At 56.8% G+C, this 54,778-nt stretch carries 55 protein-coding genes and 5 pseudogenes; 40 read left to right on the forward strand and 20 right to left on the reverse strand.

The window, feature by feature from the left end; translation table 11 throughout:
* Positions 1 to 165: 165 nt before the first annotated feature.
* Both D3D02_RS15650 and D3D02_RS20365 read right to left on the reverse strand, forming a co-directional pair.
* A pseudogene (locus D3D02_RS15650) lies at positions 166 to 836 on the reverse strand (IS6 family transposase).
* 353 nt (positions 837 to 1,189) lie between these two features.
* Complete coding sequence (locus tag D3D02_RS20365; protein ID WP_147435634.1) at positions 1,190 to 1,993, reverse strand: winged helix-turn-helix domain-containing protein; 804 nt, start codon at positions 1,991 to 1,993, stop codon at positions 1,190 to 1,192.
* A gap of 953 nt (positions 1,994 to 2,946) precedes the next feature.
* On the opposite strand from D3D02_RS20365, the gene D3D02_RS21235 reads away from it, so the two are divergent.
* The 14 genes from D3D02_RS21235 (at position 2,947) to D3D02_RS15725 (ending at position 13,553) form a co-directional block, all read left to right on the forward strand.
* Positions 2,947 to 3,423: a hypothetical protein gene (locus D3D02_RS21235; protein ID WP_233560679.1), complete on the forward strand. Its 477-nt coding sequence runs from the start codon at positions 2,947 to 2,949 to the stop codon at positions 3,421 to 3,423.
* 255 nt (positions 3,424 to 3,678) lie between these two features.
* Positions 3,679 to 4,071 carry a hypothetical protein gene (locus D3D02_RS20370; protein ID WP_147435635.1) on the forward strand — a complete coding sequence of 131 codons (393 nt, stop codon included), beginning with the start codon at positions 3,679 to 3,681 and terminating at the stop codon, positions 4,069 to 4,071.
* 1,053 nt (positions 4,072 to 5,124) lie between these two features.
* Positions 5,125 to 5,496 (forward strand): helix-turn-helix domain-containing protein, encoded by a 372-nt coding sequence (locus D3D02_RS15670; RefSeq protein ID WP_121570926.1) that lies wholly within the window; start codon positions 5,125 to 5,127, stop codon positions 5,494 to 5,496.
* Entirely contained in the window at positions 5,493 to 5,843 is a 351-nt protein-coding gene (locus tag D3D02_RS15675) for a type II toxin-antitoxin system PemK/MazF family toxin (RefSeq protein WP_121570927.1), read from the forward strand. Before D3D02_RS15670 ends, D3D02_RS15675 begins: the two co-directional genes overlap by 4 nt.
* Before the next feature lie 298 nt (positions 5,844 to 6,141).
* Positions 6,142 to 6,570 (forward strand): nickel-responsive transcriptional regulator NikR, encoded by a 429-nt coding sequence (gene nikR / locus D3D02_RS15680; protein WP_121570928.1) that lies wholly within the window; start codon positions 6,142 to 6,144, stop codon positions 6,568 to 6,570.
* Between the two features lie 225 nt (positions 6,571 to 6,795).
* Positions 6,796 to 7,824 (forward strand): ABC transporter substrate-binding protein, encoded by a 1,029-nt coding sequence (locus D3D02_RS15685; protein WP_121570929.1) that lies wholly within the window; start codon positions 6,796 to 6,798, stop codon positions 7,822 to 7,824.
* Positions 7,821 to 8,663: an ABC transporter permease gene (locus D3D02_RS15690; RefSeq protein ID WP_121570930.1), complete on the forward strand. Its 843-nt coding sequence runs from the start codon at positions 7,821 to 7,823 to the stop codon at positions 8,661 to 8,663. The genes D3D02_RS15685 and D3D02_RS15690 overlap by 4 nt, the downstream gene beginning before the upstream one ends.
* The gene (locus tag D3D02_RS15695) at positions 8,654 to 9,442 is read left to right on the forward strand and encodes an ABC transporter ATP-binding protein (RefSeq protein ID WP_121570931.1); all 789 of its coding nucleotides are present in this window, start codon (positions 8,654 to 8,656) and stop codon (positions 9,440 to 9,442) included. The genes D3D02_RS15690 and D3D02_RS15695 overlap by 10 nt, the downstream gene beginning before the upstream one ends.
* A 98-nt stretch (positions 9,443 to 9,540) precedes the next feature.
* Complete coding sequence (locus D3D02_RS15700) at positions 9,541 to 9,951, forward strand: CopG family ribbon-helix-helix protein (RefSeq protein WP_121570932.1); 411 nt, start codon at positions 9,541 to 9,543, stop codon at positions 9,949 to 9,951.
* Positions 9,952 to 10,087: 136 nt separating this feature from the next.
* The gene (locus tag D3D02_RS15705) at positions 10,088 to 10,768 is read left to right on the forward strand and encodes an energy-coupling factor ABC transporter permease (RefSeq protein ID WP_121570933.1); all 681 of its coding nucleotides are present in this window, start codon (positions 10,088 to 10,090) and stop codon (positions 10,766 to 10,768) included.
* Positions 10,768 to 11,091 carry a cobalamin transport operon protein gene (locus D3D02_RS15710; protein WP_115821728.1) on the forward strand — a complete coding sequence of 108 codons (324 nt, stop codon included), beginning with the start codon at positions 10,768 to 10,770 and terminating at the stop codon, positions 11,089 to 11,091. The genes D3D02_RS15705 and D3D02_RS15710 overlap by 1 nt, the downstream gene beginning before the upstream one ends.
* Positions 11,092 to 11,093: 2 nt before the next feature.
* Positions 11,094 to 11,909, forward strand: coding sequence for an energy-coupling factor transporter transmembrane protein EcfT (locus tag D3D02_RS15715; RefSeq protein ID WP_121570934.1), 816 nt, complete (start codon positions 11,094 to 11,096; stop codon positions 11,907 to 11,909).
* Positions 11,906 to 12,796, forward strand: coding sequence for an energy-coupling factor ABC transporter ATP-binding protein (locus D3D02_RS15720; protein WP_121570935.1), 891 nt, complete (start codon positions 11,906 to 11,908; stop codon positions 12,794 to 12,796). Before D3D02_RS15715 ends, D3D02_RS15720 begins: the two co-directional genes overlap by 4 nt.
* Positions 12,777 to 13,553, forward strand: a complete 777-nt coding sequence (locus D3D02_RS15725; RefSeq protein ID WP_121570936.1) for a DUF1405 domain-containing protein — start codon at positions 12,777 to 12,779, stop codon at positions 13,551 to 13,553. Before D3D02_RS15720 ends, D3D02_RS15725 begins: the two co-directional genes overlap by 20 nt.
* A gap of 138 nt (positions 13,554 to 13,691) precedes the next feature.
* On the opposite strand, the gene D3D02_RS15730 is transcribed toward D3D02_RS15725, so the two are convergent.
* Positions 13,692 to 13,988, reverse strand: coding sequence for a GYD domain-containing protein (locus tag D3D02_RS15730; protein ID WP_158599389.1), 297 nt, complete (start codon positions 13,986 to 13,988; stop codon positions 13,692 to 13,694).
* 376 nt (positions 13,989 to 14,364) lie between these two features.
* Here D3D02_RS15730 and D3D02_RS15735 point away from each other — a divergent pair, with 376 nt between their 5' ends.
* On the forward strand, positions 14,365 to 14,754 hold the full coding sequence (locus tag D3D02_RS15735) for a CopG family ribbon-helix-helix protein (protein ID WP_121570938.1): 390 nt from the start codon (positions 14,365 to 14,367) through the stop codon (positions 14,752 to 14,754).
* Positions 14,755 to 14,774: 20 nt separating this feature from the next.
* Here D3D02_RS15735 and D3D02_RS15740 read toward each other — a convergent pair whose 3' ends face one another.
* Entirely contained in the window at positions 14,775 to 15,062 is a 288-nt protein-coding gene (locus D3D02_RS15740; protein ID WP_121570973.1) for an amphi-Trp domain-containing protein, read from the reverse strand.
* Between the two features lie 116 nt (positions 15,063 to 15,178).
* Complete coding sequence (locus tag D3D02_RS15745) at positions 15,179 to 15,610, reverse strand: CopG family ribbon-helix-helix protein (RefSeq protein ID WP_115821750.1); 432 nt, start codon at positions 15,608 to 15,610, stop codon at positions 15,179 to 15,181.
* A 98-nt stretch (positions 15,611 to 15,708) separates the two neighbouring features.
* Here D3D02_RS15745 and D3D02_RS15750 point away from each other — a divergent pair, with 98 nt between their 5' ends.
* From D3D02_RS15750 to D3D02_RS15805, 12 genes are all read left to right on the forward strand, one after another.
* Positions 15,709 to 16,926, forward strand: a complete 1,218-nt coding sequence (locus D3D02_RS15750) for a GTP-binding protein (protein ID WP_121570939.1) — start codon at positions 15,709 to 15,711, stop codon at positions 16,924 to 16,926.
* Positions 16,926 to 18,248 (forward strand): GTP-binding protein, encoded by a 1,323-nt coding sequence (locus tag D3D02_RS15755; RefSeq protein ID WP_121570940.1) that lies wholly within the window; start codon positions 16,926 to 16,928, stop codon positions 18,246 to 18,248. The genes D3D02_RS15750 and D3D02_RS15755 overlap by 1 nt, the downstream gene beginning before the upstream one ends.
* The gene (locus tag D3D02_RS15760; RefSeq protein ID WP_121570941.1) at positions 18,245 to 18,817 is read left to right on the forward strand and encodes a molybdenum cofactor biosynthesis protein B; all 573 of its coding nucleotides are present in this window, start codon (positions 18,245 to 18,247) and stop codon (positions 18,815 to 18,817) included. The genes D3D02_RS15755 and D3D02_RS15760 overlap by 4 nt, the downstream gene beginning before the upstream one ends.
* Positions 18,818 to 19,207, forward strand: coding sequence for an iron-sulfur cluster assembly scaffold protein (locus D3D02_RS15765; protein WP_121570942.1), 390 nt, complete (start codon positions 18,818 to 18,820; stop codon positions 19,205 to 19,207).
* A 3-nt stretch (positions 19,208 to 19,210) separates the two neighbouring features.
* The gene (locus tag D3D02_RS15770) at positions 19,211 to 19,876 is read left to right on the forward strand and encodes a cobalt-factor II C(20)-methyltransferase (RefSeq protein ID WP_121570943.1); all 666 of its coding nucleotides are present in this window, start codon (positions 19,211 to 19,213) and stop codon (positions 19,874 to 19,876) included.
* A gap of 403 nt (positions 19,877 to 20,279) precedes the next feature.
* The gene (locus tag D3D02_RS15775; RefSeq protein WP_121570944.1) at positions 20,280 to 21,857 is read left to right on the forward strand and encodes a metal ABC transporter substrate-binding protein; all 1,578 of its coding nucleotides are present in this window, start codon (positions 20,280 to 20,282) and stop codon (positions 21,855 to 21,857) included.
* Positions 21,854 to 22,075 carry a hypothetical protein gene (locus D3D02_RS15780; protein ID WP_121570945.1) on the forward strand — a complete coding sequence of 74 codons (222 nt, stop codon included), beginning with the start codon at positions 21,854 to 21,856 and terminating at the stop codon, positions 22,073 to 22,075. The genes D3D02_RS15775 and D3D02_RS15780 overlap by 4 nt, the downstream gene beginning before the upstream one ends.
* On the forward strand, positions 22,072 to 22,848 hold the full coding sequence (locus D3D02_RS15785; RefSeq protein WP_121570946.1) for a metal ABC transporter ATP-binding protein: 777 nt from the start codon (positions 22,072 to 22,074) through the stop codon (positions 22,846 to 22,848). The genes D3D02_RS15780 and D3D02_RS15785 overlap by 4 nt, the downstream gene beginning before the upstream one ends.
* The gene (locus tag D3D02_RS15790; RefSeq protein WP_121570947.1) at positions 22,845 to 23,903 is read left to right on the forward strand and encodes a metal ABC transporter permease; all 1,059 of its coding nucleotides are present in this window, start codon (positions 22,845 to 22,847) and stop codon (positions 23,901 to 23,903) included. Before D3D02_RS15785 ends, D3D02_RS15790 begins: the two co-directional genes overlap by 4 nt.
* Complete coding sequence (locus D3D02_RS15795) at positions 23,900 to 25,189, forward strand: FAD/NAD(P)-binding protein (RefSeq protein ID WP_121570948.1); 1,290 nt, start codon at positions 23,900 to 23,902, stop codon at positions 25,187 to 25,189. The genes D3D02_RS15790 and D3D02_RS15795 overlap by 4 nt, the downstream gene beginning before the upstream one ends.
* Before the next feature lie 2 nt (positions 25,190 to 25,191).
* Positions 25,192 to 26,445 carry an FAD/NAD(P)-binding protein gene (locus tag D3D02_RS15800; protein WP_121570949.1) on the forward strand — a complete coding sequence of 418 codons (1,254 nt, stop codon included), beginning with the start codon at positions 25,192 to 25,194 and terminating at the stop codon, positions 26,443 to 26,445.
* A 1-nt stretch (position 26,446) separates the two neighbouring features.
* On the forward strand, positions 26,447 to 26,830 hold the full coding sequence (locus D3D02_RS15805; protein WP_121570950.1) for a hypothetical protein: 384 nt from the start codon (positions 26,447 to 26,449) through the stop codon (positions 26,828 to 26,830).
* Between the two features lie 60 nt (positions 26,831 to 26,890).
* Here D3D02_RS15805 and tsaA read toward each other — a convergent pair whose 3' ends face one another.
* From tsaA to D3D02_RS15825, 4 genes are all read right to left on the reverse strand, one after another.
* Positions 26,891 to 27,382, reverse strand: coding sequence for a tRNA (N6-threonylcarbamoyladenosine(37)-N6)-methyltransferase TrmO (tsaA, locus tag D3D02_RS15810; RefSeq protein WP_121570951.1), 492 nt, complete (start codon positions 27,380 to 27,382; stop codon positions 26,891 to 26,893).
* Positions 27,383 to 27,458: 76 nt separating this feature from the next.
* Positions 27,459 to 27,611, reverse strand: a complete 153-nt coding sequence (locus D3D02_RS15815; protein ID WP_121570952.1) for a C2H2-type zinc finger protein — start codon at positions 27,609 to 27,611, stop codon at positions 27,459 to 27,461.
* 140 nt (positions 27,612 to 27,751) lie between these two features.
* The gene (locus D3D02_RS15820) at positions 27,752 to 28,018 is read right to left on the reverse strand and encodes a hypothetical protein (RefSeq protein ID WP_121570953.1); all 267 of its coding nucleotides are present in this window, start codon (positions 28,016 to 28,018) and stop codon (positions 27,752 to 27,754) included.
* Positions 28,019 to 28,020: 2 nt separating this feature from the next.
* Positions 28,021 to 29,295, reverse strand: coding sequence for a GTP-binding protein (locus D3D02_RS15825; protein WP_121570954.1), 1,275 nt, complete (start codon positions 29,293 to 29,295; stop codon positions 28,021 to 28,023).
* Between the two features lie 64 nt (positions 29,296 to 29,359).
* On the opposite strand from D3D02_RS15825, the pseudogene D3D02_RS21655 reads away from it, so the two are divergent.
* Positions 29,360 to 30,020 (forward strand): annotated as a pseudogene (locus D3D02_RS21655) (NAD(P)-binding domain-containing protein).
* Here D3D02_RS21655 and D3D02_RS15835 read toward each other — a convergent pair.
* Genes D3D02_RS15835 through sufB form a run of 3 tightly spaced genes read right to left on the reverse strand, consistent with a single transcriptional unit; the run spans position 30,001 to position 32,212 of the window.
* Entirely contained in the window at positions 30,001 to 30,390 is a 390-nt protein-coding gene (locus D3D02_RS15835) for a hypothetical protein (RefSeq protein ID WP_121570974.1), read from the reverse strand. The pseudogene D3D02_RS21655 and the gene D3D02_RS15835 overlap by 20 nt on opposite strands.
* 21 nt (positions 30,391 to 30,411) lie before the next feature.
* The gene (locus tag D3D02_RS15840) at positions 30,412 to 30,741 is read right to left on the reverse strand and encodes a ferredoxin family protein (protein ID WP_121570955.1); all 330 of its coding nucleotides are present in this window, start codon (positions 30,739 to 30,741) and stop codon (positions 30,412 to 30,414) included.
* A 40-nt stretch (positions 30,742 to 30,781) separates the two neighbouring features.
* Complete coding sequence (gene sufB, locus D3D02_RS15845) at positions 30,782 to 32,212, reverse strand: Fe-S cluster assembly protein SufB (RefSeq protein WP_121570956.1); 1,431 nt, start codon at positions 32,210 to 32,212, stop codon at positions 30,782 to 30,784.
* 138 nt (positions 32,213 to 32,350) lie between these two features.
* Between sufB and D3D02_RS15850 the strand changes: the two genes are divergently transcribed.
* The 6 genes from D3D02_RS15850 to D3D02_RS20375 all read left to right on the forward strand — a co-directional run bounded on the left by D3D02_RS15850 (position 32,351) and on the right by D3D02_RS20375 (position 39,127).
* Entirely contained in the window at positions 32,351 to 33,313 is a 963-nt protein-coding gene (locus tag D3D02_RS15850) for a transcription initiation factor IIB family protein (RefSeq protein WP_121570957.1), read from the forward strand.
* 450 nt (positions 33,314 to 33,763) lie between these two features.
* Entirely contained in the window at positions 33,764 to 35,440 is a 1,677-nt protein-coding gene (locus D3D02_RS15855) for a transposase (RefSeq protein WP_121570958.1), read from the forward strand.
* 496 nt (positions 35,441 to 35,936) lie between these two features.
* The gene (locus tag D3D02_RS15865; RefSeq protein WP_121570960.1) at positions 35,937 to 36,518 is read left to right on the forward strand and encodes a hypothetical protein; all 582 of its coding nucleotides are present in this window, start codon (positions 35,937 to 35,939) and stop codon (positions 36,516 to 36,518) included.
* A 3-nt stretch (positions 36,519 to 36,521) separates the two neighbouring features.
* Positions 36,522 to 36,980 (forward strand): hypothetical protein, encoded by a 459-nt coding sequence (locus D3D02_RS15870; protein WP_121570961.1) that lies wholly within the window; start codon positions 36,522 to 36,524, stop codon positions 36,978 to 36,980.
* A complete protein-coding gene (locus D3D02_RS15875) occupies positions 36,977 to 38,206 on the forward strand; it encodes a phage integrase SAM-like domain-containing protein (RefSeq protein ID WP_121570962.1) in 1,230 nt (409 codons plus the stop codon). The genes D3D02_RS15870 and D3D02_RS15875 overlap by 4 nt, the downstream gene beginning before the upstream one ends.
* Positions 38,207 to 38,521: 315 nt before the next feature.
* Positions 38,522 to 39,127, forward strand: a complete 606-nt coding sequence (locus tag D3D02_RS20375; RefSeq protein WP_147435636.1) for a DUF6338 family protein — start codon at positions 38,522 to 38,524, stop codon at positions 39,125 to 39,127.
* Between the two features lie 156 nt (positions 39,128 to 39,283).
* Here the strand turns inward: D3D02_RS20375 and D3D02_RS15880 are convergent, their stop codons facing one another.
* On the reverse strand, positions 39,284 to 40,171 hold the full coding sequence (locus D3D02_RS15880) for a hypothetical protein (RefSeq protein WP_121570963.1): 888 nt from the start codon (positions 40,169 to 40,171) through the stop codon (positions 39,284 to 39,286).
* Between the two features lie 270 nt (positions 40,172 to 40,441).
* On the opposite strand from D3D02_RS15880, the gene D3D02_RS15885 reads away from it, so the two are divergent.
* The gene (locus tag D3D02_RS15885; RefSeq protein ID WP_121570964.1) at positions 40,442 to 40,609 is read left to right on the forward strand and encodes a DUF1931 domain-containing protein; all 168 of its coding nucleotides are present in this window, start codon (positions 40,442 to 40,444) and stop codon (positions 40,607 to 40,609) included.
* 225 nt (positions 40,610 to 40,834) lie between these two features.
* Here the strand turns inward: D3D02_RS15885 and D3D02_RS15890 are convergent, their stop codons facing one another.
* A complete protein-coding gene (locus D3D02_RS15890) occupies positions 40,835 to 42,742 on the reverse strand; it encodes a HEAT repeat domain-containing protein (RefSeq protein ID WP_121570965.1) in 1,908 nt (635 codons plus the stop codon).
* A 3-nt stretch (positions 42,743 to 42,745) separates the two neighbouring features.
* Positions 42,746 to 43,342, reverse strand: a complete 597-nt coding sequence (locus D3D02_RS20380; protein WP_147435637.1) for a hypothetical protein — start codon at positions 43,340 to 43,342, stop codon at positions 42,746 to 42,748.
* A 196-nt stretch (positions 43,343 to 43,538) separates the two neighbouring features.
* On the opposite strand from D3D02_RS20380, the gene D3D02_RS15895 reads away from it, so the two are divergent.
* From D3D02_RS15895 to D3D02_RS15915, 3 genes are all read left to right on the forward strand, one after another.
* Positions 43,539 to 44,288, forward strand: coding sequence for a DUF6293 family protein (locus D3D02_RS15895; protein WP_121570966.1), 750 nt, complete (start codon positions 43,539 to 43,541; stop codon positions 44,286 to 44,288).
* A gap of 1,052 nt (positions 44,289 to 45,340) precedes the next feature.
* The gene (locus D3D02_RS15910) at positions 45,341 to 48,124 is read left to right on the forward strand and encodes an ATP-binding protein (protein WP_121570968.1); all 2,784 of its coding nucleotides are present in this window, start codon (positions 45,341 to 45,343) and stop codon (positions 48,122 to 48,124) included.
* A 1,057-nt stretch (positions 48,125 to 49,181) separates the two neighbouring features.
* Positions 49,182 to 49,370, forward strand: coding sequence for a hypothetical protein (locus D3D02_RS15915; protein ID WP_147435638.1), 189 nt, complete (start codon positions 49,182 to 49,184; stop codon positions 49,368 to 49,370).
* A 190-nt stretch (positions 49,371 to 49,560) separates the two neighbouring features.
* On the opposite strand, the gene D3D02_RS20385 is transcribed toward D3D02_RS15915, so the two are convergent.
* Positions 49,561 to 49,920: a hypothetical protein gene (locus tag D3D02_RS20385; RefSeq protein ID WP_147435639.1), complete on the reverse strand. Its 360-nt coding sequence runs from the start codon at positions 49,918 to 49,920 to the stop codon at positions 49,561 to 49,563.
* Between the two features lie 342 nt (positions 49,921 to 50,262).
* On the opposite strand from D3D02_RS20385, the gene D3D02_RS20985 reads away from it, so the two are divergent.
* Positions 50,263 to 50,877, forward strand: a complete 615-nt coding sequence (locus tag D3D02_RS20985; protein WP_199723128.1) for a winged helix-turn-helix domain-containing protein — start codon at positions 50,263 to 50,265, stop codon at positions 50,875 to 50,877.
* A 12-nt stretch (positions 50,878 to 50,889) separates the two neighbouring features.
* Here the strand turns inward: D3D02_RS20985 and D3D02_RS15925 are convergent, their stop codons facing one another.
* Positions 50,890 to 51,597: a hypothetical protein gene (locus tag D3D02_RS15925; protein ID WP_121570970.1), complete on the reverse strand. Its 708-nt coding sequence runs from the start codon at positions 51,595 to 51,597 to the stop codon at positions 50,890 to 50,892.
* Positions 51,598 to 52,740: 1,143 nt separating this feature from the next.
* Between D3D02_RS15925 and D3D02_RS15935 the strand changes: the two genes are divergently transcribed.
* Positions 52,741 to 53,148 (forward strand): hypothetical protein, encoded by a 408-nt coding sequence (locus tag D3D02_RS15935; protein ID WP_121570972.1) that lies wholly within the window; start codon positions 52,741 to 52,743, stop codon positions 53,146 to 53,148.
* 38 nt (positions 53,149 to 53,186) lie between these two features.
* Here the strand turns inward: D3D02_RS15935 and D3D02_RS15940 are convergent.
* From D3D02_RS15940 to D3D02_RS15950, 3 pseudogenes are all read right to left on the reverse strand, one after another.
* Positions 53,187 to 54,427, reverse strand: a pseudogene (locus tag D3D02_RS15940) (RNA-guided endonuclease InsQ/TnpB family protein).
* Positions 54,427 to 54,579, reverse strand: a pseudogene (locus D3D02_RS15945) (transposase); the annotation flags it as partial. The pseudogenes D3D02_RS15945 and D3D02_RS15940, both read right to left, overlap by 1 nt.
* Before the next feature lie 12 nt (positions 54,580 to 54,591).
* A pseudogene (locus tag D3D02_RS15950) lies at positions 54,592 to 54,778 on the reverse strand (IS4 family transposase); the annotation flags it as partial.

A 54,778-nucleotide genomic window follows, 5' to 3' on the forward strand; every position in this document is an offset into this window, starting at 1 on the left:
CCGCCACCGAATCTTCCCGAAATAGTGCGTCGTGAGGCACGCCAACCAGAGAAATCACGCCTTACCTTGAACAAACAGGTGGCTCAAGCCTTCAGCCGGGAGGTACAGCCTTAACCGAACACGAATGTATCGAGATGATAAAGTCATTTCGTAAAATGGCACTGTCTAGTTAACAGCCTCCTCTGGCGTTCGATTATCTAACGCTTGATACGGTCGTTGAACGTTATAGTAGTACACAAACTGTGCAAGCCATTAGGCGACGACAGGCCGACTGCCAATCTAGGTGTGATGGAAGCAGTCAATCTTCGTTTGAGGGTGTGAAACCACTTTTCGATGAGGTTTCGGTCCACGTAGTCAAGGCGACCGCTCAGATCGACTCAAAAAGGCAGTCAGATAGCCGTAGCCATCAACGAGAAACTCAGCATCTGAGAGATCGTGCTTCCCGACGAGTTGCTGGAGAAACTCAGTTGTTGGATCGGTGCCTCGCCGATCGAAGAGATTGACGCCGAGCAGCAACTTTGAGTCGAGGTCTATTGTGGCGTATACCCAAAACAGCTCTCCGTTGGTTCGGACAGCAGTTTCGTCAACTGCGGCCCGCGTCGGCTGCGCCGACGGTGGGTCAAGAAAGTTACCAGACAGTCGATGTACCCACCGCCAAACAGCTTGAGGTAACCGTTCAACGTCTAATTCAGCCAAATCGTTGATATTTCTCTGAGCGAACATCCGGTCGCGTGGAGGCGGACGGCGACGCCCGTAAAGGCGTTCGCCGTCCGCTCACGCTTCCAATATCTATCTAACTCACTGTCTAACCCCTCGTTGAGCAGGTCTGCGAGCATCTGTGGACAAGATACTCAACGACCTGCTTTCTCCTCAAACTGCGCTAACTAGACAGCTCACAAAGATCTTGGCCATATTAGTTGAATCTATACATAACCCAATAAATGGCAACCGCTATGGTAACTATAAAAATGAAAATCAAACCCCTCATAGTTTGGAGCACTGGCCAAAACTGTAGTGCAATGAGAATAAGGAGAAGCCAAATTATAAGGTTTTGACGAAGTATCAGTTTATTTTGTGACATAGTGGTATATCTGTGAATAGACTCCCGAGTGGTATATTTTCACCGATATTTGAACATTCTCTTTTTGAGGGACTACCTCATTAAGAATTTGCTGCTGAAGAGTCGAATTTAATGTTGTTGACGTATTGGAGAGGGCACCCCTCGTGAGAAAATAGGATCTGCAGCCTGAACTACGGTCTCATATTGATCTTTGGCCCAGCTAATTGACTCGGTAGAATCATTCAATAGTACACCCCGAATGCCGTGGTTAGTAAATATAACAACACCTACTGTTGAATTATCGAAAAGCCAGAGTCCAAATTCGAAGGGAAGAGAGTGGCGGAATAAACTGACGTTATCTGACTTAATAAGCAGAGATGTGTCATTAGAGCGGCTGGAATTAATTTTTCTAAAAACATTATCGGGAATAATTAGTTCTAGCGAGTATTTATTTTCCTCTATTACCTGTTTACGGAACTTCTCTAAGAGACTAAGTGTGATGATCGGAGTAGCAACACATACTATATTTGTATCGTTAATTCTGTCAAAAAGCACATCTAGAACTAGATCAGGAGCCGACCCTTCTGATTTATAGGTTGATGCATTTGTTATTACATCACCTGAGATTGGGCTATCTACAGGCAAACCTTTAATGAGACTAGCTACATCAGCGAGTGAATTTAACTGGTCGAGATATTCACAATAAATTTTATGTGTGTGTTCCCCTAGTAGAGTTGGCTTCCATCGCCCATTTGAATACTTTATCAGGTTCGCATCACACAAGTCTTGAATCGCTCGATCCAGTGTAGATCGAGAATATGGTAGTGTATCTTCTAATTTATTTTTGGGACGGGGACGCTCAATTATTTCATCCATACAGTTTTCACGTTTATGCAAAACAAGCGCAAGATCATTTTCTGAATTGGAGGGCATTTGATATTCATATTAGATCACATATGATAAATCTGTGGGTGGCGCTATTATCACTGTTTCGTCAAACGCACCGCGATTCGGATTTCACCTCTCTGCGGGCTATAGATCGAATTCTTGAACCTAATCGTAGATTGTTTTGCGAGATCACTTGAGGTCCAAGGTTTCGAGGATAAGATGGCATTCGATAGCGACAGCTTGACCAACGAGAATAGTCCAGAGAGTCAAAATTCGATGCTTGTTCAGAGAAACTGGCCGACGGGAGTAAGCCCAGTAGTAGTGAACGGCTCGTCGAGGAGTTAGGTGAAATAAATGCGGACGAGCTAGAGGAGGCTATCAAAGCCGGGAGAGAGACCATCAAGAAAGCGGACGGTTTCCATAAATCCGTTGATAGGCCGAACGACGAAACGAAATACATTCCCCACGAAGGTGGGCTTCCGTCCAACCGATACTACGAACCCGTACGGATACTACGGTAGCAGTTCTGGACTTAAGTCCTCGGAAAGTAGCTACAGCCAGAGTTCAAGGGATCGACGGCTTTCTTCGAAATTGGAATGAAGAGTCCGTCAAGACGCTCCTAGAAAGTGGAGTCTCGTACGTCGAAAGCGAGCACAATGATGGAACGGTTGAGGGACGATGCATTGCGACCTAGGATGTATTCGAAGCCGTGCTGTCGTTGCATATTCGGCCTGATACACGCATACTTCTTAGATAGCGAAGGTGAAATTACAGCACGCTTCGACGACACCTTACAGTATTATTGGTTGCCCAAAGCCGCATACAGACAGCTTGGCGAACGGTTGAAGCCCGATCTGTTCTCGGCAGTCATAACCCTTTAAGAGTTGAAACAGATACCAGAAAAAGAACGTCAGCATAGGTTGATCGCTTGTGTATACTGAGCGATCAAGGAGAAAGAGCCATCACCGTTGTTGCTTATTTGCTGGTAAGACTATCTGATGGAACAGCGTGGCCGCCGATTAACTGATGCATTCGTCGCTGCTCTCGAACTTCGCAAACACCTCCCTGAAGGGACAGCCTTCTGCGATGCGTTCACCGACCTCGAACTCCAGACCGAGACGCTTGAAGACGGCTACCCAGAGTGGCATCCCGCGTCGTACCCATTCCACGGGATGCTCAAGCTCTTTGTTTATCTGGAAATCACTGGAGACAGCTATCGGTCTCTCACACGCCATCCAGAACTTGCCGACGTATTCGGTCTCGACCAAATTCCTAACGAGTCAGTTATCTCTCAAACGTGGCGCAATCGCTTTGATCCCGATGTTCGTGGGTATGTTACTGCCAGTGCACACTGCGTAGTCAAGGAGATCCACAACGAGAACCTCTCAGTTCCTGAAGTCCGGCCACTGGAGGAAGTCAAGCAGTCATCAGAAGAGACTACTGCCTCGACTGAGAACACTACTCCGGAATTATGACGGCCCCCCTATGTCGTCATCCTTGACGAGGTCGACCAACTCGAAGACAAAGCTATTCTCTACGACCTCAAACGGATTCGCAACCTCTCACTCATCCTCGTTGCGAACAAAGAAGAGGAACTCTTCGACCCGTTGAATGACCGCCTCACGAGCCGTCTTTGTGCTTCGACTCGCATTTTCTTCGACCGATACAGTACCAACGAACTCGTCCAAATCCTCGAACCTCGTGTCCGATGGGGTCTCCACGCTGACGCAGTGACAACAGAACAATTGGAATTCATTTCGGAAGCGGCGGCTGGTGATGCGCGGGTTGGAATCGAGACGCTTCGGGTCGCAGCTCGTCGGGCTACCCAACGAGGTCTCAATTCCGTTCCTGATGAGGTGATTGAGGGAGCGGTTCCGAAGGCGAAATCGGAAATCCGACAGCGGAATGTGGAAACGCTGACCGACGAGCAACAGATACTCTACGACATCATTACCGAGCACGAGGAAATCGCACCGAGTGACCTCTACGCGAAATACCGGGGCCAATCAAGCGACCCGAAGACCGACCGGACTGTTCGGAACTACCTCCAGAAAATGGAACGGTACAACCTCATTCGCGCTAAAGGCCACAACCGCGGACGAACGTATTGCTCAGTCGCGTAGCAGTTCTCAAGAAACGACCTAGTTTGGCTTTGTTGAAATCCTCAGTAAGTGTTGCACCAGTGCGGTCAGTACAGGTCATGTAGTTACCGATATTTACGAGAAGAACTTGAAGCGCACCGAGTTATGGTCTAGTCTCATCCCTATCGGTTATTTCTATGATTCTCTTGAGAAGCGACGACGGATTGCGACGAGAACGAGGCCCAGAAAAATGCCGATGGGGAGGGTGCCGAGAATACCAATAGTTAGACCAAACCTGACCCAAGCCATCTGCTGGCGAAGTGTAGGGAGACCTGTTTCTGGTATACCGCTAATACCAATCAGAGGGAGATGGAGCAAACCAGCTATAGGGAGATGCAAGAAATGAGCCAACACAACGGTTAGAACCCCGAATAACAATCCCCGAGGAAATGACGGTTTCTCTGGTCGCTCGATGAGAAGCCACCAAAACAACGGTGCTGAAATTGTTGCTGAAATAGCGGCTGAAGGGCCAAAAATTAGAGCCCCCAGAAAGTAACTCACAGCCGCAAGGAACACCCAAAACCACGCTGAATATAGATAACCTGTTGAAAGCCGAGAGAAAATGGTCATACCACCTTATTAGATATACAAGTCAATAAAGTAACTTCTCTGTTTGAGTAAGTGGCCAATCAATACGCAGTCTTCAGCGACCGGGTGTTTCAACCTGGATTGTGCCTGAAGAATAGGATTTCAGCAGAGTCGCCCTTTTGCAATGTGTTTCAGTGCCCAGTGCTATGGCCCATACGCAGTTCTAAGCATTTATTTTCTTAGATTTTCTCGAAATGTACACTCGCTACTGGCGTGATTAGCCAGTCATAATCCGTCCATCTGTGAAATACATCATTCAGACTATGATTTGTCAAAATCCATCCTCCGACTTTCTGAACTTCCACGGTCGCAGAGAAGATGAGACTGATCGTCTCAATGCATACGGTTCTCGAACTCCTTCGCGATGGACAGTGATTCGCCTTCAGCAATTTTCGTAGCTTTCACACCTAACACTCTTCACAACGGATGACGTACCTCCTTTCAACTATGTCCATCGACCGAGATACATTCGAGAACACGAGCGAGGACGAGCTCGCGGATCTTTCGGTCCCTGACCAAGTCCTCGGTTTTCTCGCCACCAACGAGGATCGAGCGTTCAAGGCTCGCGAGATCGCCTCCCAGATCGGCGTCGACGAGGGGGCGGTGAGCACTGCACTCTCACGACTGAAGGACCGCGGTCTAGTCGAACACAAGGCGACGTACTGGGCGATAACCGACAACGACGAGCGACTCGAGGGGTACAGCGGCTACGAACGAGCGACTGCTCTGTTCAACGAGCAACTCGGCACAGAAGACAAGGAATCTTGGCGCGAACACGCGCCCAGCGAGTCACACCCGAGCGTTGAGGATGAACAGTGACCAACGGAGAACCACCAATTTTCGATCGTGGCGACGTCGTCTACGGCGATGACCCGTTCAAAGGTGACGAGGACGCTCGGCCTTGGCTCATTCTTTCGAACCACGAAGGGCGTCCGTTCCACGGCGAGCAGTATATCGCGCTCACGCTGACGTCGAAATCATGGATGGATGGACTCATCGACATTCCCGAGGAGAGTTGGCTTCGTGGCGGTACGCCAGATGAGAGCCGGATCGTTCCATGGGGTGTGCAATCGATCGGCCACGAGGACATCGATTTCTGGCAGGGTCGTCTGGCGGATGATATCGTCGATAACGCGACTACTGCTCTCGTCAAAGAATTACGGTAGCCGCTTTCGAGCACTCAGGTTTTTGCGCGTTACACCTTCTTCTGAACGAAGTCTCAAATCCCCACAACTCGGAGGGTGGTATTGATGCGTGTATTCTGTTTTTTCATTCCAACAAAATACATCACAAGTTTCTGACTAACCCTGAAATTCGTTTCAGCAACACTCCGCAATTTCGAAGCAACCCACCGTCTCTTAGAGTGCCGGTATCCCACTATCGTGAGAAAGCAGGTCACTAATCACTCTACTACCGCAGCTGAAAATGATAATCCTTAATATTTCTCGTGGTCCATATTGTTATATGAGTGTGGTCAGCGTCTCGATGCCGGAGGAATTGCTTAATCGAATCGACCAGTTCGCAGACGACCACGGCTATACTGGTCGCAGTGAAGTACTTCGTGAAGCAAGCCGGAATCTCCTCGGTGAATTCGAGGACAAGAAACTCGAAGACCGAAACTTGATGGGCGTCGTCACGGTGGTTTTCGACTACGAAACGACGAGTGTCGAGGAGAAAATGATGCACCTCCGCCACGAGCACGAGGACCTCGTCGCGTCGAACTTCCACAGCCACGTCGGCGGCCACCACTGCATGGAACTGTTCGTCCTCGAAGGCAGCCTCGAAGACATCTCGACGTTCGTCGGAAAGATCCGAGCGACGAAAGACACGCTCACAATCGACTACTCAGTGCTACCCGTCGACGACTTCGGCCCGCTGGCCGATATGAACTGATTCTGTTCTGCCCCTTCCGGCGAGCCCCCTTCCTTCCGCTCGGTTCACTCGCTCCAGTCAGTGGGTTCGCCGACGTTCCACTCGCTCCCTGCGGTCGCTCGCGGGATTCTCGCTAAATTCACGCTGACTCTAGCAACATCTACGAACTCTATCCCCCATCAGTATTAACTACCTTTGCTAGAATCACAGTTATTATTAGGAATACTTCTATAGTTAGCAACACTGATGGTTCAAATCTCACGCCGAAGACTACTCCAGAAGGCAGGCGCAACCGCGATTGCTGCGACAGGAATCGCCGGCTGTCTCGGTCAGGGAGGTGCATCACTCGATTCCGTCACGGTCGCGTACGTCCCGATTTACCCGAACATGCAACACTTCGTGATGCAGGAGGAGGGCTACTACGACGAGCTATCTGTCGATGTCACCGTTGAACGGTTCAGCAACGGTCCGAGCTTGGTGAAGGCGTTCGCCAGCGGCGATATCGATGTCGCTATTGGAGGAGTCACTCCTGCGATGGTTCTCGTCGATAGAGGAGCTAATGCAACCGTTCTCACGGCAAACGGGCGAAACGCGTTCAAAGTGATGGCGACTACCGATATCGCAGATCTATACGGGCAAGTGGGTTCGGATACATTCGAGCAATTCGAGGCAGAATACGGGCGTAAGATGCGATTTGGGGCCCCCCCGGACGGGAGCGTCCCCGATGTGGTTCTTCGGTACTGGATCGAACGGGATCTCGGTGTGGGGGACTTCGACACAGTTGTAACGAAGTCGAAAATCAATCCGGCTCGCTCGGTACAGACTATCCAAGCAGGCGATATCGACGCGACGATGATTATGGAACCGTTTGCGACAATAATCGGACGCGACGAGAGATTCACCGAACTCGAATGGTCTGGAAGCATATTTCCGGGGCATCCGATGACCGGGTTGTTCGTGAACCAACGGGTACTCGAGGCGACAGAGGTTGCTCAATCGCTCGTTGACGCGCACATTCGAGCGACTCAGTTTGTGAACGCTAATCCGAACACGGCTGCCGCTCACGCAGCGTCGGTCATCGGGTCGGGGGTGAGCGTCGAACTCGCTGAGGCCGCGATGCAGTCTCGCGCGGCAGATTTCATTTCTGACCCGCGACAGATCGTTGACCAGACCGAGACGATGTCGGAATACGTCGCGGAGGTGGGTAACATCGACGAAGCAGTTGAATCAGACGAATTGTTCGCATTCGAGCCATACGAATCCGTTCGAGAATGACGGCACGCACGACTACCAGCATCGGCGACGTTGAGCGTACACGACTCGGGATCGATACGCGAAGGTATGCTCGCGGCGTCGGCGGTCTCTGTATATTCCTCACGGTGTGGTGGATCGGTGCAGCAACGACACAACCGTCGTATCTGTTACCGGGGCCGGTCGAGTCGGCACGAGCATTTCTCGACCTGTTTACTACGTCGACAGCGCTCCTCGTTCCGCTATTCGGTGCCGAAATAACACTTCCAACCGGGATTGCACACCTCACACAGACGCTGTTACATTACGTTCCCGGCCTCCTGTTCGGTGCCGTCAGTGGATCTGGATTCGGCCTTGCGATGGGCTGGAACGGTGCGCTCGACGACTGGCTGCGACCACTCGTCCGGGTACTGCGACCGATCCCACCGCTGGCGTGGATCGTCTTCGCCATCGTCTGGTTCGGCATCCACCACACTGGCGCGGCGTTCATAGTCTTCGTCGGCGCGTTCTGGATCAACTTCTACGGCGCCTACGGCGGCGTAGAGGGCGTTTCGACCGAACTGACCGATGCGGCGTCGACGCTCGGCGTGGAGCGCGACCTCTCGATGCTGAAACTCGTTGCACTCCCAAGTGCCGCTCCCCAGGTGTTGACCGGATTTCGGACGAGCATCGGTCGCTGCTGGATGATCGTCGTCGGCGCCGAACTGTTCGGCGCACCAGGCGTCGGCTACGAGATCATCAACGCCTCGAACAACCTCGCGATGGCAACCAGCGTCGCCTACATGTTCCTGATCAGCCTGGCGTTCCTCTGTATGGACGTCGGGTTCCGACTACTCGAACGGAGGGTCCTCGCATGGCGCTGAGTTCGGACTCGTCTACCAGTCGAGACGCACGTGAGAAGATCACTATCCAGAACGTCAGCCGGTCATACGAGTCGACGCAGGCGCTCGCAGACGTCTCGTTTTCGGTTGCGGAGGGGGAGTTCTGCTGTGTCGTCGGTCCCTCGGGGTGTGGGAAGACGACGCTGTTGCGAGCAATCGCCGGGCTTGACGATCCGGATGGTGGGTCGATACTGGTCGGTGGAGACCCGGTTACCGGTCCTGGGCTGGACAGGGGAATGGTCTTTCAGGAGTACGCGCTGTTCCCGTGGCGAACCGTCAGCGGGAATATCCGGTTTGGCCTCGACCGGCCCGCCTGTGACTGTCCCGACTGCGAGGGACGAGTCCGGGAGTTGATCGACTTGGTGGGGCTCGACGGCTTCGAGGACGCGTACCCAAAAGAGCTGTCCGGCGGTATGAAACAGCGCGTCGGTATCGCTCGCGCGCTCGCCCCCGATCCGGAGATCCTCTTGATGGACGAACCGTTCGGTAGTGTCGACGCTCGGACGCGCGACCGCTTGCACGCCGAATTGCTCGATATCTGGACGCAAACCGGACAGACCGTTGTGTTCGTCACCCACGATATCGACGAGGCAGTGACCCTCGCTGATCGCGTGGTCGTTATGGACGCGGACCCGGGAACCGTGCAGTCGACGTTCTCTATTGACTTAGAACGCCCACGTGAACGGACCTCTCGGGACTTCGTGGACCACGTCGCGAGAATTAGGGATGCGCTCGGAAGCCCTGTCGACACTAGCTACTGACACGCTCTCACAGCAAGATTATTAATAAGAGTTTACTACACCACCATCTCTATTATCTTTGAGATAATTTTTAATATATGCCCATTGTGAGCTCCTCGATGACGGAGCGACTCCGGGATGATCTCGATACGTTTGCGGAAGAACACGGCTACACCGGACGGAGTGAGGTCATCCGCGAAGCGTGCCAGTCGCTGCTTGCTGAGTACCAAGAGACAGACTACGAGGATCGGCGGGTATTGGCGACAGTTACGGCTGTCTTCGGATACGACGAACCGGAGATCGAGTGCAGAATGATGGATATCCGCCACGAATTCGAGGCGTCAATCCGATCGAATTCCCATAACTGCCTCGAAGGGAACGCCGGCTGTGTCGAGACGTTCGTCGTCGAAGCCGCGTACGACGACGCCCTGCAATTTATCGGTACTGTTCGAGGTGCAGACGAGTCAGTTTCAGTCGAATACACGGTCGTACCTGTCGATGTTATGGACGCACAGATAAGCGAGCAATAGTGGAAACAACTTCCGCCGACAGAGGTTAGTTCCCTTCTCTATCAAGACGGGGCTTCATTCTACGCTATGATTGTTATCTACTGTAGGCTAGTACAGCAACTTTATTATAATCGCCACCACAATTGTCAAACCAGAGATGGCTCACATTCACCTCGGGGAAGGCTCGTTCCCGCTATGGGCACTGGTACTCTGGACGCTGCTCGGCGTCGGACTGATCAGTGCCGTCGTCTACCGAGTCCGGAAAGGCGGCATCAAGACACACCAAATCGCGCTCGCCGGCATCGGCGCGGCCGCGAGCTTCGCGATCTTCCAGTTGAACATTCCCGTGTGGGGCGGGATTCATATGAACCTCACCGGCCTCGTGGGGATTCTTGCCGGGCCGCTACTCGGAGCGCTCATTGCACTGGTCGTCAACATCTTCTCGGCAGCGCTCGGCCACGGTGCAGTCGGCCTCCTCGGCGCGAATACGCTCGTCAACGCGAGCGAAGCTATCGTCGCCTACTACGCGTTCAAGACCCTGATGGGGATGGACTGGGACGTATTCCCCGCCAGCGCCAGTGCCGCGACGCTCGGCCTTTCCACAGGCGCGTTCCTGATGGGAGCGATCATCGTCGTCAGTGGCGTGAACGGGAGCGCGCTGCCGCGTGGTGACCTGACGATCGCGGTCGCTGGTCTCGTCGGGCTCAACCTCGGCGTCGCAGTCATCGAGGGTATCCTGACGGGATTCATCGTTCAGTTCCTCGCGTCCGTCCGCCCCGACCTCGTCGGCCTCGCCGACCGTGACACCCAGGAGGAGCCGACCGGGGTGACGGCCTGATGCAGCGCTGGAAGCAGTACGGCGGGCTCGCCGGTCTGTTCGCTGTCTTTCTCGCCGCTGGGTACTGGGGATTCACCACAACCGGTGGCGCAGTTCCGTGGGCCAAGCGCTCTGCGAAAGCCCTCCAGCGGGGTGTGCAGGAGGGTGGCGGGGCGCTTGTCGACTTCGGCCGCGGTATCGTTGTCGCCGGCCCCATCCGTAACGGCGGAATGATGCTCGAATTCGGTGCGCTCGTCCTCGTGTTGGTCGTGTTCGGTATCGGAGTGTACGTCTACGTCGACCGCTACGGCGGCTTCAAGGACGGAGAACGCCCAGCTCGGTAACCGTGACGACACTCTCGAACCACGTTCCTGACCCGCGGCTCATCACGGCGTTTGCCGAGCGGCGAGACGGACCGTTACACCGCGTCAATCCATGGACGAAGGTCGGCGTCGTCGGTGCACTCGTACTTGCGGTTACGGTGTTCGACCGTCTCGCGCTCTTGGCCGGACTGTACGGAGCCGTACTGGTGGTCTACGGACTCGCTGGACTGCCCTTTCGACGGTTGGCCGGCTGGTACACGCTGCCGATGCTGTTCATCGTCTCGGTCGCCGGACCGCTGGCGTTTCTCGAACCGGGGACGCCGATCGGTGGGGCGCTCTCGACACCGCTCGGTGAACTTTCGGTCACGTGGGGAGGACTCGTCCTCTTCTTGGAGCTCAGCTGCCGATCACTCACAGTCGTGACGTTTGCCTTGACAGCGTCGATGACGACCAAATATACGGATGTCGCGTATCTGCTCGGTCGGTTGCTCCCGAGACCGATCGACCAGATCGCGCTGCTCACCTATCGGTTCACGTTCGTTATGCTCGAGACGCTCGAAGATCTCGTGAAAGCCGCACTCTCCCGTGGAGCGAACTTCTCGGAGTTCTGGTCGAACAAACGGCTGTACGCCAGAATCCTCGGGATGACGATGCTGTCGGCGATCGAGCAGTCCGAACGGCTCGTCAAGTCGATGGAAGCTCGCGGCTACGACGGCGACATTACGCTGTACGGTGACGTCTCGCGCCCGCCCGCTCGTGAGCTCCTCGCTGTCGGTGCCTGCTACGCCGGCGTCGCCGCCTATTCGCTGATCGTGGTCTACGAGGTGGTCCCGCTATGAGTGGGGATCGCTCCGAGGGACGGGCGCCGCTGGTCGATCTCCGGTGTAAGACCCACACCTACCCCGACGGCACCGTCGGGATGCACGACGTCGACTTCTCGGTCTATCCCGACGAGGTGGTCGCGCTCGTCGGCGGTAACGGCGCTGGCAAGTCGACATTGTTGGAGCACTTGAACGCCACCCTCGTCCCCGATGAGGGAGAGTTGGTCATTGACGGCACGTCGATCACCGAGGACAACAAGGCCGACGCCCGCAAAGAAGTCGGATTCGTCTTCCAGGATGCCGATACACAACTGGTGGCGCCCACGGTGCTGGACGACGTGCTATTCGGCCTGCAGAACTACGGGGCGACCGGCGAGGCGGCCGAACAGCGCGCCCGGGAGGCGCTCGCGACCGTCGACGCCGCCCACCTCGAAGACCGGGTCCCCCACTACCTCAGCGGCGGCGAAAAGCGACTGGTCGGCCTCGCGGGTGTCCTCGTGCTGGAGCCCAGCGTGGTCGTCCTCGACGAGCCGCTGGCTGGCCTCGACCCCGAACGGTCGCGACTAGTCGCCGAGCGAATCCGACAGGTCCACAAAGAGGGTATCAGCGTCGTGCTGTCGACCCACGACCTCGGGTTCGCGGCCGAGATCGCCGACCGTGTCTGCGTGATGGCCGAGGGCAACGTCGTCGAGAGCGGCACACCCCGAGAGGTATTCTACGACGACGACCTGCTGGGACGGGCGAATCTCCGCCCGCCAGCGGCAGTCCGGATCGCCCGCGACGCGGGCCTCGAAGAAAGTACCCGACCAGTCACAGAAGCCGAGCTCGTCGGCCTCCTCTCCGGCCGCGGGGTTCCGTCTGAAACGATCCGAGCGGAGTCGTTCGATGGCAGCAGCGGAGACTGACCGTCTCCCTCGGTACCTCGCACCACTTCCCGACCGAGTCGAATCGGTAGCCCTCCAGTACGCGTGGGTAATCATCGCGATCAACCTCGCGGGCACTGCGTTCGGCTTCTGGTACTATATCCCCCAGTTCCAACTCGAGCCGGTCGTCGCGTGGCCGGTCGTCCCGGACAGTCCGACGGCTACGCTGTTCATCGCCTGCTCGCTAGCGCTGTACACACTCGGCTGGTCGAACGAGTACCTGAACATGCTGGGGTTTTTCGGTTGTATCAAGCTCGGCCTCTGGACGCCGTACGTCCTGACGGTGTTCGCAGACGCGTTTCTCGCGACGGTTACGCCACCACCGCAGGTCGTTCCACTGTTCCGACGAAAACTCGCCTCGAACGCGATGTACGCCTTCCTGTTCGTCTCACACTTGGGGATGGTCGTCCAAGCGTTCCTCATCCATCGCTACAGTGACTTTCCCGGTCGAGCGATTCTCGTTGCCGTGATTTGGTACGGGTTCAACGACCTCGTCGACTATTTCGTCCCGATTGTCGGGACACCGCATCACACCCTGTTGCCGGTCGAACCGATTGTGAACGGCACCGTCCAGCACGTCTCCCCGGCACACGAGATTGCGGCTATAGGCGCCGTCGCGTTTACCATACTGGCGACGGCCCTATCGACGAGGATCCGGTGGGAGAAACGATCGAACCGGGCGAGAACCGTTTCATCTTCGAGGGGCGAACAATCGACCCCGTACGGCGAGGAACGCTAGCAGCTATACAAATATCTGGCCAAACAATCCAGTAGGCGGAACCGATTTTAACAGTTCGTAGAATAAAAGTGGTGATAATCCTCCATTTGCGGCCGACATCACACCCCAAACTATAGCTCTCTATGTGTGAAACAGCCGTTAGGGGAGTTCCTCAACGAACTCTTTGTACTCGTCGTGGTCGAACACTTCGGAGATCTCAACCTCGTGCGTACCGTCACGCTCCAGCAGTAACCGGGCCTGTTCGCTACTCCGACCATCGGGTAGCTCGAAGACGATCACAGCGTCGTAGTCCTCGATGCTTCCGTGGTAGGTGTCGAGAACTTTCCCGTCTACCTGGCCGACGATATCTCGCATATTTTCGTGCCACTGTGGCATACTCTCAATCTCCTGCTTTGCATCCGTCGTGTGCTTGGCCAGCGCTAGATACGTTTGCATACGACGCATAGGAGTATGCCACCGGCAAAAATAATATTTTTGGTATAGGTTTTAATATAAGATATTATTATAGGCAGTCAAGATGCTAAATTGATGTGGCGGGCCCAAATGTTGTTGTACTGATGAGTTCTACCTATGTTACCGTCAATTCCTTATCTAATCAGTCGCATATTGTTCGAATTACGACGAGTCTCGGGCGGTTCTGGGTTAACCTCGGACTGTTCGACGAGCAAACCAGACGTCATATGAGAGACCATCCGGCGCGTGCATCGATATCGGACCCCGTAAGTCAGGATATATGACTTCCGACATAGGTGATAAGATATAGAACATAGTTACTAGTAACTCATATACGTCGAGCCTTGATTAATACTCGATGCGCACGAGCTTCAATATCCCCGACGACCTCCTCTCCGAGTTCGATGAGACGTGGCAGGCAGAGGGATTAGATTCACGTTCGCGTGGCGTCCGCGAAGCGATGCAGGAGTATATCGAGGTACACACCAGACTGGAGGATATCGAAGGCGACGTCGTCGTTATCATCGCTTTCGATTACGAACACGAAGCGGTTATCGAAGAGATTCACGACGTACAACATCAGTTTCAGGACGTCATCACGACCACGAATCATATCTATGAAGGAGAATGGTGTCTCGAGACACTCTTCTGCAGCGGACCGGCACCGCGTGTCCGGGACCTCACCTATCGCTTGCGCGATTTCGATGCGGTGAGTCGGGTCAAACTGATGCTCCTCGCGGAGCACTAGGCTGTACTCACGGCTGGTTCTCACTCGATTTCCAGCTGACCGCTCCCACCATCTCCATCAGCGCCGTTCTCGTCCCATTCGAGTTCGAACTCGATACTCAATTCACCGGGTCCATCTGTCGGCCCCTCACGTTCGGCTTTGACCTCGAACGTCGGGCGAGCTGGCGGTTCCATTGTCACGGAATCGGATCCCGATTTCAGAGTGATTCCGTCTCCTTGTTCTAATTTATCGGCTACACGGCGAAGATACGCTGCGATTTCCTCTCGACTCTGGTCGCTTTCCGATTTGAACAGGACCTCTTCGGGCATATGGACGCAGATGCCGCCCATGCTGATAACTGCACCCTCTGTCCGAACCGCTGCTGCCCTATCTCACGAATACAAGCACGCGGCACCTACGCGTTCCTGTGGATTTCAACACGCCTTCAAGATTCAATGTGCTGATCAATGGGATCTCTGCCGACTGAGGTGATCGAGTAGTCCACTGCCCGGACATTCGGCACTGCCCGGACGGTGTTGACGAAGCCAGCTAGTGCCTCCGTGGTCCCCTCAAGGACGAACAACTCCATACAGTACTGGTCCTGGACGTGTGCATGCGTAGTCGCGGAGACGATAGCATCGTATTCGTGGCGTACTCCCGTGAGACGCTGCTGGACGGCGGGTTGACAGTACTCGAAGACCACCGATACTGTACACATCTGCTTCTGTCCGTCGATATTTTGCCCCTGAAACTCTTCGAGTAGCGACCGTGTGCCTTCGCGGACGACCTCGCTTCGGCCACTGTACCCGTGTTTGTCGGCGAACTCGTCGATGCGTTCGAGTAACGCTTCGGGCATCGAGATGCTAACGACGCCCATATGCTAAAATTCTATTCTGAGTTATTAGTATCTGTTATGACTGTGGAGCCTACACCGTAATAATTAGTATTTTAGTATAGTAGATTCATAACTCGCGTATGCCGTTCAACAACGACCCGATCCCGGTGACAATTCTCAGCGGAAGCCTCGGTGCCGGCAAGACGACGACGCTCAACCACATTCTCAGTAGCGAGCAGGAACTGAACGCTGCCATCTTAGTCAACGATATGGGCGAAGTGAACGTCGACGCCGACCTCGTCGAACGCGAGTCGGATCTCACCCAGAACGACGACGAGATCATCGAGATGTCGAACGGGTGTATCTGCTGTCGGCTCCGTGGCGACATGCTCGACGAAGTGGGACGATTGGCCGAAGAGCGAGACTTCGAATACCTCCTCGTGGAATCGTCTGGAATCAGCGAACCGATTCCGGTCGCCCAGACGTTCGCCCGCGGATTCGAGGACGCGGAGTTCGACCCTACGGGCGTCTACGAACTCGACACGATGGTCAGTGTCGTCGACGCCCACAGCTTCTGGCAGGGTTTCGACTCCGGAGAGGTGCTCACTGACGATGAAATGGAGCCGCAGGGCAATCGTGTCCCCGAAGAAGCCCTCATGGACCAGATCGAGTTCTGCGACGTTCTCCTGTTGAACAAGTGCGACCTCGTCCCGGATGACGAACTCGAGGAGATGGAGGCCGTCTTGAAGACGCTACAGCCGCGAGCGAAGATCATCCGGACCGAACACGGCGCCGTCGATCCCGAGGAGATCCTGAACACGGGTCGATTCGACTTCGAGGAAGCAAGCCAGTCCGCCGGGTGGAAGCGTGAACTCCAGCACGGACATCACCACGAGTCAGCCGCCGATGAACACGGCGTCACGTCCTTCGTCTTCGACGCCGACCGACCGTTCCATCCCGAGCGGATCGCTCGTCTCTTTGCCGATCTTCCCGACGGTATCGTTCGCGCAAAAGGCTTTTTCTGGTCCGCCGGTCGCGAAGACATCGCGATGGGGCTCGACAAAGCAGGCCAGTCGGTCCGGGCCGGTCCGAAAGGGACGTGGATCGCCACGCTCCCAAAGGCCCAACAGGAGCGCTACTTCGCCGCCCGCCCCGGCATCAAAGAGGACTGGGACGACCAGTGGGGCGACCGCGGGATCCAGATCGTGTTCATCGGCCGCGAATTCGATCAGGAGGCACTAATCGAGCGACTGGAAGACTGTGTCCTCTCGGACGCAGAGATGGCCGAGGACTGGAACGAGTACCCGGACCCGTTCACTGCCGACGAGCAGCGTGAACTCGCACTGGCCGACGATTGATGACTGTCGACGAGGAACCCCCGGTCACGATCCTGAGTGGGGGACTCGGCGCCGGAAAGACGACCCTGCTCAATCACCTCCTCACGGTTGGCGGCGAGGAGTACGATATCGCTGTCCTCGTCAACGATGTCGGCGAAGTAAACGTCGATGCCAACCTCATCGAGAACGGCTCCGAGCTCTCACTGGAAGACGGCGGCGTCACAGAGCTGTCGAACGGCTGTATCTGTTGCGGCCTCCAGAACGAACTGGACCAGGAGCTGCTACGTCTGGCCTTCGACGAGGAGTTCGACCATCTGGTCATCGAGGCCTCGGGTATCAGCGATCCGGTCCCCATCGCCCGGCGGTTCGTCTCGCCCGCACGTGCGTCGACGCTGTATGATCTCGATACGACCGTCACGGTGGTCGACGCTGCACAGTTCCATCAGGCGTTCGTCGATGGCCGCCCACTCAAGTCAACAGACGACGACGCACGACCGCTGTCGGACCTCCTCGCCGAGCAAGTCGAGTTCTGCGACGTACTCGTCCTCAACAAGTGCGATCTCGTTTCCGAGACAGAGCGCGAAGCGGTCGAACACGTGCTCAGAACACTCCATCCCGGGGTCGAGATCATCAGAACGACCGAAAGCACCGTTGACCCGGAACGAGTTCTCGGAACGGGTCGGTTCGATCGGGACCAGGCGAGTAACTCCGCCCGGTGGAAACAGGTAATTTCGCCCGATCACGGAGACGACACAGACGTCGATTCGGATGAGTACCACGAGAGCCAGACGGAGGCGGACGACCACAGTCACGAACATGGCGACGACCACGATCACAGCCACGACGAAGCGCACGACCATCGTCACCCACCAGAGGAATTCGGTGTCGACTCGTTCGTCTACGAGCGCTACCGGCCGTTCCATCCCGAACGCTTTAGCGAGTGGCTCCGTTCGTTCCCCGATTCCGTCGTCAGAGCCAAAGGCCACCTGTGGGTCGCTGGCCGCGAGCGCTACGCCCTCAACCTGAGCCAGGCGGGAACACAGACCCACGTCGAGGTCAACGGGCGGTGGGCAGTCACACTCCCTGAGTTCCAGCGCGAGTCCTACCGCGAATCGCGATCGGACCTCCACTGGGACGAACAGTGGGGTGACCGCGAAGTGAAACTCGTCTTCATCGGGGCTGGGATGGACGAATCCAGCATCGTGGAGACGCTCGACGACTGCCTCGTTTCAGAGACAGGGATGGAAGACGACTGGGAGGCGTTCGAGAATCCGTTCCCGGGGACGATGGAGTGGTCGCAGCCCCCGATGGAACAACGCCTCGTGGTAGGTGACCTATTATGATCCAGAATGACCGCGAACTTCCTCCAGTAGCGGACCGACGGACGACGGATACCGACGGTCACGACTGTATCGACCCGCTGGGCGTGGCTATCGTAACCGTGTCCTCGTCCCGCGGAGACGGCGTCGAAAAGACGCCACCCGACCCCAGTGGCGACGCCATCGCGAGCATCCTCGTCGAAGGGGGTCACGTCGTCACGTCACGCCGGATGGTTCCGGACGACTACGTCCGGATCAAGACCACAGTGAGCGAGTGCCTGGATCGACCGGATGTCGACCTCGTCGTGACCACAGGCGGAACGGGCGTCACCGTCGACGACGTCACTCCGGACGCGGTGAGCGAACTCTTCGACCGCGAACTGCCGGGCTTCGGCGAGGCGTTCAGATGGCTCTCGTGGGAGGAGGTCCGAACGCGTATCGTCTCAACCCGTGCGACAGCGGGGATCGCCCGCGACGTGCCAGTGTTCGTGCTCCCGGGAAGTGTGAACGCCGTCGAGCTCGCCACGGCGGAGATCATCGCCGAGGAAGCTCCGCATCTCGCCGGGCTCGCAAGCCGACACGAGGTCGAATAGATGCAGGGTTCGAAAATGTATCAGGAGGTAATTCTGGATCACTACCGCAATCCTCGAAGGTGGGGGCGCCTCTCGCCAGCTACCGTCTCACACACTGGCGAGAACGCTTCCTGTGGCGATGAACTCACGTTCGATCTCAGACTCGCCGAGGACGGTGAAACGATCGAAGAGGTCACGTTTACTGGAGAGGGCTGTGCGATCAGCATCGCGAGCGCGAGCCTGCTCGCCGAAGAACTCCTAGGAATGACGCTTTCGGAGGTTCGTGACCTCGACCGTGAGGACGCCCTCGATCTCTTGGGAATCGAGTTGACGCCGATGCGCGTCCCGTGTGCTGTGCTCGCGGAGAAAGTGGTTCAGGACGGTATCGAGAGCCACGAGGAGGGCACGTAGCCGATGACACTCTACGGAATCGGGCTGGGGCCGGGTTCGGCGGACCTGCTCACGGTTCGCGGCAAGCGACGACTCGAATCGGTCGACGTCGTCTACTCACCAGGCCGACTGTCACGGCGCGTCGCAGCCGAGTACGTTTCCGAATCGAACCTAAGTGACCTCGAGTTCCCGATGACGACCGATCCCGAAGAACTCCAGGCGGCGTGGGAGACGGCGGCCGCGGAAGTCGCGCCGAACGCGCGAGAGGCCGACGCGGCGTTCGTCACGCTCGGCGATCCATGTATCTACTCGACGTTCGGGCACCTGCGTCGGACGCTTCGCGAGCAGCATCCCAGCATCGACATCGAAGTCGTTCCCGGTGTCAGTAGTGTGACGGCGTTCGCTTCGGTCCTCGGGGTCGACATCGACGCTGGCGCTGAACTGACGCTCCGCGAGGCGACCGACGGGGCAGCACCGATCGGTCCGAATCGGTTGATCCTGTTCAAAGTGACTGACGCACCGACGACCTACGAAAAGATGACTGAAGCAGGGTACGAGGTGACGTTCGGACGGCGACTCTTCATGGATACGGAAGAGGCCCTCGTTACGAACGATCCCGGTAAGGTAACTGATCGAGACTACTACACGCTCGCGTACGCAGAGAAACGGGAGGCGACCGGGTCTGCGTGATGGGCGGACGCTGTCGGTCGTCCGGGGTAAGACCAACGTGAGCTAGCCTCAGGTGGTGACGCCGAGGGTTTCTAGTTCTTCGGTGGTGTATTCCGCGCGGAGTTCTTCCGTCGAGTGTTCGCTGAGGATTTCCGTACGCTCTTCATCACTCATCTCGGCTAGGTCGCTGAAGCAGTGGCACATTACAACCGTATCTGGGTGCCACAACTACTAAACGCCTGTTAGCACGCTTCTCTGGCTTATGTAATACGGAATCTGAGGTAGCAACGGTTAGCAATTCCAGGCCCCACGTTAGTTATCTCGGCCAATATTAGTAATTACATATCTAACTTAGTGAGATATTATTAACTCTATCATACAAAATCATAGCTCTTATTATCTAGGCTAGTAGTGTTAACAATAGATGTCGCGATACACCCGACGACGACTCATCGCAGCTGGACTCGGTACGGCAACCATCGGCGCGCTCGCGGGTTGTACGTCGAGCAACGACGACTCCGGCGCGACGGAGAGCGCCGGGCCGGAAGCCCAGTCTTCGTTCTTCGTATTCGGGGACTTGGCCAGTCAGGTTGCAGGCGACACTGCGACCGCAGAGACGCTCGTCCCGATCGGCCAACACGGCCACGGGTGGGAGCCTGGCTCCAAAATACAGGGAACGATCCTCGAATCGGATCTCTTCCTCTACGGGATGGAGGGATTCCAGCCGTGGGCTGACGACCTCGTGACGAGTCTCCGTGACGACGACGCCGATGTCGACATCGTCGCTGCTGGTGCTGGTATCAACCTCATCGAAGGCGGACACGACCACGATCACGGTCACGAAGAAGACCACGAGGGGGAACACGAGGAAGGCCACGACGGCGAAGGAGAACACGGCCACGGCGAATCACTGAGCGAACATTCGATATCGCACGCTTGCGGCCACATAGAAGACGACGAGACGGAACCGCTCGTCGCAGCTTCTTCTCAAGATAACGCTTCGAAATTTTCGCAGACACACCAACCATACGCTGTGAAACTCACCGAAGAAACCAGCTACATTACCTTCGCGCCAGAAGGCGGAAATGCCGAGAAGTACGCCTTCTTTACTGACAGCTATGATACGGTGCGTCCGGTCGAGACGTCTGTCGTTCATCAAGCACAAGGCGTCGAGAGCTGTGACGCTATCACGGAGTACTACGTCATCGAGAGCGAAGTCGACGCAGTCACGATAGAACTGACCGGTGATGCCGGAACGGTGGTGACGCTGCTCGCCGAAGGCGTCAGTAACGATCACAGTCACGGAGAAGAGGAGGGACACGGTCATGAAGACGAACACGGACACGATGGCGAAGGCGAGCACGAAGGTGAACACGACCACGAGAGTGGAGAGGAACACGAAGACGAGCACGAGGGAGAAAGCGAACACAAAGGTGAGGAGGGACACAACCACGACCACTCCGGCGGAACGGACCCCCACTTCTGGCTAGACCCGGAGCGAGCGAAGCAGGCGGTCGACAACATCCGGAGCGGGTTCGTCGACGTTGACAGCGACAATGCCAGTGCCTACGCCGAGAACGCCGAGTCGTACCGTAATCGTCTGGACGAACTCGACGAGTCGTTCCAGTCCGCGCTGGAGAGCGCCTCGAAAGACGTCGTGTTCGTCGCTGGTCACAACGCCTTTCAGTACCTTAGCCAGCGCTACGGCTTCGAAGTCCAGACGCTGACGGGACTGTCACCGGACGACCAGCCGACGCCGAAGGACATCGAGCGGGCCCAGGATATCATCGCCGAACACGAACTTCAGTACGTCTGTGCGGATCCGCTCGAATCTCAGACGGCGGCGAACCAGCTCGTCGAAGAAACCGACGCCACCGAAGTCCTGCCGCTGACGCCGATTCCCGGACAGACCCAGGAGTGGGCCGACGAGGATTGGGGCTATGTCGAGATTATGGAAAACATCAATCTCGAGACGCTGAAGCAGGCCCTCGACGCAGAATGAGCGACACCACGTCTGGCGACACGAAACCGGAGTGGGATGGGAACGCCGAGCCCGGTCCGTCCGAGAGCCCTCGTTCGGGATTGATGGCACTGGTCGTCGGCCCAGCGGAGAGACCCGTCTGTACGATCTATCCGCCGGACGTGGCCGTTCCGTATCGGACGACGACTTGGATTACGGCGTACGGGGATGCGTTCGTCGACCTCGACGACTACCGATGACGACAGCAACGACGGAGAAGGAACGGCCGGGGGACCCTCTCATCAGTGTCGATGACGTCACATTCGGCTACGGAGAGATCCCAGTTCTCGAGTCGGTGTCGATCGACATCGAACCCGGATCCTTCCTCGGACTGGTCGGGCCGAACGGCAGCGGCAAGAGCACGCTCCTCGAGTTGATGCTCGGACTTCGTCGACCAGACGAGGGAACGGTTTCGCTGTTCGGCGAACCCGCCCATGAGTTCGACGCCGGTGAGCGAATCGGATACGTCGCACAGGACGCGACGAAGGCGGCGCGCGATATGCCGATCACGGTTCGAGAAGTTGTCGAGATGGGTCGGTACCCGCGGCGGCTCTTCGGCCGATTCTCGACAGCGGACCGGCGAGCGGTCGAGGAGGCGCTGGAACAGGCCGGAATCACAGATCTCGCGTCTCGGCGGGTCGGCCGACTGTCCGGTGGCCAACGACAACGGGTCTTCATCGCCCGTGCGCTCGCCTCGGGGGCCGACCTGCTCGCGCTCGACGAACCGACGGTCGGCGTCGATGCCGAATCCAGAGAGGAGTTCTACAGTCTTATCCACGAATTGAACGCGACTGGACTGACCGTCATCCTGATCGAACACGACATTGGCGTCGTCACCACGCACGCGACGGACATCGCCTGTATCAATCGCCAGTTGTACTTCGACGGCAACCCGGAGGAGTTCGTCGAGACTGATGCACTCTCGCAGGCATACGGAAAGGACCAGCACGTCCTCCAGCACGACCACAGATGATGCACACACTACACCGCCTCGGAGAGAGTATCCAATCCGAGGATACGATCGCGTCCCTACTCCTCACGGTCAACGTCTTCGCCCCCATCGAGTGGTTCCTCAACCACGTCTTCGGCGCCGGAATGGACGTGCTGGCCGACCTGCTCGGCACGCCGATGCTCGGGTACCCCTACATGCAGCGAGCCTACCTCGCGGCAGTGTGTATCGCCCTTATCGGGCCTATCGTCGGAACATTTCTCGTCCATCGAGAGATGGCGATGATCAGCGACACCCTCGCACACACTGCCTTCGCCGGCGTCGCCGTCGGATTGTTCCTCAATTCGGCCCTCTCGCTCACGCTGTCCCCGCTGTTCACCGCGTTCGTGGTCGCAGTCGTCACGGCACTGCTCGTGGAGTTGCTCGTCGAACACGCCGGCGCGTACAGCGACACCTCGCTGGCGATCGTCCTGACCGGAGGATTCGCCGTCGGCAGTATCCTCATTACTGCGACCGACGGCGGCATCGCGGTCGGCATCGACGCCTACCTCTTCGGCAGTCTGTCGACCGTCTCGACGGAGAACGTCGGGATCCTCGTGTTGATGAGCGTCCTCGTCGGCAGCCTCGTCACGCTGGCGTATCGGCCACTCCTGTATGTCACGTTCGACGCGACGGCCGCCCGCGCGGCACGGCTGAACGTTCGCCTCTACAAACGCCTTATGGTCGTGCTCACGGCACTGGTCGTCGTCAGCGCGATGCAGATTATGGGCGTCATCCTAGTCGCTGCGATGCTCGTCGTTCCGGTCGCCGCCGCGGTGCAGGTCGCTGGTAGTTTCAAGCAGTCTATCTTGTTGGCGATCCTCGCCGCCGAGTTCGCGGCGATAGCCGGTGTGACACTATCGTACGTCTATGGGATCGCGGCCGGGGGCTCGATCGTCGTTGCGGCGATCGCCGTGTACGCCGTCGCCCTCGGCTTCCAGAGACTGGCGCAGCGTCTCCCTTCCGTGCACCGACTCAGCGGCCAACGGTCCGGACAGACCCGAGAAGGGCTCGAAGCCGACGGAGGCGAGCAAGAGTGACCGTCAACGGACCGGACGCTAATCCCACGTCGAGCGGGCCACAATCCTACAAATTCGTGATCGTCGGTGGCGGCATCCACGGTACCTGTATCGCGAACTATCTTCTCAATGAAGGCGGATACACCCACAAAGATGTTCGAATCGTCGAACCACGTGCGGGCCTGCTTACGTCGTTCGAGCGAAAAGCCCGCCAATGTGGGATGCAGACGCTTCGCTCGACGTTCGTCCAACACATAGACACCGAACCCTTCTCGCTTGAAGCGTTCGCCGAGGAGCGTTGTCGCGGCGACGAACTCGTAGCGACCGACGACTATCCGAACCGGCCGACGCTCGACCTGTTCCTCGACCACGCACGTCACGTCGTAAACAGTGAAAACCTCACGGCGTGTCACCGGCAAGCGCTAGTTCGAACCGTGTCAGACGAAAGAGGCCTCCTCCGAGTCGAGACCGACGATGGAGAACTCTACGCACGGCACGTGGTCCTCGCTATCGGGCCCGGCCATCGGCCAACATACCCCGAGTGGACGCAGGGGCTTCCCGATAGTGCTCCGGTCGCCCACGTCTGGGACGGTGATTTCGACCCGACGACTGTCGAATCCTTCGAAGGCGAGACCCTAGTCGTCGGTGGTGGTATCACGGCAGCACAGCTCGCCTGCCGACTCGCGGAGGCGACCGACGTGACACTGTTGTCTCGCCACGAACTGGAGACGGCACTCTCAGAGGCCCATCCCTACTGGATAAACTGGCGACACATCGAGAAACACGTCCACAAACTTCCACCGGGATCGAAAGCGCGCCACGATCGGGTTCAGCAGGCTCGCAACGATGCGACGATTCCGCCGTACGTTGAGGGGCGCTTAACCGACGCGCGTGACTGTGGCGACCTTGACGTCCGAATCGGCGAGGTTTCGTGCGCTCACACGACTGACAACGGGTTGGTCGTCCAGTTTGCTGACGGAACGTCTGCGTCGCACATCCGAATCGTCCTCGCCACGGGACTCGATCCAGTCGCCGACCACCCGCTCGTAGAGCGCATCGCTGACGCGCTTGATCTTGAACGCGGCGAGAACGGTCTTCCGGTTCTCGACGACCAGACGCTCGCGTGGTGCCACACCGACGCCACGGAATCGAACGTCTACGCCTCGGGTGCGCTCGCGGAGACCACGGTCGGGCCGCTCGCACGGAATGTGGTCGGCGCACGCCGCGCCGCCGAACGACTGCTCTCGGCGTGGCCAGACCCGCGGACTCGGCGACGAGTCGCACTTCGCTCGGCACACTTCGGTTAAATATGTACGAGTACGTCATCGTTGGCGGCGGCGTCCACGGAACTCACCTCGCGGTGCGACTCCTCTCAGAGACGAACGTCGAACGCGAAGACGTTCGCATTCTCGAACCAGACGGGCAACTGCTCGGCGCATTCCGCCGGCAGTGTCGGCAGTGCGGCATAAACGAGCTACGCTCACCGTACGTCCATCACATCGGAATAGACCCCTTTTCTCTTCGGGATTTTGCCAGGGGACGTGACCGGATGGACGAACTGTGCTCCAGCGAGACTGGTGGGGACAGGCCCACAGCAGACCTCTTTTTCGACCACGCCGACTGGGTGATAGCGCGTCACGACCTCAACTCGATAGCCGTGCCCGCTCGGGCAACCGGGGTCAGCTATCGAAACGGTGGCCTCGTCGTCGAAACGCCCAACGAGGAGTTTCCGACCCGCCGCTGTGTCCTCGCGGTCGGCCACGGTGGGGCGTTCGTCCGACCGGCGTGGGCCGAGTCGCTTCCCGCCGACGCACCGGTCGCGCACGTCTACGACGAAGCGTTCGATCCCTCGGAGCTGGGCGACGAGTCGGTCTGTGTCGTCGGCGGAGGCATCACGGCCGCACAGGTGGCGACGACGCTCGCACAACCCGGTCGCGAGATCACAGTTCTCTCACGGAGTCCGCTTCGCGTCGAACAACTCGAAGCTGACAACGAGTGGATGCACCCTGGTGACTTCGAGCGGCTACGGTCGCTCCCTCCGGGATCGAAAGCGCGCCATGAAACCGTCTGCGATGCGCGACGTGACGGCACGATACCGCCCTATATGCTTCGCCGCCTGCGTCGATGTCTCGGTCGGGAGACCGTCGAACTCCGCCACACAGAGATAGAGGCGGCGACGTGGACGAGCGGCCCGGTGGTGGCGAACTGCAATGACGGCACCGCCTGGTGTTTCGACTGTGTCCTCTTGGCCACCGGATTCTCGAATCCGTACACGGACCCCCTCTACCGGTCGGTCGCTCACTCGCTCGACCTCGATACCGGATATCGAGAGATGCCCGTATTGGACGACGAGACGCTTGCGTGGCGAACCTCGAGGCGTGAATCCTCGTCGGTCAGCGTGAGCGGTGTCGCCGCCGAGTCCGTACTCGGACCGTTCGCTCGGAACATCGTCGGTGCACGACGAGCGGGAGAGCGACTCGTCGCCGCCCACGAGGACATCGACAGTGAAGCACGAACGGAGAACGTATCGAGACAGTTGGCACGACCCGACGGAGGTCGGTAACGTGCCGTCGAACGACCTCACGCTCGCCTTCTCGCTACAGGCGCTCGAAGAACTGGCTCGACCGAAGCGAGCATTCGAAGACGCCGCTACGTGGGCGAGTCATGTTGGAATCGTTTCCTCGGAATCGTCCTTCGTCGAACGACGACGAGTTCGAGAGGCGGAATACCCGCAGGACTTCTTATCGGGTCCGCGTTCGATCGAAGAGGCACTCTCGAGTCTTCGAAATCACTTCGAGACGGAACGGTACGTGTTCGTCGGGGCAGACGAGACCAGCGGGGTCGTCGAGATGGTGACTGACTGGACCTTCCAATCGGTGACTGACGCTGCAACGGCTGCGGACTGGCGGCTTGAGACTACGTTCTCAACTGGCGACGACTGGCCTTAGCGAGTCACTTGCGGGACCGGATGTCCGATCCAAGGTATCCACGAATAGCGGCTGACCGCCTCAAAGAAACCGCCTGTCAGCTTGTTCTGATCTGATCGTCGATTCCGACGCGTCGAGCCAGCCCGTCTGCACTTCGGATGGGATATCGAACTCGGGAACGAACGGTTTGATATCCAGCAACGGCGTCCGGTCGACGACGTCGATACCGCTCATGGTCAGTTCCTGTTCTGTGACGGATTCGATTGCCACAACGGAGAGGCCGATCGAATTCGGTCGTTGTGGCGCCCGTGTTGAGAAGACTCCTCGTCGTGCGTCATCCAGAAACGGTTCGATCCGTAGGGGGGCGTCATCGCCAGATGCGTGAAAATGGTACAACAGGATACAATGCGAGAAATCGGCAAGATCCGCTAATCCATCCGCATACGGTTCCTTGATATCGACAGTTCCTGTGACTGAATCCGCTCCGATTGGTTGAATCGGCATCCCTTCTGGTGATTCGAACGGCGTCCGTATCTCCCCAATCGCCTCATATCTGAACGTATCTTCGGGCACGTTTGTGGTTTCGTACCGTAGCAAAAAATCAGTATCGCGACTGAAACGGGTGTGTTCCACGTAGTGCAGTGGTCGCTCAGTGGTTCTCGTGGATGTGGTTACGCAGCGAGTCGAGGTCGTCGAAATGCTCGTCGCACTCAGCACACGTGTTGTGGTGAAGCGCGACGTGCTGGGTCACGCCGGCTGCGCTTTTGAACTGTGCATCGCAACTGGAGCAGGTGTACGACATTACATTAACAACTGAGGCTCCAAGACAATAAAAGGATTATTAAAAACGGGGTTAGAGAAATTGATACGGACTAGTAAACCAAGCCACAGGTTAACTAAGACTGGCCGGTAGGAACGCTGAAAAGCCAGCCTAAATCGGTGCTACGTCAGCTCTTTTGCCCGTTCACGGAGAGGCTGTTCGAGGCTCCTGTCAGTGGCCAGTCTATCGAGTTCATTCATCGCTCGACACTGACCGAGAGCGTTCAGTGCCTGGCGACGATACCCCCCGTCAAGACCACTCGTGACGACGATCAGACGAAGTTGCGTGGTTGCCCCAGCCTCCGCGAGTCCGTTGATGGCGTCTTCCCGAGCGTGCCGCGGCGCGTTCTTGTCGACGACCGTCTGGAAGAGTGAACGTGGTGAAGACATCGTCAGTCGGCGAGGCCGACCTCTTCGGCACCGTTCTCGCCCGCTTCGGTGTCGTCGCTCTCCGCCGCTCCATCCTCGGATTCGAACGTCGGGAAACGGTCCTCGAAGGCGTCCCAGTCGGCGGCCATCTCCTCGTCGGTCAGCGTAGCTGCATCGAGATCCGTTCGGAGCGCGTCGTGGTCCATGTCGGTACCGATAAGAACGAGTCGGGTTCCTCTGTCACCCCACTCCTCGTCCCAGACCTCCTCAAGCTGGGGATTGGCCTCGAAGTAGGCCTCGCGCTCTTCAGTCGGAAGGGCTGCAATCCATCCGCCCGCGGGTGCAATTCGAATAGAGTGGCCAGCAGCATCTATCCCGAGTGCCATATCCTCACGCCCCGCGAGCCAGAAGTGGCCCTTCGACCGGACCACATTTGTCGGAAACTCGTCCAGCAACTCGGCGAATCGTTCGGGATGGAACGGCCGCCTCGATTCGAAAACGAACGAGGTGACGCCGTGTTCCTCCTCGGCAGACTCGTGCGGTTCCTGAAGTTCCTGCATCCACCCAGCGGACTGGCTCGCTTCTTCGAAATCGAACCGACCAGTATCGACGATTGCCTCCGGATCGACGGCGCCGTGTTCGGTTCGGATGATCTCCGCGCGCGGTTGCAGCACCTCGATCATCTCTTCGATCTCGTCGAGGGTCTCCTCGTCGACGAGGTCACACTTGTTCAACAGGAGGACGTCGCAGAACTCGATCTGTTCGATCAAGAGGCTTCCAAGGTCCTTCTCGGTGTCGCCGTCCATCAGCGATTCCTTTGAATCGAACGTCGTCCAGAACTGGTGGGCATCGACCACAGTGACGGTCGTGTCGAGTTCGTAGTAGTCCATCACCTCGATGCCGGTCTCCTCGTAGAACTCTGTTGGGTCAAGGTCTCCCTGGTCGAATCCCATAGTGAGCGTCTGGGCGACGGGCAACGGTTCGGCGACGCCCGTCGATTCGATTACCAGATAGTCGAACTCGCGGGCTTGTGCGAGCTTCGCGAGCGCGTCCAGCAGGTCGCCGCGTAGCTCACAGCAGATGCAGCCGTTCGACAGTTCGATCAGGTCCTCGTCGTCCTCCGAGATGTCCGAGTGTTCGGCGACGCGCTCGGCGTCGACGTTCACCTCGCCCATATCGTTGACGAGGACCGCGACGTCCAGGTCCGTTCGCGTGTTCAGGAGGTTGTTCAGCACGGTCGTCTTGCCCGCGCCGAGGTTGCCGCTCAGCACGGTGACGGGAATCGTCTCTCGACTCATCTGTTGTTAAGACTAGAGTGTATATTATTTATAATTAGCTATCTACTACCCTATTTTGTTAACAGTGACATCCGAAGAAGCCCGTAAACACGAGTCGCTCGACGTAGCGATTGTCGGGGCAGGTGCCGCAGGCGTCGGTCTTGGGGCCGTCCTCGCGGATCTGGGTCTCGACTCCTACGCCATCCTCGAGCGAGGCGAAGTCGGGGCGGCGTTCCTACAGTGGCCAGAAGAGATGCGCCTCATCACGCCATCGTTTCCCAGCAACAGCTCCGGCTGCCGCGACCTCCACGCCGTCACCACTGATACCTCGCCCGCATTTGCGCTCGACAGTGAACACCCGACCGGCGGAGAGTACGCCGAATCTCTCCAAGGGGTCGTCGAGTTTCACGACTTACCCGTCCGAACCGGTGTAGACGTGGAGTCGGTAAAACGACACGACGACGGATTCATACTCCACACGTCTACTGGCGTCATCCAGAGTCGATTCGTCATCTGGGCAGTTCGGGCAACCGAAGGACGATCCGTCCCCCGGCGCGAACCACTGCGTCCACAACTCCCGAGTCGCGTCCTGGAGTGCGTTCGCCGACGAGCGTGTCGAGGATCCTATTATCATTGTCGGCGGGTACGAGAGCGGTATCGACGCGGCACTCGCACTCGCCGACTTGGGTCACGGAGTGCTCGTCGTCGACGAGGACGGACTTGGTATCATACTTTCAAGTTCGTGACTGTCGCAATCTCGATGTCTGTTATTCCCTGCATCTCGATTTCGGCTCTCACTGCTGGTGGAAGCGTTTCCAGTGTCTCGTCAACTTGTGGGTTAATCGACACGCCGTCAACTTTGATCGCAACCAGCTTGCCACGGCGACCGTGTGCAGCGACTTCGAACTCGAACGGTCGGTCACGTTCATCGACGCTGTGGACCCAGACCTTCGCGAGCCCGTTTGCACTCTCCCAGTGAACGCTGTTGACCACGGTGAGAGAGCCAGCCGGCGGGACGCACGACGACCCACACGCCGGGCACTGAGCGGGATGTGGCCTCTCGCCGAGATAGGTATACTCTGCCCCGCATCGGTAGCACTGGAGTGGTAGAGTCATTAGCGGTTCCTCAATCACCCCTCACAGGCGCCCCGCTCTCCCAGGATCAATGTCGATGGCGTCGACGGGACACACGTCGACACAAAGCATGCAGTCGATACACTGTGTCTCGTTGATCGGATCGGCTTTGATGTCGCTCTCGGGATGGCCCGGTGTATCCGTCCACTCGAACACGTCGACGGGACAGTCCTCGAGGCAGGCACCGTCGGCGATGCAGATATCGAAGTCGACAGCCACGTGTGTACCGTGGATTCCTAGTTGTTCCGGTTCGTCGACCGGCCCCCAGACTCGGTGCCCCTCGTGGTGCTCGGCGACATCGCGGTTCGCTTCGAAGTGTGGATCGATAGCCATGAGATATCCTCGATAAGAGTGGCGTAGTCCAGACGAACTACTATCCGAGCGAGCCCTCCATCTCCAGTTCGACGAGCCGGTTGAGCTCAACGGCGTACTCGATGGGTAGCTCTTCGGTGATGGGCTCGATGAAGCCCGAGACGATCATCTGCTTGGCGTCGTCGTCGTCCAGACCACGCGACTGTAAGTAGAAGACGTCCTCGTCGCCGATCTTCCCGACAGTCGCCTCGTGGGCCACGTCCACCGTCGACTCGTTGATCTCCATGTACGGCATCGTGTCGGAGGTGGAATCGTTGTCGAACATCAGCGCGTCACACTCGACCGATGTCGAGGAGTCTTGAGCGCCGTCTGCAATGTGGACCAGCCCACGGTAGTTGGTGCGGCCGCCGTCCTTGCTGATGGATTTCGACTCGATGGTCGATTTCGTGTTCGGCGCGTTGTGATACACCTTCGCGCCGGTGTCGATGTTCTGGCCCTCACCGGCGAACGCAATGGTGATGTGGTTGTCGGTCGCGCCCGGACCCTTCAGGATCGTTGATGGATACAGCATCGTCGCCTTCGAGCCCATCGACCCGGAGATCCACTCCATAGTCGCATCTTTCTCAGCGATCGCACGCTTTGTGTTGAGGTTGTAGGTGTTCTTTGACCAGTTTTGCACCGTCGAGTACTGGACGTGGGCATTCTCCTTCACGATTACCTCAACGCCACCCGAATGCAGGTTGAACGCCGAGTACTTCGGGGCTGAACAGCCCTCGATATAGTGAACCTCAGAGTTTGGCTCCGCAATGATGAGCGTGTGTTCGAACTGCCCCATCCCTTCGGAGTTCATCCGGAAATACGCCTGGACGGGCATCTCGACGGTGACGTCTTCGGGGACGTAGACAAACGAGCCGCCGGACCAGATGGCGCCGTGCAGCGCCGCGAATTTATTGTCGCTCGGCGGCACGCACTTGGTCATAAAGTACTCGCGGACGAGGTCTTCGTGTTCCTGAACAGCCTCGTCCATATTACAGAAGATGACGCCTTTCTCTTCCCAGCGCTCCTGCATATTCTGATAGACGACTTCGGACTCGTACTGGGCACCCACGCCGGAGAGCGCATTCTTCTCTGCTTCTGGAATACCGAGCTTGTCGAATGTATCCTTGATGTCCTCGGGCAATTCTTCCCAGTCGTCGACGCCGGCGCGGACGTCGACGTCGGGGCGGATGTACGGCACGATCTCGTTGACGTCGACCTCCGAGAGGTCCGGCTGTCCCGGCCAGTCAGTCGGCATCGGCATCTCTTGCCAGAGGTTCAACGCACGCAGTCTTCGCTTCAACATCCACTCAGGCTCGTCTTTATCTTCAGAAATGAGCCGTATCGTCTCCTCTGTCAGCCCCTGGTCAGCCTTGAACGCAGCTGCTTCTTGTTTTTTGAAATCGAATCGGTCTTCAGTGTCGGTCTCGCGGAGGTGCTCTTGATCCGAGCTCATCAACTGTGATTTGTAGCATAGGAGAATAAAGCTAGGGCACTCAAACTACAATTTGTAACTACAATAGGTTTCTTCTATAGTCTGTAGTAATCATTAGTAGTCACAAAAGTTTACTGTTGATAAGATGAAAGAGGGCATATGACCAACCAAGCTCGCGAGACTACTGTCCCACCCGCAGAGTCAAAAACAGAGCAAGCACAGGAGCAGCGATGCCCCGAGTGTGGCGAGGACGTACTCGCAGAGAGTAACACGGCCGAGAAGGTGTGTACTGCCTGCGGATTGGTCCTTGATGAGCAACGTATCGACCGCGGCCCGGAATGGCGTGCCTTCGATGCGAATGATAAGGCAGCGAAATCACGCGTTGGCGCGCCGACGACACAGTTGATGCACGACAAGGGACTTTCGACTAATATCGGCTGGCAGAACAAAGACACATACGGAAATCCAGTGTCGTCAAGAAAGCGCCAGCAACTCCAACGATTGCGGACGTGGAACGAACGCTTCCGTACACGGGATTCAAAAGACCGCAACCTCAAGCAGGCGCTGGGCGAGATAGAGCGGATGGCCTCTGCATTAGGGGTGCACAAGCCGACACGCGAGACTGCAAGCGTGCTGTATCGACGCGCGTTAGACGAAGGTCTCCTTCCAGGGCGTTCGATCGAGGGGGTTGCAACCGCGGTTCTGTATGCCGCGACACGACTCGATGGCGTTGCGCGGACGATCGACGAAATCGCTGTTGTCAGCCGTGTCGACTCGTTGGAAATCAAGCGCACCTACAGATACGTCGTTCGGGAGCTTGACGTGCAGATTCCGCCGACGGATCCAATAGAATACGTCGGTCGTATCGTCTCCGAACTGGACTGTAGCGATGATACGACACGACAAGCCCGCCAACTGATCGAAGCCGCCACAGCTCACGGTGTCCACAGTGGAAAAAACCCCGTCAGTATTGCTGCGAGTGCCGTCTATGCAGCCGGGCTGCTTTGTAGCGAAAGTATTACTCAAGATGACGTGTCTGAGGTTGCTGACATCAGTAACGTCACTATTCGGAATCGATATCGCGAGGTTCTCAACGCCTACGACGAGCGTCAAAGTGGGTGAACATTCCGGGGATATACAGTGCTATGCCTGCGGGCACAGTTACTGGTATATTGGGGAGGGAGTACATTTAGGCCGCTGTCCGAAATGTGACTCATACTGTGTTAGTCCAGCGGGCGAGCTGTCGATTTTGGCTTCTACCGTGACTACAAAACAGACTGACACGGAGGTGATCGTACTGGCCATCGATCAGCGGCGTCGGCACTACCTCTATCAGTATATCATAGTCGGAAAGGTTGCGAACTCACTACACGTCGAAGGGAATATCATTCGAACAACAAATACGGGCATCCCGAACGCGATAGCAGAGGAAATACAAGAGCACAGACAACGTCCACAACCAGAAGAGGCGTAATGTAGTTCTATAGTCTATTTTTCACAAGGTCGACAAAACAGACTAGTCTCAGCTGATCAAGAAACGAGTTTTTGAGCACATTGCGTTCGTGTCTAGTAGTGACCCACACCCGTGAGTCGCGTCGGACTACGTTTCGCCGGATTGCTCGACGGTCATATGCTCAGTGGCCGGCGTATGATTCGACACCGCTGTACGATCGAACGTCGCTCACCGGACTGGAATCAGATATCCGGACAGTCTCAGAGACGTGGTTCGAACATGAAAGTCACCACTCCATCGAGGAATTCGTCTGTGCACTCCCCTTGGCCTACTTCCGGTTCAGTGCCCACGACTGGTATGAGGGGTCGACACGCTACCGGATGGACATCCTTTTTCGGGTGTTCGTACTGAAAGAACTCCACGGCTGGGAGCACGAAACCGCACTCGTCGGCTACCTCGTGAACCGCCCTGAACTCTGCGAGCAACTGGGTTTCGAGACGGTCCCAGACCAGTCGACACTGTGGCGAAGTTGGCACGAGCGGTTCACCGCTGACCTCAGAGAGACTGTCGAGACGGCGGCTCGAATGATCCTCATCAAAGCCCAGAATGCGGGTGTCGCGGTTCCGCGTGAGCCGGAACGAAAGCTCCGATATCACGGGAACGAGTCTGGTGAGTCAGACCCGGATGATCAAACTACGTTGAAGCAGGCAGAGCAGGCCACCGACCACGTCAGCCGTATCGTTTTCCCGGCGTTTTCGTTGGACCGTGGCGACGGGTGTGAGATCCACGAGAACGCGTACTGGGACTTACAAACGTACCTCGGACTTCGCGAGCGGCTGGCTGCGAACGAAGGGGCTCGCAGTTTCGTCTACGAATCGACTCGTGATCGGACGCCGCTGGGGCACGCCCATCGCGAGCACATTCGTGATCTCTCGATTGGACAGGTGCGAGAGATGTACCGGAAAGCCATTACTCGACTCCTGAACGAAGTTGCGGAGACAGAGCAGTTCTTTCGAGCGGGGGTCGTCGCAATCGATATTACCGAAGCTGACCCGTTCACTGGCGATAGAACGGGCTACGAAGGTGAGATCATCGGGACGAAGGAGAAGACCGACGAGTACGCCTACCAGTGGGCAACAGTTCAGTTAGTCGGCAACGCTGTCCCACTCGTCCTTGATGCCCGCCCGGTACGGAAAGGTGAATCACGCAAAGAGATCGTCGAGGACTTGCTGGACTCCGCTGAGGACCTAGTTCACGTCGATAACGTGCTGATGGACCGGGAGTTCGACAGTCAGCACATTCTGGAGATGATTAGCCAGCGCGGACTGTCGTACGTCGTGCCGAAGCGGATGCAAACCAGCGAGAAAGCCCAGGCCAAGCGGTTGCTCCAACGGGGTCAGGACCGACACGAAATCGACCGGAAGCTCCATCTCGGGAAGAACGAATGGCACGAGACGACGCTGATCTACCGACGGAAAGAAGACTCCGAGCACGACGATCACCGGCAGTACTCGGTGTTCATGACGAATAGAGGGACTGGGCACCTCACGGAGTACGGCTACCGGTGGGAAATCGAGAGTGGCTACAAGTCGATCAAACGCTTCATGGCGGCGACGACGTCGAAGGATTTCGGACTGCGGTTCTTCTACTTCGCATTCGCCTGTTTGTTGTACTCGATTTGGCGAGTGGTCGATCTCCTCGTACAGGTCGAATTGACGGGTGAGTACGAACACTCGCCCATTGTGACGGCCGACAATACGCTCACGCTGTTGAAGAAGGAGACCGGAATCGGGTAGTACGGTTCTCTACCCGTGACAGAGTTTCGCCTGAGTGGCAACGCTACCGAAAGTTGCAGAAACCGCCCATATAGTAGTCATCCCAACAAGAATGATCGTTCAGAGAGCGTTCTGAAGCAGTTTCCAGTCATCGATTTGGTCGAGACTACGCATCACAGGCCCGCTAAACCCACTATAGTCTCAACTTCAACGGTCGCAGTTTTAGTATAGCAGTATATGATTTATACTATTGGCTAAATCCGAATTTCGGGGGACAGAACCCTTCTATCATAGGAAAAATGGTTATGAGACTTCTGTCACCGGTGGTCCTGATTATGCCAATAATCACGACCAGTTTGAAGTGCCCCGCCGCCGTCGGTGAAGCACGAATGCTGCAACCGCCTCACGACGGCGCTTCTCCCAAGGTAGAGACACCGAGACCGGACTCGAGTTTGCTCGGGCACTCCTCATCTGAGGTCGAAGCGATGGGCGAAGGAGTACTTTCGGTATAGAACGAATGACCTCAACCTATATTAAGACGAAGCCCGAACGATGTTGTATGACCGAAGACGAATCGAACTCCGAGGGCCTGATGGCACGCCAGACCACGGGTGAAGACCGCGTGCGGATGACCGCCCGACAGCTGTCGGAGCCGCGGACGGCCAACTGGATCGCTTCCGAAGCGGGCTGGTCACACGAGCCGACGAAACGCGTCCTTGAGCGACTCGTCGACGATGGCATCCTCCATCGCGACGACAGCGGTACTCACACCACGTACTACCCCGATTACCGTCGTCAGGCGATGCAAGAGGCGATGCGCCTCCGGGACAGCGGACACACTGTCGAGGAACTCACGGATCGTCTCGCCGATATGAAGACGCAGATCCGCGACTGGGAGGACGAATTCGGCGTCGAGTCACCGAACCAGCTTCGCGGGACTCTCGCTGACGAGGCCCTGGACGCTGATGAGGAAGATCGGCGCCGTGAGATCGCCCGCGAGTGGGAGCACCTTCAACGGCGTATCCAGATCGTCGGCTTCGCCATCCGCGAATGGGACTTTCTCGCACCGACGACAGAGCCTGCTGAGGCCAGCAGCTAACGGATGTCGGTCCCGCATCCAGGGGGTGATCCGAACGCGAACCTCTACGCCCAACTGAAGCGAGACGTCCTTGACCGTGTGCCACAGATTTCGGCGGTCGAGTTCGTACCTGACGATATCGAGGCCAAGCAGCTGCGGGCGGTTTTTGATCCAGCCCGCCTTGATCCCCCAACGGGCCCTGATTCGCCGGAACTGACCGTCAAGTGGTATCGACAGGACCCACACGATTGGTTCCGTATCAACTACACCGACCCGAACACGGGCTTTCACGCCGGCTGGCACCAGGACGAAGACCATCCCGATCTCGGACAGGCGCATTTCCAGTACTCAGCTGCCGATACGGAGGACCGCTGGGGGATCACATTTGAACACGAGACTCCTTCCCTGATCCTCTGGAAAATCGTCGAAGCACTCCTCGAGGATGTTCGTCCGACTTACCAGTACGCGAACGAGGAACCATGACACCCCGAGAACGCACCGATCAGTCACTCGCGAGTTCCTTCGAGCGCTACCTCCAGGACAAGGGGAAAGGCCGCGGTGGCGACGGCGGGAACTATCGACGTAACGCTGCACGCGAGCTCGAACGGTTCGCCGAGTGGGCCGCCGGCGACCGCGGCGACGACGACTGGACCGGGATCGTCCCCGACGACATCGACCGGGTGCCGACCTTCGAGGACCTCGACGAGCGAGTGTTCCGGGAGTATGCCCGGCATCTCAGTGGAGATCGAGGACTCAAACAGAACACGGTACAAACCTATTACCGCTATATCTCTGCGTGGTGTGGCTGGTGCGTCAACGAGGGGTATCTCGAAGCGCATTACGCGCAGTGGGCGAGTGCGATGGCGCCGCTGCCGGAGGACGACGGCCGCAAGCCCGGCGACCAGCAGGCCTGGACCTCCGAGCAGCGTCACGCACTCACCCGCCACGTCGACGAACGGGCCCGCGACGCCGTCGAGGCGTACACGACACTCCCGGAGGATACTGACCCCCTCGACAAACAGCGAGTGCGCTACGCGGCGCTGAAGGCGGCTCGTGACCGGGCTCTGGTGTTCGTCCTCGCGTACACAGCCGTCCGCGTCGGTGAACTCCTCCGTGACCCGAACGATCCACGCCGGCGCGGCGTCCGCTGGGAGGATCTCTCGCTCGACGACGGGAGTATGGACGTCTACCGGAAGAAACAGCAGTGGGACGCCGCCAGCCTCCCTGACCCGGTGATCTCACCTCTTCAGAGCTATCGCAAACTCATGGATCCGCCAACTGAGCGGTGGCCGGTGTTCCCGACATTCGACCAGCGGACGCTCGCAGGACTCGTCCGGGAAGAGCTCGCCGACCGAGGAGAACGACCGGAATCGATTACTGAGTGCCGTGAAGAATACGCCCGCGACCTGCTGCTGGCGCTCGATGAGGACATTCGGCCGCCGTCGATCACGACGGACGGCGCACGGTCGATTCTCCAACGGCTCTCAAAGACCGCAGAGATCGATATCGACCATCCGAAACACGATTATCTTGCTCCACACGGTGGTCGACGTGGAATGGGGGAGGTACTTGTCCGTGCGTTTGGGTATACAGTCGCGGCTCGATATCTCGACAACTCAGAGGAGATGGTCCGGGAACGGTACTCACATATTGAAGCTGGCGAGTTGGGTGACGTTGCTACGGAGGCTCTTGATGAAATTGACCATTAAAGCTGATCTCCGTTCCTGAATGGCACAGATAGTACCACTTTCACCTTGGTCTGGGTATCCTTATTATATCCCATTTCGTATTACTAATTGATATGGCGGACGATCAAGACGATTCCAAAAAGTCGAACAGCTCATCCCCGAAGAGAGAGAAATCCTATGCAGCAGAAACCTCAGAAGAAGACCCACGAAGTGGCGGTAACGATGATGAATAAGGGGTTTTACTAAGCGATGGATCCCGGTGAAGAGGAATCCCGGATCGAAATACGGAATACGGGTAAAAACAAACCTCACTTGTCCGATAAGTAGATCCTTCTTATGGTTGCCCCATTTTCCTCTTTCAGCGTAATCTATGCGTTAGCTTTTCTTTTACCAGGGTTCATCACCTATAAACTTGCAAAACACTTTGGTCCTGTAGTTTCCGTGGACGACCGGTTTGATAAAGGGATTTACACAGTCGGTGGATCCGGTCTTACTCTGATTGCGGGATTGTTGTTGTTTCATCTCCTAACTCTTGATTTTCAAATTCGCATCGTAGACGCCTACGCACCCCTAGAGATAGGAATAATCTACCTTTTGGCTCTAATCTCTTCTATTGTGTTGGGATATGTGTCAGGAAGGGTTATCGATCAGTTTGTTCACAAGGATTTAGATGTCCGCGGTCCGCCAGTTTGGGACCTTCAGTCGGAAAATCGCAAAGAACCAGCTCAGGTTCGAGTTGTGATGGAAAACGGCAACGAAATTTGGGGGGAAATATACGTAGACGATTCAGCAGTTCAAGGAACTGATCTGATTCTTCGATGGCCTCAACAAATCATACGACGGGAGGGGGAAATCTGGAAAAGGGTTGACCTTGATAAGTATGTCTACCTCTCGGGAGATCAAGTCTCTGAAATCCACTATGAAACAGAATTAGACGTGTAGAAGAGGTAGTGCAGCACTAGGTTTATAGCGCTTGGCGGACTTCTTTCCAATATGAGCCTCGAAGAGACGGTTGACTACCTCGCCGAGGAACTCGACCTCGAGCGAAGTGAACACGTTCGCGAGGTCGGACAGTCGGTCGCCGAGCTCCGCGACTGATTAGAACATCTCTCTGAAGTCCCGTTCGACGAGTCCGTCCTCCAGATACGTGATGAACTCTTGTTTCGTTGGTCCTTGACGGTCGAGCAGATCGTCCCGTTTTGCTCGTTCGAGAACTGCCTGCGCAAAGTCCGTACAGTGGGATTCATGCTGCTCAGCGTACTGCGAAAGGGCTTCTCGCCAGTGCATATCCAACTCGAATTCGGCTAATCGGATTTGGATCCCGTCTTTCCGTTCGACGAGGTCGACGTCCAAATCTTCGAGTTGCTTGAAACGGAGATTGTTCCGGCGGACCGTGATGAGCCGCTTGGAATCAATGATGTAGGGATCGACCCACTCTCGCCAAGTGTCGTCGTCGACGTGCGTTCGTGGCATCTCAAAATCAGGTTCCACACTCTCAATACAGAACTGCAGCATCGCGATACCAGTTCGATGATTCGCATTCGGGAGGGAATGTCGGAGAATCAAATTCGACATCACCTCTCCAGCGACGGTCGGAAGTGGTGCTCCCCAGGATACGTGATCGAGTGCCTGCTGGATCTTTTGTGGTTCGAAATCCTTGTAGAGCCGAAACTCATCCTCATCTCGAACATCGACAGCTGCTTCGAGCAATTCCACTAACCGGAAGGCGACAACTTGCCCAGCACGAGAAAGAACACGAATACGGTCGCTCAGCCATTCCTGATCGAAGTCGATATCTTGGGCTGATTCGATCTCTGGGTCGCCTTCGTAGATCACATAGACTGGATTTTCGAAGGGGTACCCGATGAGCTTTGTCGACTCGTCGGATTGCTCTCGCTGAGACAGGATTTCTGCGACCGATGCTGAGCTATATTTGAGTGAGAAATTCTCGGCCTGTGGGTGGTGATAGAAGACGAGCCGAGCCATCTTACTGTGTATTCGTGGGAAGTGGGGTAAAGCAGTCCCGCTTTTAGATGATTCTACGACGTAGTGGGTGCGTTCACGTCTCGAGCCCGGTGGTTACGTACAAGATATTCTGCTGGACCCCAGTTAGATCGTGCATCTGCCTGTTCCCTATTTCTGATGGGTGGCAAATGTTCTCTCTGGTACTCAGAGGCGACTTCGGGATGACTGGTCAGGAAGACTACGTGAGAACATCGAATCTTTATATGGTGGACAGGAGAAATCCGCAATGGAATGTCTGACCTAATCGTCAAAGCAGCCGTGAAGGATGCACTCTCGGACAACAACGTCTCAGCAGATTTCTACGACGCCCTCAACGAAGAGGTCGCCGAACTACTCGACGACGCCGCAGAGCGTGCCGAGGCCAACGACCGGAAGACGGTCCAGTCCCGCGACCTGTAAGGCCTGCGTAACGCAGCCAACCCCGCCACTCGAACGTAGCTATTGGAGGTTCCTGCTCAGAAGTTAGGAAACGGAGATGGCGGACGCACCGGACACCGAACGGCAGGCGGTCGAACCTAATGCGAGAGAGGCCCTTAGTCAAGTTCACAAGCAAGCCTCTCATCGAACATCTGAGACTATACAGATAGGCAAGTCAAGTGCCTCGGATCTTGATCCCGAGACGGTTCACGTTGGCGGCACAACCGTACTGTAGTCACACTTAGGACATTCCCACCGGGCCTTCATATTCTCATAGACGGCAACTGACACCTGATGTGGCCTGATGCGTTCACCACAGCGGGGACACTCAGATAGTGACAAGAGAACCGCTCCCGCAGTTGCTGCTGCCCGTACGTCTTCAACATCAGTGTGCTCTCGAAGAGTTTCTAGTTCTGATAGACTTTCGTGAGCACCAATCCGACCCAACGCCCAGCACGCGTTTTGTTGTGTCGGCGGGTGATCGACTGAAAGAGCGTCACGAAGCGAGTCTGTCGCTGGTTCGACGGCGTCTGGGTCGACGGTTGCGACTCTGGCGAGAATCGATGTCGCATTATATTTGACGAGCTCGTCGTCATCCAAGAGGAACTCGCGTGCCCGTGGTGCGTATCGGCGGAGTCTCTCGGGATACGTTCCGGCTAAGTCTGCGAGGACTGCGAGCCCATTTGCTCGAATTCGCGGTTCTTCAGCATCAAGCCATTCTCCAAATGTCTCGATTGCGGGCACCGCAACATCAGGTCGGACCTTTGCGAGGTGCCCGACAATCGCTGATGACCGTATCGGAAGTGTCCTCTCGTCAATGAACGTCAGCAAGGCTGATGCGAGCGGTTCGACGTGTTCTGGTTCTGCTTTCGCCAGCGAGAGGACTGCATCGAGCGCAGTTCGTTGGTCCGATGTCCGACCATCCTTCAGAATGGTCTCAATAGCTGGGAGGGCATCAATAAGAACACGTGGCTGGTGTTCACTCACGCTCTTGAGTGATTCTAACGCAGCCGTTCGTCGACGCGGATCGTCTGTTCGAAGCGTCTCAAGGAGCGGTGCAGCGAGGTCGTCAACTAATTCTGGTTTGGTTGCGGCGACTACTGTTGTCGTCGACGTCACTTTTTGAATAAGGTCGGGATGATCGCTTTCGATGGTACAAACCGCTTCCCAGAGACGGTCTGGAACTGTCGACTGGACGTTCGAAAGCACCTCCAAAGCGGTGTATTTCGTTCGATCCGGGTCACTCTGTATTCCCGTTTCGATACCCGCTAAAACCGCTTCGTGAGGGAGCTCTTCAATGAGGGCCGTGTTCTGAGCGAGTAGTGAGAGCGCCGCCGCAGGACGCCCACTAGTCAAGGTACTCGTGATCGTCTCGTGGTCTCCTGTTTCGAATAGATCGATTCTACTTGCGGAACGGACCGCATCATCAACTGTAGTGAATGCGTTCGGTAGGGAGTCCTTGTATGCATACACCCACTGTTGGTTAGTTCCCGCACAGAATCCAAGTGACGTTGCAGCGAGAGAGTCTTTCGAGCCGAGATAGGTATGGCTGAGCGATCCGAATCCGGATTCGTATACGCAGCCAACAAGATCTGAAACTGCATCATCGCTGATGACGAACTGATATTGGCCCTCGTAGGCACAGTTCTCGCGGGCGTGGACTGCAATGTGACCCGTCTCGTAGATGATTACAAAAGAAAGCGGCTGTCCATCTGAGGGGCCGCTGTAGCGTCGAATCGAGAGTGGACTAGACCCAAGTTCGTTCTGCGGTGGCAGAGTGAGTTGTGATGCATCAGCTGCGATCGTTTTGAGGGTCTCGTACTCCCTTCTCGGGGGACGAATTGACGCCATTTGGTATGGCGTCTTCATTTTCATCATCAGCGAATATTCGTCGCGTGGGTGGGCTGCCGGGCGATCGATGATTTGTCTGTCGAGTCGAGATTGGTGCTCGATACGGTGGTACTCTCTGTCGATATCGTGTGGTGCCCCACGAAACTTCGTTACCCATTGCTCCCAGTCATCTGAACTTCCCGGGACGGCAGCCCCATTATGGAGTCTCCCTTCGATGACAAACTCGTCTTGGTCGGTGTCGAAGTGACCGATGGAGACGACCATTGTTCACTCCTCGCCACCGAGGATATACAGCGCTCGATCGACGTCTCGTAGTGAGAGCCCAGTTTGCTGGCTGAGTTCGTGACAACGAAGACAATATGATTCATACTGTTCGGCTACAGCAGCTGTGTCACCAGCCCAGTAGCCTAAAGCTGCAAGTGCGTTCGTAGCCAGGGGATCCATCACCGTGTATCGGTGTGGATGGGCGAACATCAGAATCGCACCTGCGATCGAATCGGCAACGCCCTGTAACTCGTTGAGCTCCTGAATTGCATCACGCGCATTCCCTGCTTGAAATGCGCGCTTGGAGACTGTCGCAATTTGAGCAGGCGTGTTCTCGCGGATGTTACCGATGACGACGGGGAATTTCCACAGGACGATATTCTCGAGGAGTTCTTTGTCTTCGATGTGACCGTGTTGCTTGATGTGATTCGGTACGTAGCTGAGGAGTTCTTCTTCAGCAGCCCAAAAATTCTCGACATCCAAATTCTGGGTTAGCGTCGGAGGCGACTGCGCTCTTGTTCGACGCTCGTATTCGCTACGTGCTTCTCTTAGCGTGGCTGTGAGTTCGTCACCGGATTGGCTTGGTCGATCTGCCGTCATTGTGATTCAGAGTATGACGGCATTTGCTATAAGTATTGTTATTAACTTAGTATCGTTAGTATTGCTCACAGCGCATTTACCTGAGACAGATTGTACTGTAGTTTGGGGAGAAGTCCAAATTCAGATTCTGGCCTTATCCGACAATACTAACTCATAGACGTTAGTTACTTCAGAGAGGGCTGTCTATACATCGTTAATGGACGTCGCCGACCGCGTACAGATCGCGCCACTTGGGTACGAATACAACCGTATTCTCGAACCGATCTACGAATATAACGCCGATACAGTCGTTTTACTCCGTCACAAAGCGAACCAGGACTACGAGGCATCATTCCAACGCGATCTCGTACAGACTCTCCGAGAGAATGATCGTATCGAGCTCAAAGAGCGAGAGTGTGACCTCTTCGACATCAACAGCGCGGTCACCGCATTTGTCGACGTGATCGAAGGTCACCAGAAAGAAGATGTCTTGGTGAACCTCTCGACGGGGAGTAAGCTAACTGCGATCGGTGGGATGATGGCGTGTCAATCCACCTCTGCGACGCCGTTTTACGTCGCGCCCAGCTTCGAAGACAAGGACGGGAGTCGCAAAGCGCCCTCCGACCCCCTTGTCGATTCTGTTGGGGAAATGTTTGATCTGCCAGTCTTTCGGCTCAGTAGTCCATCGCCAGACCAGCTGACCATCCTTGGGTATCTCCGAGAGCAAAACGGTGCAACGAAAAAAGAACTCATTCAACACGCCCGAGACGAGGAACTCAAGTTCATCACAGACACCTCTTCGAAAACCGAAGAAGGACTCTACAGACTACTCGAAACACACATCATCAAACCGCTCCGCGAACAGAGCTATATCTACATCGAGAAAGACGGTCGAAAAAAGCGTGTTTACCTCGATGATCACGGTCGAGACGCGCTCCGAATATTCCCCAGTCCAACGTTCGAATGAACTCATAGCGGAGGTTGCGAGTGACTCAAACCGACGGTGCGGGTAGTTTTGTAGGGCAGACTTGGTCACTTAGTCAGCCAAACATTATATACAAAAGCGCAGAACTGTAGGATGAAATACGCCCCTGCAGCGTGGAAAAGCCATCTGTCGCCTGCGGCAGATGGAGTCTCTCAAAGGTTGTAACCCACGTAGGTCGTCTTACTGGCGATCAGGCCGTCATCGTGGCTGGCCACAATCGCATATCGATTGTGTCGGTCCGGTCGGCTGACAAAGGAATCCGAAGTACGTGGTTCGCCCAGCTGTGGAGTCTCAGGCTAGGCGAATGCCGTTGTGGAAAGCACAACGGTAGTGAGCAACACTGTAGCTGCAACCTAGTCGGAAGACTCGACAGTTGTCTGGCGACAAGATTATTGTTGACTGTTGATTTGGCGGTGTGCTGCCCTGATGATGTGTGAAAGTGTTGTCGTAGAGATTGTTTTTATCCACCAGTTGAAGTGGAGTGCGTGACGGTCGATTCGCTGCGTACCGTTGCTGTATGGGTGATCTAGTCGTAAACCGTTGTGCGCTTCTGAGAGTATGATTGAACGACACCAACTGGTAGGACTACGATGTATCGACCCTGCGTATTGGGTACCGGATACTAGATCGATGTTCCCCGAGGGCCACCGATGACGGATCAGACTCCTAGGGAGACACAAACGACACGTGAAGCTCTCGAAATGCATCTTGCTCAAGCGATTACTCGGTGTGAATCCCCTGTTGTTGAAGAACATTTGCGAGCTGCGTTGCAGCACTGTCGAAAACTACCGCCGACCCCACTCGTCGAATGTCCCGTGTGCGGCGTCGTTGGGTTACCAGAGAGGATTCAAGCTCACAACTGCGAAGATAATGTGACAGGCGTGTAGTTCGCAATTGAGACCGATCGATGTCGGTCGATTGTTATCGTAGGGAATGAAGCTTTGTTCACAGTTTTTTGATTGTGGCTTTGTACAGCAGTAATGGCCTAGGCGTATTTAACCGTACGACTATCCCTCCTCGACGGACTCCTCGGTGTGTCTGACGAGGAAAAAGCCGAACGCCACCGCTCGGATACCCCGAACGAAGTCGGTGGGAGTATCCACGACTCCCAGACAGCTGGCCAACGCCACGGCACCGACCGAATGGGTCAGATCGACCTGAAAGACCCCGCCCACACCTACAACGTCAGCATCCGGGCGGCGACAAGTCTCAAGGACTGTGCGGAGAATCTCACCGACTCACTCAACCACCTCAGTGGCAGGTTCTACAGCATCGAAGGCGAATACCTCGGGCAGAACGAGTACGAGTACAAACGGATGCTCGCCCACGGCATCACGTACCCGAACGGCTTCGAGATCGCGGGCCGACAGAAGCCATTCCTCGTCTGTAACGTCGACGAGCTCGCGAACTTCATCACCGTCCCCAGTATCGACTCGCTGCCGAAAGCCAGCCGCGCAGGGACCGGCGGCACCCCAAAGGCACAGTCCCCGCTCACCTCGCCGAACGAGGAAGTGTTCCGCGAGTTCTCGCACGGAATGACCATCGGACGCGCCGTCACCGCCATCCGTGACCCGGACCTCCCACCCTCAGACATCAGCGCCATCCAGAGCAAAAACGAGTGGTGGGACCAACTCAACCAACGCCACGCGATCGGCCTCTCCGCCAGCGACCTCACCCATCACTACATCCGCGCGGCGACCACGGGCTCAGGGAAGACGGTGGCGACCCTCAACGACATCCTCTCGACGTACGCGAACCTCAACGGGCCGACCGTCGTCGTCGACCCCAAAGGCGGGGATATGTGTGAGAACTACCTGCGGTGCCATCGCACCCTCTTCGGAGACCTCGATGACGTCGAGTACATCAAGATCCCCGAGGAGGACGGAATGGTTCCGGGGATACCGTTCTTCGACCTGCGCCCCCTCGTCGAGGCGGGCGGTCGCGAGCGTGCGACCGCCGTCCAGAACATCGTCGACCACTACTTCCAGGTGCTGTACTTCGCGCTTGGGAAGGACACGGTGGACCAAGCGTTCGTCGCGAACGAAATCCTCACGAACCTCATCAAAGCCTGCTTCGACCCCGTCTACGGCAGCGACCACTTCTCCATCGGCGAACTACTGGAGACGGCTCAGAACTTCCAAGAACACGGCGCGAAAGTCGGCAGCAACAATAACGACGGGATGGACGATGAAGCACTCATCGCCCAAGCACTCCCCAAGGTGAGCGACGATCAAGTCGAGAGCATCCTGATGTCACACCTCCAGAAGGACCAGCGCCAGTTTATGAACACAACGGACGCTGTCCTCAACCGGATTCGCAAGCTCAAGGAGCGTGACTTCATCTGGGATATGCTTTCGTTCGACGTCGACGACGAACACTGGGACCACGAGACCGGATGGTACGACCGCGAGAAAGTCCCAATGCTCGACCTCAAGAGCGTGCTGAACTCCGATAAGGTCATCCTCATCGACACCGGGGATATCCACGGCGAGTCCAGTAAGATGTTCACCGTCCTGTTCCTCAGCCACCTCTGGACCTCGGTGCGCTCGATCTGGACGCCCGACGACGACGACTACATCGCGAACGTCATCATCGAGGAGAGCGCGGACGTCGCTCGCACCGAAATCGTGTATGAAGACCTCCTGCCGAAAGGACGTGAGTTCAACCTGAGTCTCGGGCTGATTATGCAGTATCCCGAGCAAGTGCTGGGGGACGACCCACGGGGCAATCGGCGCTCCTACAAGGAGATCCTCAACAACATCAACACCAAGATCATCGGGAACATCGCGACCGACGATATGCTCGCGGAATCGCTGTTCCACGAGGACTTAGACAGCGACGAGATCAAAGACCGTATCGCTGGCCTTCGGCGTGGAGAATGGGTCGTCCAGCTCCCATCCACGGGCTTCCACGAACAGAAACCAGAGATTCTGACCCTCAAACCACTCCCCATCCCGCCGGGCCACGATGAGGGACCATTCCAGGTTCGCTCCCAATCCGAGATGGTGCGCCGCCGGAGCCGAACCCGGCACTGCGTCAGTCGCGACCACGACGCCATCGACGTCGACAGCGCCACCGACCGCAGTCGCGCCCCAAGCCCCGAGGAGCAAGAAGTCAAAGACGAGGACGAAGACGACATCGAAGGAGAAGGCCTCTCGCACAAGCATCTCTCCTACTTGGAGTTGGTCTTCGACGCACTCACGGACGGCGTCGACGGGTACACGCTCGGGAAATCGATGAAGAGTCTGCCCTTCAGCGAAGCCAGCGACGACCTGGAAGCGAAAGGGTATCTGGAGAAAGAATACCTCGGCAATCGGCAGGTGTACTACAGGCCGACGAAGAAAGCAGAAGCCACCGTCGACCGGACGTTCTCCCCCACAGATGGCGGAGAGAAAGGCAACGAGAGTCTGACCCATCGGATCGGTGTGCGTCTGGCCACGACCTACTACGAACAACAAGGCTACGACGTCCATATGTACCACAGTCCGGACGGCGACTCAAACGTCTACGACGTGTACGCCACCCCAACGAAGGAATCGCCCGACGACCGTCGGAAGGTCGTCGAGGTCGAAACGTCCCCCGAGAAGCGCGGGCACGTCGAAGGCGACTACGACAAGCTCGCAGAAGCCTACGGAGACGGTGTCTGGGTGGCAGAGAACCAGAAGGGTGTTCGGCGGCTCGTCAAATCGCTCTCGGAGAAGCTCGAATCCAACCCGCCACAGGATGGGAGCCTCGCTACCATCAACGAGCACCTGGACTCTGACGGTGCCCACGAACTCCTGAGCATCACCGACCTCCGGGACGAAGTCGAACAGTAGTCCCCTTCGACGCAGTTTCGTTCTCCGCACAACGCTTTCTCAACGCCGTTCTCAGACCGACCTCAACAGTGACCACACGGCTGACCCACAACGGAACCCCCAAAGCGCTCGGTGGCTGACCACTACTCCGCTGGACGAGTCCCCAACGTGTAGCCAGTCGAATCGCGAGTGCTCACAGCGGGCAGTCAGTCACCACCAACGGCACTACTATCAGATTCCGTATGTGTGGGGCGGATTCGGCAGAACTAATTACGGCACGGATGCGTGATTCAGCGCCATTCTAATCAAATCACTAATCACGGGACGGCAGTACGATTGGGTAGGTTCGTAATCACCGCCCGAAATCAGCGCTCAGATTTTCGTAATTACCGCACGGCGTCACGATAGGGCAGATTCGTAATCACTTCGCTAATCACCGGACGGCGTCCGGTTTCGGGGGTGTTGTAATCACGCGGCTTCGGCAGCGGTTACGGCAGCGATCTGGTTTTCGCTCGCGCGGTAATTACGGGACGGCGTTGGGGTTGACATCATCTGTAACTACTTCTGTAATCACAGTACGGGGGCAGGATACGGGGGGTTCGTAATCAGCCGCGACGACGGCGGCTAACGCCCCGATAATTACCAGACTGCGTGGCGATACGCCCACTTTGTGATTACTTTCGAGGTCGCCGGACCAATTTCATAATCACGGTACTGGGGCGGGGTTCGGGGGGTCTGTAATCAGGCCACACCACCACACGATTTGGCGTGACGAGGTAACGACGGCACGAGAGGGCTTTAGAGCATCTCTAATATAGCACAGGATTGCTCGTGACGAGGTGCGCCAATTCACACAAATAGGGTCCAAGGGAGTTACCTACTCAGGGGTAGTCGCGTAGCGAGGGGTGCAGGCGGAGCCGAGGAGAGACGAGGATTGGGTAGGGGGTGTCGATGGATGGGACTACCAGTCTGCTGATAGATGGGTGGGGACCCTGGCCAAGCGTCTGAGTGGATGGTCTGGGGCGGCCTCGAGAACGGGCGGAGAGGGTTGGCGAGGAGGACGGGGATTCGGTGGTCGATGCTGGAGGGACCGAGAGACGATCGGCGAGGCGACGGCAGCGACAGTTTCAGCGACGACCGGGACAGCGACGACGACAGCGGACGCGGGGCGGGGTGGTTGGCGGCGGCGACGGCGAGAGGAGAGTGGGGCGTGGTCGCGCTCGAGGAGGGTTCGGTCTGGATGCGCTCGGTGGAGGGTTCAGTCTGAGTGCGCTCGAGGAGGAGTGGGGCGTGTCGCGAGAGGGAGAGTGGAGTGGCGGTCGGGGGCGAGACGCAGGAGGAGGGGTCGGGCTGGTCGCGACGGGAGGGGAGTTCGGGACGAGACGCGAGAGGGGAGTTCGGGGTGGGGCGCGACGGGAGGGAGAGTCGGGGTCGCGTTTCATCTGGCAGACGGGGTGTTACGAGAGTGCGGGAGCGACGGCGACCGCAACAGCGACGGGGAGGGCGACAGGACAGGACGGGGACCGGCAGCGACAGCATCTGCGAGGGGGGACGGCGGCGGCGGCTTCTGCGACACCGACAGCAGCGACGACCGCGACGGCGACAGCAGGGGGCGAGGTTTGAGTGCGGAGACGCGGGCCGCGATTCGACCGAGCGTTTCGAAGGTGCGGTGAGGGGACGGCGTCCGCGATCGAGGACAGCAACGAGGACGACGCCGGCAGCTTCAGCGACGACCGCAACGGCGACGGCGACAGCAGAAGGACGAGGAGGGAGTTGTATCGGGGGACGTCGCGAGCGACGTCCGAGAGGGACCGCACCGCAAACAGCACCGCAGGGGAGACCGCAGCGAGAAGAGCGTCGACGGTTCGGCGTCGACGGGACCCGGACCGTGTTCGGGACGGTCCGAGACGGGGAGCGTGGCCTGGCGGGGGCCACGCTGTGGGAGACACTTCTGGCGGCGTCGAAGTGTCTGGGGGCGCTGGGGCTTCGGAGGGGAGGGTGGGTGGTGGCTGGACGGAGCGAGGGACACTCCCCCCGGTTGCCGTAGGCGGATTGTTCAGGGCGGAGAGTGTTGGAAAGAGTACCCCACCGTTTCGATTGGACCTGAACTATACGACTAATAAGTAATAAGTTATAAGCCACCTTTGGTTTTCGTAGCGATGGAACTGAACGCGACAGATCGACAAATACTGACCAAACTTAGGGAGGGGCGTGTGTCGCCGAGTTACTTGGCGGCGGAACTCGAAAAGCAACAACCCTACATCAGCCAACGGTTGTCCCACCTTCTGGAAAGTGGATGTATCGTCCGAGTCCATCGTGGCCTCTATGGTCACAGTGCGACCGAAGGTCAGTCGATCAATACGGATACAGCGACTGAGCAGTTCTCTGATAAGGAACTGATAGAAGGACCACCACAGTCAGCCGCTGGACCCACTCCAGGTTCCGAAGAGGCCCAAACTCAGCCATCACCTTCCGATGAGTTTGACATAGAGACCATAGTAGATCAGATAACTCTTGTGCAAGAAGGCGAAAAGCGGAGAGTCACACACATTCTTCAGCTATTAACAGATCGTATTCGGGAGTCGGAGTACGAAACCCGAGCGAGTCTCGAGGGGTATCTTGATCAGCAGGGCGTGGATCCGCCGACACGAGGGTTTCCTCAGTTTTGGCAATTTTATCTCTCCGGCGGTGAGCTATTGACACGTATCCCCGGAGTGACCGCAAAGCAGGACGACAATACGACGAGGTACGTTTATACTGAGTCGGCTGAGTAGCGAGCCGACTCTTCAGGTGTTGTTCTGGAGAAAAAACGGCAGGTAGTTCCAACTATGTACATGCTCTTCGCTAGGAGTATAGTACAACGCAGCTGGTGAGTATTCTTCGAGAGCCGCATCTTCCATTTGTTCTGGGTCATCATCGAGTACCGATGAGAGAAGCGCTCCAATCCCGATGGTGCTCTCAGAGGTGTGATACTTTACAAATTTCCAGAGGACTCTGAGCGCGGTTTCACTAGCAGCGTGCTCGAGTTTTGGAATCTGATTAGAGTCAGCTGTTTTCGTCGCTTCTTCGGAGCGGCCGGTACGGAGCGGATCCTTGTTCTGTCGATCGTGGAATAGTTTCCCCGCCCTCGAAAAATCGGTGGCAAGCAAAACGGCGTCAACAGTAATCGGTTGTCCATCGACCGAATAGCTCTCTTTGCCTTGAGTGAGGGCCCGCCAATATTTGAACACAGTATAGATTTTTTCATAGATATCACTCCCGTCATCAGCTATCTGTGTTTTAAGCACGTATGTGTATGAAGGACCCTCGATGAGGAGATTAGGCTTGAAGCCGCGATCGTTTTTAAATGTGCCATCAGTATACGATTTTTGCTTACGAGAGTACACACTCACGGTATCGGACCGAATCCAGTCGGAAAGACTGGCGTGAAACTGGTCTGTTTTACCAAGTTCGGATCGGTCAATACCACCCCCAAAATCCGAAAGATCTGTCATTAGCCATTTTTTCGAGGCTACTCATACTATAGATTCGGGTCGATAGTGAACGTCCAGGTTGATCAACCAGTATTGGATTAGGGAATTTCTGTCGCCCCTGTAGTACCATCATCGTCGTCATCGTCATCATCATCGAGATATTTTACTGCCTCTGGGGTGCCCCCTTCATCTCCGTACAGCCGCTCAGCGAGATCTCGGGTGAGGTGGGGACCGTTGTATGGGAGATCTGTGTGCTGGTTCCAGACGCTTCGGTGCTCGACGTACAGTTGACGGTGCCATTGTCGGTATGGTGGTTCGTCTGTGCGGTGAATATGGATGTGGCAACTCTGACAGACAGGAATCCCATTTTCCGGCCGGTTGTCCGTCTTATCGCCGTTCAGGTGGTGAACTGAGAGCTCTTGACTGCGGTCATACCCATTCTCCGGTGACCGCCCACAGACGATACATTCCAGTCCGTGTTCATCGAACACGGCTTCGCGAAAGTTTCGCGGGCTCATAGTAACCCCTTCGGTTGCGTTGGTATTGTTTGCACTTCGTGCAAAGTCTGCTCTGTACGGCAGTTTCGACAGATAACTATTGAAAACAGAGTCCCAGAAGCGCTCTGAGAATCTGCTCAGCCACTACTGTTCCCATAGAGGATCAGTATGTTCTTCGAGGAAATCAAGGACAAAACGGAACTCATCTTGACGGTCAGCCGGCCAGTGAACTACCCCTGCCTACTCGCCGCCTTCGGCGGCTCCTTGAGGCAGGGGTAGTTCACTGAGCATCATACACCTGAAGTTCCAGTGGGGGTGTCCGGACTGATTTGTATTCCCCGATGGGAGTGCGGGCTTTCAACACCAGAAGGTCCGCAGTTATGAACGGACAAGGAGAACCATCTACCAGACGGGTAGACCCGATGTCGTTGTATCGATCGCACAGACACCCACCTCAGAAGAGCCATCCAAAGTACGTCTCAGGATTCGAGATTCAATTCCTCACCCCGACAGGGGCTCGACGTCGGTATCGATTTGAGCCGCGTCACATAGCCCCCGAGTGGTGGCGCTTCGAAGACGAATGGACGGGATCCTCCTGGCGACCGATCGGTCGTGAACCAGTACAGACGGTTACTCTCCGTCTGTCAAGAGCAAGGAGAACACAGAAATGAGCGATGACATCTATGACGGCCCCGGAGAAGCATCTGAACTTTCTCTCTGTGAGCAGTCGGATATCTTCTATCTGTTGAGCCACCATCGGAAACGGGGTGTGCTTCTCGCAATTGCGATGGCACCGTGGGGGCACATTCATCTGCGGCAGCTCGCAGAAATCATCGCTGCACTCGAAGCAGATACTGAACAACGAGGTGTGTCAACCCAACAGGTGACAAACGTGCGCACCAACCTGAAGCGATCACACCTAGAACCACTCTGTGATGCAGGCTTAATCGATTGGGATACAGACTGTAGCGAGCGGCTGGTACCAGGACCCGGATTCAGCCGAGCCATTCGAACGCTGATGGCTGGCGGCTACTCTCTGAGCCAGCCGCCTTCCAACTCAGAGACCGAACGGTGATTGGGGGTCGTCAAGAATGTGAACTACCCTACCCTACCCTACTCGCTCACGGCTGACGCCGCTCGCTCCTTGAGGGTAAGGCTCCCTGCTTCCACGACGCGCTTTGCAGATACCGAGGTATCCACAGGGAGCGCAGTCTCCACAGGCGTTGATTCGGAGTATCCCACTCCTACGTCTTCGAGGCCGCGAGAAAGGATGTTCCACGCTGCGTTCGCGTCCCTGTCCGCCTCAAACCCACAGGCGGGACAGGAGTGTTCACGGACCCACAACGGCTTCTCCGCCGAAACGCCACACGACGCGCACTCCTTGGTCGTCCCTCTCGGGTTGACCGCGACGAAGTGCGTCCCCTCTCGCACACACTTGTATTCGAGCAACGAGAGGAACGTTCGCCACGCGGCAGACGCCGTGTTGCGGCTGTTCGATGGCGATTCCAACATCTCTTTCACGTTTAGGTCTTCGACCGCCACGAGGTCGTACTCCCGAGCGTAGTAGTTCGAGAGCTTGTGGAGGAAGTCGCGGCGCTTCCGTCGAAGATCGGCGTGACACTCCGCTACGCGCCGGCGTTGTTTCTCGCAGTTGTTCGACCCGTGCTGTTTGCGTGAGAGGGACCGCTGTTCGCGTTCCAGTCGTTCCCGTTCGTCGGAGAGGTCAAGCGACTCGATCGCCATTCCGTCGGTGTCGTGGGCGTACTTAAGAATCCCAACGTCGATACCGACGTATGTCTCGGGGTTCTCAGGCGGTTCGGGCGGTTTACGGTCCATTTCGACGCCGAAGGTGGCGAACCACTCGCCCGTCGGTTCCTTCTTGACCGTGACCTGTTTGAGCGTAGCATCGTCGGGAAGGGCGCGGTGAAGCCGAAGCGGTATGTCCGCAAGTTTCGAGAGGGACAGCACAGTTTGACCGCCCTTCTTGTCGAGCTTGAAGCCAGACTGACTGTACGTGAAACTGCGGAACTCCCGAGGTGGCTTCCACTTGAGTTGACCGACGCCGTAGCCGTGCTCCTTGAGCCCGGATAGTCCTTTGAGGTTGTCGAACAGCCGTTCCACGACAGTCTGGAGGACCTTCGAGTACACGTCCGAGAGGCCGTCCCACCACTTCTTCAGGTCGGGTAACTCCGACCGGAGCGTGGTCATAGAGGGGAGTTCGCCGTGTTCGTCTTGGTACTCGTTGAGACGGTAGAGCGTGTGGTTGTAGAGTTGCCTACAAATGTCTCGGTGGTGGTCCAACTCCTCGCGGTGGGCGTCGGACGGTTTGAGACGATCTGGTAGGCGTAGTACATCAGCTCTCCCGCTGGTCTTCAACGTACTGTTTCAGCACATCCAACGACACCTGCCCAGTCGAGATGAGGCAGTACGAGTCGTTCCAGAACGAGTCGCCCCACAGTTCGGTCTTCAGTTCATCCTCGTATTTGTTCCGAATACGGCGGGAGGCATTCGTCTTTAGCTAAGACTCACACCTCGGTTGTGTAGCGGTAGCGAGCGTCTCTTGTAAGATCGGTCGTTGTTGGTGGATCTTCTGAGCATCCTCGATCAGCCGCTCCAGCAATGGCGGTGGCGAGTAGCCAAGGTATTCACCGAGTTCGTGGAGGATGAGCTGGGCGTGCGACCGGAAGGTCGCCGCCCAGCGTTCC

Origin of the sequence: Halobellus sp. Atlit-38R, from assembly GCF_003665925.1 — an archaeon.
GTDB lineage: Archaea > Halobacteriota > Halobacteria > Halobacteriales > Haloferacaceae > Haloquadratum > Haloquadratum inordinatus.

Bases quoted from the DNA above. Each gene is read 5' to 3' on its own strand.
- D3D02_RS15755 (WP_121570940.1), top strand. From the start codon at position 16,926: ATGACTGTCGACGAGGAACCCCCGGTCACGATCCTGAGTGGGGGACTC.
- D3D02_RS15735 (WP_121570938.1), top strand. From the start codon at position 14,365: ATGCGCACGAGCTTCAATATCCCCGACGACCTCCTCTCCGAGTTCGAT.
- sufB (WP_121570956.1), bottom strand. From the start codon at position 32,212: ATGAGCTCGGATCAAGAGCACCTCCGCGAGACCGACACTGAAGACCGA.
- D3D02_RS15880 (WP_121570963.1), bottom strand. From the start codon at position 40,171: ATGGCTCGGCTCGTCTTCTATCACCACCCACAGGCCGAGAATTTCTCA.
- D3D02_RS15820 (WP_121570953.1), bottom strand. From the start codon at position 28,018: ATGTCTTCACCACGTTCACTCTTCCAGACGGTCGTCGACAAGAACGCG.
- D3D02_RS15890 (WP_121570965.1), bottom strand. From the start codon at position 42,742: ATGGTCGTCTCCATCGGTCACTTCGACACCGACCAAGACGAGTTTGTC.
- D3D02_RS15870 (WP_121570961.1), top strand. From the start codon at position 36,522: ATGTCGGTCCCGCATCCAGGGGGTGATCCGAACGCGAACCTCTACGCC.
- D3D02_RS15740 (WP_121570973.1), bottom strand. From the start codon at position 15,062: ATGCCCGAAGAGGTCCTGTTCAAATCGGAAAGCGACCAGAGTCGAGAG.
- D3D02_RS15730 (WP_158599389.1), bottom strand. From the start codon at position 13,988: ATGCAAACGTATCTAGCGCTGGCCAAGCACACGACGGATGCAAAGCAG.
- D3D02_RS15765 (WP_121570942.1), top strand. From the start codon at position 18,818: ATGCAGGGTTCGAAAATGTATCAGGAGGTAATTCTGGATCACTACCGC.
- D3D02_RS15935 (WP_121570972.1), top strand. From the start codon at position 52,741: ATGAGCGATGACATCTATGACGGCCCCGGAGAAGCATCTGAACTTTCT.
- D3D02_RS15700 (WP_121570932.1), top strand. From the start codon at position 9,541: ATGACGGAGCGACTCCGGGATGATCTCGATACGTTTGCGGAAGAACAC.
- D3D02_RS15775 (WP_121570944.1), top strand. From the start codon at position 20,280: ATGTCGCGATACACCCGACGACGACTCATCGCAGCTGGACTCGGTACG.
- D3D02_RS20985 (WP_199723128.1), top strand. From the start codon at position 50,263: ATGGAACTGAACGCGACAGATCGACAAATACTGACCAAACTTAGGGAG.
- D3D02_RS20380 (WP_147435637.1), bottom strand. From the start codon at position 43,342: ATGACGGCAGATCGACCAAGCCAATCCGGTGACGAACTCACAGCCACG.
- D3D02_RS15670 (WP_121570926.1), top strand. From the start codon at position 5,125: ATGTCCATCGACCGAGATACATTCGAGAACACGAGCGAGGACGAGCTC.
- D3D02_RS15745 (WP_115821750.1), bottom strand. From the start codon at position 15,610: ATGGGCGTCGTTAGCATCTCGATGCCCGAAGCGTTACTCGAACGCATC.
- D3D02_RS15825 (WP_121570954.1), bottom strand. From the start codon at position 29,295: ATGAGTCGAGAGACGATTCCCGTCACCGTGCTGAGCGGCAACCTCGGC.
- D3D02_RS15915 (WP_147435638.1), top strand. From the start codon at position 49,182: ATGCTGGAGGGACCGAGAGACGATCGGCGAGGCGACGGCAGCGACAGT.
- D3D02_RS15780 (WP_121570945.1), top strand. From the start codon at position 21,854: ATGAGCGACACCACGTCTGGCGACACGAAACCGGAGTGGGATGGGAAC.
- D3D02_RS15695 (WP_121570931.1), top strand. From the start codon at position 8,654: ATGGCGCTGAGTTCGGACTCGTCTACCAGTCGAGACGCACGTGAGAAG.
- D3D02_RS15720 (WP_121570935.1), top strand. From the start codon at position 11,906: ATGAGTGGGGATCGCTCCGAGGGACGGGCGCCGCTGGTCGATCTCCGG.
- D3D02_RS15885 (WP_121570964.1), top strand. From the start codon at position 40,442: ATGTCTGACCTAATCGTCAAAGCAGCCGTGAAGGATGCACTCTCGGAC.
- D3D02_RS15770 (WP_121570943.1), top strand. From the start codon at position 19,211: ATGACACTCTACGGAATCGGGCTGGGGCCGGGTTCGGCGGACCTGCTC.
- D3D02_RS15760 (WP_121570941.1), top strand. From the start codon at position 18,245: ATGATCCAGAATGACCGCGAACTTCCTCCAGTAGCGGACCGACGGACG.
- D3D02_RS15835 (WP_121570974.1), bottom strand. From the start codon at position 30,390: ATGACTCTACCACTCCAGTGCTACCGATGCGGGGCAGAGTATACCTAT.
- D3D02_RS15690 (WP_121570930.1), top strand. From the start codon at position 7,821: ATGACGGCACGCACGACTACCAGCATCGGCGACGTTGAGCGTACACGA.
- D3D02_RS15750 (WP_121570939.1), top strand. From the start codon at position 15,709: ATGCCGTTCAACAACGACCCGATCCCGGTGACAATTCTCAGCGGAAGC.
- D3D02_RS15725 (WP_121570936.1), top strand. From the start codon at position 12,777: ATGGCAGCAGCGGAGACTGACCGTCTCCCTCGGTACCTCGCACCACTT.
- D3D02_RS15815 (WP_121570952.1), bottom strand. From the start codon at position 27,611: ATGTCGTACACCTGCTCCAGTTGCGATGCACAGTTCAAAAGCGCAGCC.
- D3D02_RS15785 (WP_121570946.1), top strand. From the start codon at position 22,072: ATGACGACAGCAACGACGGAGAAGGAACGGCCGGGGGACCCTCTCATC.
- D3D02_RS15925 (WP_121570970.1), bottom strand. From the start codon at position 51,597: ATGACAGATCTTTCGGATTTTGGGGGTGGTATTGACCGATCCGAACTT.
- D3D02_RS15710 (WP_115821728.1), top strand. From the start codon at position 10,768: ATGCAGCGCTGGAAGCAGTACGGCGGGCTCGCCGGTCTGTTCGCTGTC.
- D3D02_RS20365 (WP_147435634.1), bottom strand. From the start codon at position 1,993: ATGCCCTCCAATTCAGAAAATGATCTTGCGCTTGTTTTGCATAAACGT.
- D3D02_RS15875 (WP_121570962.1), top strand. From the start codon at position 36,977: ATGACACCCCGAGAACGCACCGATCAGTCACTCGCGAGTTCCTTCGAG.
- D3D02_RS15800 (WP_121570949.1), top strand. From the start codon at position 25,192: ATGTACGAGTACGTCATCGTTGGCGGCGGCGTCCACGGAACTCACCTC.
- D3D02_RS15865 (WP_121570960.1), top strand. From the start codon at position 35,937: ATGACCTCAACCTATATTAAGACGAAGCCCGAACGATGTTGTATGACC.
- D3D02_RS15840 (WP_121570955.1), bottom strand. From the start codon at position 30,741: ATGGCTATCGATCCACACTTCGAAGCGAACCGCGATGTCGCCGAGCAC.
- D3D02_RS15685 (WP_121570929.1), top strand. From the start codon at position 6,796: ATGGTTCAAATCTCACGCCGAAGACTACTCCAGAAGGCAGGCGCAACC.
- D3D02_RS15895 (WP_121570966.1), top strand. From the start codon at position 43,539: ATGGACGTCGCCGACCGCGTACAGATCGCGCCACTTGGGTACGAATAC.
- D3D02_RS20375 (WP_147435636.1), top strand. From the start codon at position 38,522: ATGGTTGCCCCATTTTCCTCTTTCAGCGTAATCTATGCGTTAGCTTTT.
- D3D02_RS21235 (WP_233560679.1), top strand. From the start codon at position 2,947: ATGGAACAGCGTGGCCGCCGATTAACTGATGCATTCGTCGCTGCTCTC.
- nikR (WP_121570928.1), top strand. From the start codon at position 6,142: ATGAGTGTGGTCAGCGTCTCGATGCCGGAGGAATTGCTTAATCGAATC.
- D3D02_RS15790 (WP_121570947.1), top strand. From the start codon at position 22,845: ATGATGCACACACTACACCGCCTCGGAGAGAGTATCCAATCCGAGGAT.
- D3D02_RS15705 (WP_121570933.1), top strand. From the start codon at position 10,088: ATGGCTCACATTCACCTCGGGGAAGGCTCGTTCCCGCTATGGGCACTG.
- D3D02_RS15850 (WP_121570957.1), top strand. From the start codon at position 32,351: ATGACCAACCAAGCTCGCGAGACTACTGTCCCACCCGCAGAGTCAAAA.